We start from the raw sequence: 57,671 nt of genomic DNA, 5'->3' as shown, positions 1-57,671 counted from the left end.
GGCGTGGTGTCGTGCGGTAACTCAGCTGGTTTTACTTGACGTTGACCCCGGCCCAGGCGGCGTCCACGCCCTTGACCTCGGCGCTGTCGGCGCCGAAGAGGTCCGTGGCGGCCTTCTGCGTGGCCTCACGGGCGGCGTGGTAGTCGGTGTTGGAGGTCATGTACGTGGTCAGGGCCTTGTACCAGATCTTCTCGGCCTTGTCCCGCCCGATGCCCTCGACCTTGGAGCCGTCGGAGGTGGGGCTGTCGTACTCCACACCGTTGATCTCCTTCGCGCCGCTGCCCTCGGACAGCAGGTAGAAGAAGTGGTTGGCGACGCCGGAGGAGTAGTGCACATCCATGTCGCCCACGCCGTCGGACCACTCGTCCGCGGACTGGCCGTCCTTGCTCGGCTTGTCCATGTAGCGCAGCGGGCTGCCGTCACCGTTGATGTCGATCTTCTCGCCGATGAGGTAGTCACCGACGTCCGTGGAGTTCTTGGTGCTGAACTCCACGGCGGTGCCGAAGATGTCGGAGGTGGCCTCGTTCAGGCCGCCCGACTCGCCGCTGTACTCCAGGCCCGCGGTCGTGGAGGTGACGCCGTGGCTCATCTCGTGACCCGCCACGTCGATCGCGGTCAGCGGGGCCTTGTTGCCCTGGCCGTCGCCGTAGGTCATGCAGAAGCAGCTGTCGTCCCAGAAGGCGTTGACGTAGTTGTCGCCGTAGTGCACGCGGGAGTAGGCGCCCTTGCCGTCGCCGGCGATGCCCTCGCGGCCGTGCACGTTCTTGTAGTAGTCCCAGGTGGCGGCGGCGCCGTAGTGGGCGTCGACGGCGGCGGTCTGGGGGTCGTCCGGCTTGCCGGTGCCCCAGTTGTCGTCGTCGTCGGTGAACGCCTTGCCCTCGCCGCTCTCCCCGTTCTCCAGGTTGGTGGTCTTGTGGCCGCCGCGGTCGGCGTCGGTCAGGGTGTAACCGCTGCCTTCCTTGCTGGTGCCGAGCTCCACCGAGCCGCTGTACTCGCTCTCGCCCTTGCCGGTCTCGATGCCCTGGCGCTCGAAGAGCTTCTTGCCGGTGGCGGCGTCGGTGATGACGTGCAGCTGGTTCGGGGTGCCGTCCTTCTGCACCCCGCCGACGACGGTCTCGTAGGCGAGCACGGGCTTGCCGTCGGCGGCCCAGATCACCTTGCGCGGGGCCTGGTCGGCCGCCGCCTGGGTGGTGTCGTCGGCCTTGGCCAGCTTGACGGCGGCCTTGGCCGCGGTGGTCGGGGCGATCCCGGCGGTGGTGGAGGCGACCTTGACGGTGGCCTTGGTGGCCTTGGTGACGCCCTTGACGTCACCGCCCTTGGCACGGTGGACGATCAGGTCGCCGCCGAGGACGGGCAGGCCGTCGTAGGTGCGGTCGTAGCGGGTGTGGGTGGTGCCGTCGGCGTCCTTGATGACGTCCTTGACGACCAGCTTCTCCTTGGCGCCGAGGCCGAGCGACGAGGCGGTGTCCACCTTGGTCGCGTTGGCCTCGCGGAGCAGCTCGGCACGGGCCGAGGCGGAGAGCGCCGTGGGCTGGGCCCCGGACTTGGCGCTCGGGGCGGCACCGGCCGTGCCGGTGGTCAGTCCCGAGACGAGCAGGGCCGCCGCGGCGACCATGGTACCGGCCGCGATCGCCGAACGCCGCTTGCCGGCACCGGATATGGGCATGCTGAAGGTCTTGCTCACGCGGACTCCTCGTTGCTGTGGGGGGTCAACGCCGGGCAGCGGGGAAGTGCGGCCCGGTGTTGAACAAGAGGTGCAGATGCGTAATGCGTGGGCAGACTGTCACACAAGTCCGGGACATGTCACGGGTTTCATGGCAGGGTGAAGGGAAAATGTTCGTTGAATGCTGATCAACCTTCGGATTCCGGACAGCTGGAAGCGTGCATGAGGCACCAAAAGAGGCGCCGCCAGGGGGAGTCGGGTCGACCCCTGGCGGCGCCTGTCCGGTGAGAGCGTTACCGCTCCGTCAGAAGGTCAGCTTCCAGCTGTTGATGTAGCCGGTGTCCTGCGCGTACAGGTCCTGGACCCTCAGCTTCCAGGTGCCGACCGCGGTTTCGGAGGGCGCGTCCACGGTGTAGGTGGTCCGCACGTCGTCCGCCGAGTCGAAGAGGCTCGCGCTCTTGAGCCGGTAGGCCGTACCGTCCGGGGCGATCAGGTCGATCACCAGGTCGCCGCGGTAGGTGTGCACGATGTCCACGCCCACCTGGAGGTTGGCGGGCGCGTTGCCGGCCCGGCTCACCGTGATCGGTGAGGTGATCGGCTCACCCGCGTCCGGGATGGCGATGTCCGCGGTGTTCTCGAAGACATTGCCGCCGCTGGTGTTCACCACCCAGGTGAAGGACGCCGTGCCGGTCTCGCCGGCCGAGTCGGTCACCGTGACCGTCACCGGGCTGGATCCGACGGTGGTCGGGGTGCCGGAGATAAGGCCGGTGGTGGAGTCGATGGACAGGCCCGCGGGCAGCCCGTCGGCCGCGTAGCCGAGCGCGCCCGGGTTGGAGCTGGTCGCGGTGATCTGGAGGCTGGTGGCCTGGTTGACGATGCTGGTCCGGTCGCCGGGCGGGGTGACGGTGACGCCGTCGGCGATCCGGGTGCCGACGTTGACCCCGGCCCAGGCGTTGGCCACCGCGTTGTACTGCGCGCTGCCCTGGCCGAACAGCTCGCCCGCCGCCCACAGCGTGGCGTCGCGGGCGCCCGCGTAGTTGGTGCTCGAGGTCATCCGCTGGCTCAGCGCCTTGAACCAGATCTGCTCGGCGTTGTCCCGGCCGATGCCGGTGACCGGGAGGTTGTCATACGTCGGGCTGTCGTAGCTCACACCGTTGATGACCTTGGTGCCGCTGCCCTCGGAGAGCAGGTAGAAGAAGTGGTTGGCGATGCCGGACGAGTAGTGGACGTCCACATTGCCGACACCGGAGTACCAGTTGTCCTTGGAGGCCCCGTCCTTGCTGGGCTTGTCCATGTAGCGCAGCGGGGTGCCGTTGCCGTTGATGTCGATCTTCTCGCCGACGAGGTAGTCACCGGGGTCGTTGGCGTTGCCGGCGTAGAACTCGACGGCGGCGGCGAAGATGTCGGAGGTGGCCTCGTTGAGCCCGCCGGACTCACCGCTGTAGGTGAGGTTGGCGGTGGCCGAGGTGACGCCGTGGCTCATTTCGTGTGCCGCGACATCGAGGGAGGTCAGCGGCTTGGCATTGCCCGAGCCGTCGCCATAGGTCATGCAGAAGCAGGCGTCCTGCCAGAAGGCGTGACATAGCCGCTGCTGTAGTGGGCCCGGGAGTACGCCCCCACACCGTCGCCCCTGATGCCGGTGCGGCCATGGACGTATCTGTAGCAGTCCCAGGTCTCGGCGGCGCCGTAGTGCGCGTCCACACCCGCGGTCGCGGCGTCGGAGGTGGAGCCGTTGCCCCAGACGTCGTCGGTGTCGGTGAAGAGCGTGCCGGTGCCCGAGGTGGAGCGGTTGAGGTTGTACGTCTTGTGGTCGCCGCGGCCGGAGTCGGTGAGGTTGTACGAGCCCGCGCTGCCCGAGGTGCCGAGCGTCACCTGACCGCTGTACTGGCTGTTCCCGGTGCCCGTCTTGACGCCCTGGAACTCGAACAGCTTCTTGCCGGTGGCCGCGTCGGTGATGACGTGCAGCTCGTTCGGGGTGCCGTCCTCCTGGAGGCCGCCGACGACCGTCTCATAGGCGAGGGCCGGCGTGCCCTTCGCGGCCCAGATCACCTTGCGGGGCGCCCGCTCGGCCGAGGTCTTCCGCGAACCCTGCGCGTTCGCCGCCTTCACCGCGGCCTTCTCGGCGGTGGCGGGCGCGACCGCGGCGGTGGTGGTCGGCACCGTCAGCCGGGCCTTGCCGGCCTTGGCGACGGTCAGCGGCGCACCGCTCTTCGACCGGTCCACGACCAGATCGCCGCCGAGGACGGGGAGTCCGGCGTAGGTGCGCTCGTAGCGGGTGTGGGTGGTGCCGTCGGCGTCCTTGATGACGTCCTTGACGACCAGCTTCTCCTTGGCCCCGAGCCCGAGGTCCTCGGCGGCCCCGCCCTTGGCGGCGTCGGCCTTGCGGATCAACTCGGCGCGCTGGGCGGGGGACAGCTCGGCGGGGAGGGCGCCGGGGTCGGGGGCGCCGGAAATCGTGCGGGCGGCGGGGCGGTCGGCGGAGCCGTCCTGGCGGGCGGCGGCGGTCCCGCTCTGGAAGCCGACGCCGATCATCGCCGCCGCGACGACCAGCGCACCGGTCGCGATGGCGCTATGACCTGGGGTGCGACCGGGTCTCTGGCTGCCGGGTCTGAGATGCGGTTGGGGGAGGGGTCGTCTCACGCTGACTCCTTCTGCGCTGGCCGCGCGGTGGCACGGCCGGGACGACCGGGCGGCTGGGTCGCCGTCCGGGCAGGGCAGGGCAGAACGCGTGCGTTTTCCGGTGTCACCGGGTACGCCCGGCCGCGGACGAACGACTGGGCGCGGCCGCGGTGCGACCGGCGTTGCGTTGGTGTTCCGCGGTCGCCCTGGGCCTCGGCCGCCGGATCGGGGTGCTGGGCATCCGGGACGAGGCGCCCCCCGCCGTGCGCGCCCTGCTCGGCGACCGCTTCACCGCCTCCGCCCGCCCCCACGGCGTCCACCGCACCATCGACCTCCTCGCCCCGGAGGGGCCGCCGGCGGTACTGGAGGCCGCGACCGGGCTCGTCGCGTCGGGCGCGGACACCCTGCTCCTCGCCTGCACGGGCCTGAACACCATCGGAATCCGCCCACTCCTGGAGGAGCGGCTGGGCGTCCCGGTCGTGGACCCGGTACTCGCCGCAGGACTGCTGGCCTCGTATGGGCACGGCGGCTGAACGGCCGTAACGAAGAACCCTCGCCCGTCACACCAAGCTGTCCCGCCACGCCTGGTGCAGTGCGGCGAAGCGGCCCTCGCCCGCGATCAGGCGGGCCGGTGGGCCGTCCTCGACGATTCGGCCTTCGGCCATGACCAGCACCCGGTCGGCCGTCTCCACGGTCGACAGCCGGTGGGCGATGACGACCGCCGTACGGCCGCGCAGCACCGTGTCCATGGCGCGCTGTACCGCGCGTTCGCCCGGGATATCGAGGGAGGAGGTGGCCTCGTCGAGGATGAGGACGGACGGGTCGGCGAGCAACGCGCGGGCGAAGGCGACCAGTTGGCGCTGGCCGGCGGAGATCCGGCCGCCGCGCTTGCGCACGTCCGTGTCGTAGCGGTCGGGCAGGGCGGCGATGAAGTCATGTGCGCCGATCGCCTTGGCCGCCTGTTCGATCTCGGCGCGGGTGGCGTCGGGGCGGCCGATGGAGATGTTGTCGGCGATGGTGCCGGAGAACAGGAACGGCTCCTGCGTCACCATGACCACACCGCGCCGCAGTTCGGGCGTGGCCAGATCGCGCAGATCGACCCCGTCGAGCAGCACCCGGCCCTCGCTGGGGTCGTAGAAGCGGGCCAGCAGCTTGGCGAGGGTGGACTTGCCCGCGCCGGTCGCCCCGACCACGGCGACCGTCTGTCCGGCGGGCAGTGTGAGGTCGAAGCGGGGCAGCACCTCGCCGCCGGTGCGATAGGCGAAGCGCACCCCGTCGAAGACCACCTCCCGGCCGGGGGCCTTCGCCGGGCGCGGCGGCAGGGGCTTGGGGTCGGTGGGGTCGGGGACGGAGGGGCGCTGGGCCAGCAGGCCCGCGATCTTCTCCAGTGAGGCGGCCGCCGACTGGTAGGAGTTGAGGAACATCCCCAGCCGGTCGATCGGGTCGTACAGCCTGCGCAGATACAGCGCGGCCGCGGCGAGCACCCCCAGCGCGAGCGAACCGGAGGCCACCCGATAGGCGCCCCAGAGCACGATGGCGGCCATCGCGGTGTTGGCCACCAGCCGGGAGCTGACCACATAGCGGGCCATCTCCAGGATCGCGTCCCCGTTGGCGCGCTCATGGCGGTGGTTCTGCTCGCCGAAGCGCTTGTCGTTGGCACGCTCGCGGCGGAACGCCTGCACGGGACGGATGCCGTTCATGGTCTCGGTGAACGTCACGATCACCGCGGCGATCGCCGTCGACCGCTTGCGGTACACCCGCATGGAGCGGCGCTGGAAGGAGCGGATCAGCAGATACAGCGGCCAGAAGGAGAGCACGGCCGCCCCGCCCAGCCCCCAGTCGAGGTACAGCAGCGTGATGGAGATGTAGACGACCGACAGCGCGACGCCGAGCAGCTCCTCCAGACCCTCGGTGAGCAGCTCGCGCAGCGACTCGACGTCCGTCGTGGCGCGGGAGATCAGCCGGCCGGAGGTGTAGCGCTCATGGAAGTCCACGCTCAGCGCCTGGGCATGGCGGAAGATCCGGCCGCGCAGATCCAGCAGCACGTCCTGGCTGATCCGGGCGGAGGCGCGGATGAACGCGTACTGCAACGCCCCGGAGGCCAGCGCACAGCCCAGATAGCCCGCGCCGACCGCGATCAGCGGGCCATGGGAGCCGTCGCGGAGCGCGGGCACGCCACGGTCGATGGCGTACGCGACGAGCAGCGGACCCGCCTGGACGGCGGCCTGCTGGAGCAGCAGCAGAACGGTCGCCACCCAGACCCGCCGGCTGCGCGGGGAGAGCAGCGAACGCAGCAGGGCCAGCGACGCGCCCTTGGGCACCGGCAGGACATCGCGGTCGAACCGGTCGGACGACGTCCCCCGGCCCCGGTCCTCGTCCCCGTTCCAGTCCCCGGAACTCTCCCAGCCGTCGGCGCTCTCCCGCTCCTCCTCGACCGTCGTCATGGGCTTCTCTCCCCCTCCTCGGCTTCCTGCCCGGACATCAGCGACCGGTACTCCGCGCTCTCCCACAGCAGCCGCTGATGGGTGCCGACGGCGGCGATCCGGCCTCCTGACAGCAGCGCGACCCGGTCGGCGAGCAGCACGGTGGACGGCCGGTGGGCGACGACCAGCGCGGTCGTGGACGCCAGCACCTCCCGCAGCGCCGCCTCCACCAGCGCCTCGGTGTGCACATCGAGGGCGGACAGCGGATCGTCGAGCACCAGGAACCGGGGGCCGCCCACGACGGCCCGCGCCAGCGCGAGCCGCTGCCGCTGGCCTCCGGACAGGCTGAGCCCCTGCTCGCCGACCTCGGTGCCGGTGCCCTCGGGCAGGGCGTGTACGAAGTCCGCCTGCGCCACCTTCAGGGCCCGCAGCAGCTCCTCCCGCCCGGCGTCGGCGGCGCCCATGAGGACGTTCTCACCGGCGGTGGCGGAGAAGAGCGTGGGCTCCTCGAACGCCACGGCCACCAGGGCGCGCAGCTCCTCCCGGGGGAGGGCGGTGATGTCCCGGCCGTCGAGGGTGATCCGCCCGCGGGTGGCCTCGTGGAGCCGGGGGACGAGGGCGGTGAGGGTGGTCTTCCCGGATCCGGTGGCCCCGACCAGAGCCATGGTCTCACCGGACCGGATATGGAGATCGACCCCGCGCAGCACGGGCGGCTCCTCCGGCGGCGCGTCCGCGTAGGCGAACTCCACCCCCTCGAACCGGAGCCCGCCCGCGGCGCCCTTACCGTTTGTGCCGTCCCGGCCGCCTGCGCCGTACTTGCTGGCCGGGCCGTCCCGGCCGCCCGTGCGGACCTCACCGCCGGTGCGGACCTCGCCGCCGGTGCCGTCCTCACCGTCCGTGTCGTCCTTACCGCTCGCGCCCTCCCCGCCGCGCCCCCGCGTCCGCGCGGGGCGGGGCCGGTCGGCCGCGGTGGCCGGCTCCGCGTCCATCACGTCGAAATAGCGGTCGGTGGCCGTGGCCGCGTCCTGGCTCATCGCGAGGAGGAAGCCCAGGGACTCCACCGGCCAGCGCAGCGTCATGGCGGTGGAGAGGAAGGCGACCAGCGTGCCCGCCGACAGATCCCCGTCGGCGACCCGCACCGTGCCGAGCACCAGCGCCGCGCCGATCGCCAGCTCCGGCAGGGTCATGATCAGCGCCCAGAGCGTGGCCAGCAGCCGCGCCTTGTGCAGCTCGGTGGAGCGGACCTGCTCGGACAGCGCGCGGAAGGCGCGGGCCTGGCTGCGGTGGCGGCCGAAGCCCTTGACGATCCGGACGCCCAGCACGCCCTCCTCCACGACCGTCGTCAGATCGCCGGTCTGGTCCTGCACGGTGCGGGCCACCGTCGCGTACCGCGTCTCGAAGAGCGAGCACAGGATCACCAGCGGCACCGCCGGGACCACCAGGACCAGGCCCAGCGTCCACTCCTGCGACAGCAGAATGGCGAACCCGGCCAGGATGGTGACCCCGTTGACCACCAGGAAGGTGAGCGGGAAGGCCAGGAACATCCGCAGCAGCATCAGATCGGTCGTGGCCCGCGACAGCAGCTGGCCGGAGGGCCAGCGGTCGTGGAAGGAGACCGGCAGCCGCTGGAGATGGCGGTAGAGATCGGCGCGCATCGCGGCCTCGACGGAGGCCAGCGGACGCCCCACCAGCCAGCGCCGCAGCCCGAACAGCGCGGCCTCGGCCGAGCCGAGGGCGAGCAGCAGCGCACCGCCCAGCCAGACCCCACCCGGGTCCCGGTGCGCCACCGGCCCGTCCACCATCCACTTCAGGACCAGCGGGATGACCAGCCCCAGACAGGAGGCGACGACCGCCACGGCGGCCGCGCTGAACAGCCGCGCCCGCACCGGGCGCACATATGGCCACAGTCGCAGGAGCGAACGCGTGGCGGAGCGGTGCCGCGGGGCGGCTCCGCCTTCCTGGGCGCGGGGTTCACTCGTCACAGCCATCAGTGGGGAGCCTACGGTCCGCCACTGACAGTGCTCACTCGGTTTTTTGGCGTAGGTCCGTGGCGGTGAGGGCGCGCAGCAGCAGGACCGAGCGTTCCGGGAGCTGGATGGGCGCGCCCGCCGCGAGGTGTGAGCCCGGGGGTGCGCCCTGGTCCTCGCGGGAGGTGTCCAGCAGGAGTTCGTACCCCCGGGCCCAGGGCGGGCCGGGCAGGGTGAAGGAGAGCGGCCGCGGGCCCGCGTGCAGCAGCGCCAGGAAGCTGTCGTCCGTGACCGGGGCGCCCCGCGCAGCGCGCTGGGGCAGATCGAGGCCCGAGAGATAGGCCCCGAGGGCGGTCGTCGGCGCGTACCAGTCGGATTCGGTCATCTCGGTGCCGTGCGGAGTGAACCACGCCAGGTCGCGCAACCCCTCCGGGGGCCGGGCCAGACCGGAGAAGAAGGCCGTGCGGCGCAGCACCGGATGGGCCCGGCGCAGCCGTATCAGCCGCGTGGTGAGCTCGGTGAGGGCGCGCCAGCCGGGGTCATCGAGCAGGGACCAGTCGAGCCAGCCGGTCTCGTTGTCCTGGCAGTACGCGTTGTTGTTGCCGCCCTGGGTGCGGCCCAGCTCATCGCCCGCGACCAGCATCGGCACCCCGGTGGACAGCAGCAGGGTGGTCAGCAGATTGCGCAGTTGGCGGCGGCGCAGCGCGTGTATCCCCGGGTCGTCGGTCTCGCCCTCGGCGCCGCAGTTCCAGGCGCGGTTGTCGGGGGTGCCGTCGCGGTTGCCCTCGCCATTGGCCTCGTTGTGCTTGCGCTCGTAGGAGACCAGGTCGCGCAGGGTGAAACCGTCGTGCGCGGTGATGAAGTTGACCGAGGCGTACGGGCGGCGGCCGCCGCGCTCGTACAGATCGCTCGAGCCCGAGAGCCGGTAGCCCAGATCGCGGGCGTCGGGCAGCGCCCCGCGCCAGAAGTCCCGCACCGCGTCGCGGTAGCGGTCGTTCCACTCCGCCCACAGCGGCGGGAAGGCGCCCACCTGATAGCCGCCGGATCCCACGTCCCACGGCTCGGCGATCAGCTTGACCCGGCGCAGTACGGGATCCTGCGCGATCACGGCCAGGAACGGGGAGAGCATGTCCACGCCGTGCGCGGCGCGGGCGAGCGCGCTGGCCAGGTCGAAGCGGAAGCCGTCCACCCCCATCTCGGTGACCCAGTAGCGCAGCGAATCGGTGATCAGCCGCAGCACCTGCGGCTGGAGCACATGCAGGGTGTTGCCGCAGCCGGTGAAGTCGGCGTAGCGGCGGGGGTCCTGCTGGAGCCGGTAGTAGCCGCGGTTGTCCACACCGCGCAGCGAGAGGGTGGGGCCCAGCTCATCGGCCTCGGCGGTGTGGTTGTAGACGACGTCGAGGATCACCTCGATCCCGGCGGTGTGCAGGGCGCGCACCATCCGCCGGAACTCCCCGACCTGCTGGCCCCGGGTGCCGCCTGCCGCGTATCCGGCGTGTGGCGCGAAGTAGCCGATGGAGTTGTAGCCCCAGTAGTTGCGTAAGCCCCGTCGCAGCAGATGGTCCTCATGGGCGAACTGATGCACCGGCAGGAGCTCGACCGCCGTGACCCCGAGCCGGGTCAGATGCTCGATCGCGGCCGGATGCGCCAGCCCCGCGTAGGTGCCGCGCAGCTCGGGCGGCACGGCGGGGTGGCGCATGGTGAAGCCGCGCACATGGAGTTCGTAGATCACCGACTCGGCCCAGGGCGTCTTGGGCCGCCGGTCGTCGGTCCACTCGTCGGGCGCGCCGTCCACCGCGTCATCGCCGACGACCACCCCCTTGGGGACGTACGGGGCGGAGTCGCGGTCGTCCCTCACGGTGTCCGCCACATGCTGCTGCGGCCAGTCCCGCATATGTCCGTAGACCTCCGCGGGCAGCGCGAACTCCCCGTCCACGGCGCGGGCGTACGGATCCAGCAGCAGCTTCGCCGGATTCCAGCGGGCGCCGGTCCAGGGGTCCCAGCGGCCGTGCACGCGGTAGCCGTACCGCCGGCCGGGCAGCACCCCGGGGACGAAGCCGTGCCAGACCTCATGGGTGAGTTCGGTGAGCGCACAGCGGGACTCGCGGCCGTCCTCGTCGAACAGACACAGCTCGACGGCCTCCGCACCGCCCGCCCACAGCGCGAAGTTGGTCCCCCGGACCCCGTCGGGCCCCCGGCAGGGGCGGGCGCCGAGCGGTTCCGGGCTGCCCGGGTGTACGGCGGGGCCCGCCGCCGGGGCCGCGCTCCGGTCGCGCCGCGGGGCGACCGCCGTGGAGCGGTGGCCGATGAGCCGCCCCACCGCCGTCGCCGAGGGGCGTCCGGGGACGCCGTCGCGCGTCTCGCGCTGGTCCGCACGCGTCTGGTGCTGGGCGTGCTCGGCCGCACGCGCCTCCTGCTCGGCTGCACTGGACACATCGGCCTCCGCGGCTCGCGGCCAACCGCCTCCGCCCGGCGGAGGGGAGGCGGGCGGCACCTCATGGCGGGCCGGCGGGCCCCGCGGTGTCCCGTACCGCACGGCCCCGGCCCACGCTCTCCAACCTGTTCTGCCCCCAAACCCGCCGACTCGCACGTTTCCTGGTGCCCGGCACCGGCCGATCACCCTGCGACCGCCGCGGCCCGGGACTGAAACGTGACCATCGGGGGGAGTTCACTGTCAGCGGCGTGTGATTACCTATCGCCAGGCGCGCCTGCGCGTGATCGGGGTTGCCGCGGGGGCGGGGCCCGGGGGAGGGGAGAGCTGTTGTGACGGTCCGGCGGATATCGGGGGCGGTGCGGGGCGGCCGCGGTGGACTTCTCGCGCCGCTGTTCGGGGTGATGCTGATGGCGGTGGCCGCGTGCGGCGGAGGCGGCGGCTCCGACGACGACGGCAAGAAGGACGACGCGCGGCCCAGGACCCCGCGTGCCGTGGTGACGATCGCGCCCAAGGACGGCGCCAAGGGCGTCGACACCGACGGCGCGCTGAAGGTCACCTCGGCCAAGGGCACCCTCTCCTCGGTCAAGGTCAAGGACGCGAAGGGCACCGCGGTCGAGGGGAAGATCGCCCAGGGCGGGAAGAGCTGGCGGCCCGACGCCCATCTCCGCTCCGACACCACCTACACCGTGGACGCGGTCGCCAAGGACGCCCACGGCCTGACCACGACCGAGCACGCGACCTTCACCACCCTGCGCCCCAAGGAGACCTTCGTGGGTGTCTACACCCCCGAGGACGGCTCCACGGTCGGCGTCGGCATGCCCGTCTCGCTCAACTTCAACCGCGGCATCACCCACCCGGAGGCCGTGGAGAAGGGGATCAAGGTCAGCGCCTCGCCCTCGGTGCCCGTCGTCGGCCACTGGTTCGGCAACGACCGGCTGGACTTCCGGCCGGAGAAGTACTGGAAGCCCGGCACCAAGGTGACGCTCAGTCTGGATCTGGACGGGGTCGAGGGCAGGCCGGGGGTGTACGGCGAGCAGCGGAAGTCCGTGACGTTCACCATCGGCCGCAGCCAGATCTCCGTCGTGGACGCCAAGTCCAAGAAGATGACGGTCAAGCGGGACGGCAAGACCATCAAGACCGTCCCGATAACCTCGGGCGCGCCCGGCCATGAGACCTACAACGGCAAGATGGTGATCAGCGAGAAGCACCCGGTGACCCGGATGGACGGCGCCACGGTCGGCTTCGGCGGGGAGTACGACATCAAGGACGTACCGCATGCGATGCGCCTGTCGACCTCCGGCACCTTCATACACGGCAACTACTGGGCGGGCCGGCCCACCTTCGGATCGTCCAATGTCAGCCACGGCTGTGTGGGCCTGTTCGACCAGCGCGGCGGCGCGGACTCCTCCACCCCGGCGTCCTGGTTCTTCCGCAAGTCGATCATCGGCGATGTGGTCATCGTGAAGAACTCCCACGACGAGACGATCCAGCCGGACAACGGGCTCAATGGCTGGAACATGTCCTGGGAGAAGTGGAAGGCGTGACGCCATGCGGGGCGCATGACCCCGCGCGGGGCCCGGCGCCCCGGCGGCTCGCCCTCCGGCCGCTGACACCGTCCCCCGGCGTCCCCGCACCGCCCCGGCCCTCCGCTTCCGTGTTAGCGGGCGCTAACCTGCGCTCATGACTGTGAACCTCGACGTCGCCGACGGCGTTGCCACCTTCCGCCTTGACCGCCCCCCGATGAACGCGCTCGACGTCGCCACCCAGGACCGGCTGCGGGAGCTCGCGGCCGAGGTGACCCGCCGCGACGATGTGCGCGCCGTGGTCATCTGGGGCGGTGAGAAGGTGTTCGCGGCCGGCGCGGACATCAAGGAGATGCGGGAGATGGACCACGCCGCGATGGTGGCCCGCTCCGGTGACCTTCAGGAGTCCTTCACCGCCGTGGCGCGGATCCCCAAGCCCGTGGTGGCCGCCGTCACCGGCTACGCCCTCGGCGGCGGCTGCGAGTTGGCGCTGTGCGCCGACTTCCGGATCGCCGCGGAGAACGCCAAGCTGGGCCAGCCCGAGATCCTGCTCGGCCTGATCCCGGGCGCGGGCGGCACCCAGCGGCTGGCCCGGCTGGTCGGCCCGGCCAAGGCCAAGGACCTCATCTTCACGGGCCGTCAGGTCAAGGCCGACGAGGCGCTCGCCATCGGCCTGGTGGACCGGGTGGTACCGGCCGAGGAGGTCTACGACCAGGCCCACGCATGGGCGGCGCGGCTGGCCCGGGGCCCGGCGATCGCGCTGCGCGCGGCCAAGGAGTCGGTGGACCGGGGGCTGGAGACGGACCTGGACAGCGGCCTCGCCATCGAACGGACCTGGTTCGCCGGGCTGTTCGCCACCGAGGACCGGGAGATCGGGATGCGCAGCTTTGTCGAGGAGGGGCCGGGCAAGGCCACGTTCCGCTGACACCCGACCGGTTCCGATCGTGTCGGGCGGGGTTGCGGACCCGCCTATGCCCCGTGCGAGCGAATTTTCTTCGCCATCGGTCGGCTCTTGGCCGACCCGGTCCGGTACGCTGGGTGATCACGCGTACGCGCGGTGACATCGCTGGTCAGGCGGGGTGTTTGGGTACCCCAACTGCCTTTGGCATATGTCGGATCGGGTTTATGGGGCCTGGGGCTCCGGTGTTCGGAATCCCATGGTTCCGCCCCGGATGGCCTTTTGGGCGGCCATGATGGGGGGCATGGCGGGCTTGGAGGGAATGGAGCAGCCGCAGCAGCGCACTGGTACGGCTGCGGTGCGGGGGGCGCCGTCCATCGAGGACGACCGGGCCCTCAGAGCGCTTGACCTCTTCGGGAACCCCGCGTGCGAGGAGGTGCGGCTGCCCTCCCGCCCCGAATCCGCCGCGACCGCCCGCCGGATGGCCGAATTCGTGGTGGCGCGGGACTGGGGGCTCGGCCATCAGCTCGCCGAGCACACCGTGCTGCTGGTCTCCGAGCTGGTGGGGAACGCCGTACGGCACACCGGCGCCCGCACCTTCGGACTGCGGATGCTGCGGCGGCGCGGCTGGATCCGGGTCGAGGTCCGGGACCCCTCGCGGGGGCTGCCGTGTCTGATGCCGGTGGGGGAGCTCGACACCAGCGGGCGCGGGCTGATGCTGGTCGACCAGCTCTCCCAGCGGTGGGGGGTCGATCTGCTGCCGTGCGGCAAGACGACCTGGTTCGAGATGCGCGTGGCCGAAAGCTGATCAGGAAATCGATCTGAAAACCGATCTTACGAGCGTCGGTGCGGATCTCGGCGCGGTGTATGAAGCACGTTGTGAAGCACGTTGTGAAGCGTGTGAAAGGGGTCCCCGTGCCGTCGCGTGCCGACGGTATGGGGACCCCCTTCGCCCCGGGCCATGGCGCGAAAGGGGTGTGGGCCGTGGCATTCGGGGGAAGCGACCTCGCTCGGGTCAATGGGGGCCGCGGCCCCGACTATCGCAGAGGTGGTAGAGCACTTCCAAGCCAATCCAAGGTGAGGTGTAACACTTGCCTTGTTAATGCCAGGTAGAGGGTTAATTTTCCTTCGTTGTCGACTTCCCGCTATCAAAACTCCAGTGGTCCAGACCGTGACGCGAAATCTTTCTTTGCGTGGCGGTTCTTGGCATGGCCCTGTCGAGGATTCACCATGGAACGACGCTACGCGCGTCACACCCCCACGCGTCACCCCCTTTGTCCCCGCTACGACATTCGGGAGACCCCCCATGGAAGCGCACGGCCGCACTCCCACCCGGCGCGCCCTGCTCCGCTCGGGCGCCTACCTCGCCACTGCCGCCACCGGACTCGCCGCAACCGCCGCGACCGCGATCACCGCTCACGCCGACGACAGACGCGGCCGCCGCGCGGCCGCCTATCCGCCCACCCACTGGATCCCCGCCTCCCCCTCCAACTACCGCGTCTCCAGCCGCCCGACCGCGTATCCGATCGACTTCATCGTCATCCATGTGACGCAGGAGACCTTCCCGGACGCGATGAAGATCTTCCAGGACCCGGCCAAGCAGGTCTCCACGCACTACATGGTCGCCTCGGCCGACGGCTACATCGGGCAGTTCGTCCGGGAGAAGGACGTCGCCTGGCACGCGGGCAACAAGGACTACAACAACCGCAGCATCGGCATCGAGCACGAGGGCTGGGTGGACGACCCCAAGTGGTTCACGGACGAGATGTACGCCTCGTCCGCCGCCCTGGCCGCGGCCGTCTGCGACCGCTTCGGCATCCCCAAGACCCGCGACCACATCATCGGCCATGTGGAGGTCCCCGGGGCCGACCACACCGACCCGGGCCCACTGTGGGACTGGGACCGCTATATGCGGCTGGTCAACGGAGGCTGAGCCGTGTGGCCCCGGGGCCCGAGCCGCGTGGGCCGCGGGGCCCTGAGCCGTGAACTCCGCGACGCGGCCGAGACGAACCGGCCACCGCCGACCGCTAATCTGTGCGGGTCAAGCACACGCACGGAAGGGGCGGAACAGGTGGCGGACATCGAGGCGGCGCGCAAGGCGTTCGAGCGGTATGACCTCAACGGTGACGGCCAGATCACCGCGGCCGAGTACAAGAGCGTGATGGCGCAGCTGGGGGACCCGTATGTCACGGAGCCCGTCGCCCAGGCCGTCATCAACGCCCACGACGCCAACGGTGATGGGCTGCTCACCTTCGACGAGTTCTGGGCGGCCCAGAACAAGGACGGCGAAAAGACCGGCTGAAACGAGTGTGCGGGCCTACGGGTCTGCGGGCTTGCCGGTCTCTACGGGCCGCACAGTAGCAACGGGCCGTACGGCGGCGCGGCCGGCGCCTCAGCGCCAGCCGCGCCGCTGTGCGCTCGCCCGCCGTCTGCGGTCGTTGCACAGCAGACAGCGGCCGTAGCCGGGCGGCAGCGGGTCGTCCGGATCCCCGTACAGCGGATCGACCGCCCCGCGCGGATGCTCCGGACAGCCCGTGGAGCCGTGCTCGGCGGTCAGCGACCCCGCGGCGGCGAGCGCCCGGCGCAGGGCGTCGGCGAGCAGCTCGGTCTCCGGCCCGGAGGGTGCGGCATCCAGCGAGAAGGCGATGTCCGATGCGGTGGTGAGCGCGCTGCGGAGTTCGCGCAGGTCTGCGTAACTCATACCGGGCAGCGTAGGCGCACCCACCGACAACGCCCCGGGGACGGGTCAGGCCCCGCCTTCCACCTCATCCGGCGCCCGGACGTCCGCCACGTCCGCCACGTCCGCCACGTCCTCCGTCTCCTCGTCGGCGGTGAGCGCCGCCCGGCTGGGGTCGGCCCACGCTCGCAGAGCGGCCTTGCTGGAGAAGTTCGCCACGTCCTTGTCCAGTGGACGGTCGGTGTACTGGTGGATCCGCCACTTCGCCTTGATCCGCGGCTTACCCGCCGTCACGTAGTCCGCTATCCACAGACCGTCTCCGGCGTAGGACGTGGTGTCGTAGTTGAGCCAGAAGTTCCGGTTGCAGTAGAGCATCACGCGGTGCGTGGGGCGCAGCTTCTTGACCTCGCGGATGAACCGGTCCTTCTCGGCGTTGCTGGCGCGGGTGCCGGAACCGGTGGTCTCCCAGTCCACGGCGAGCAGATCGTGCTTCTGGGACGCGCACTTCTCCACGAAGTAGCTCGCCTGCGCCGAGATGTTGCCCGGCCACAGGAAGTGGTAGAAGCCGACGACGCATCCCGCCTTGCGCGCCCGGGACGCCTGCGAGGTCTGCTTCGGGTTGATGTACGACCGGCCTTCGGTGGCCTTGATGAAGACGAAGGCCAGCCCGTCCGCGTCGAACGTGGACTGGTGCGAACTCACGTCGATGCCGTGCAGCATGGCGCCTACCTCGGGTCAAGAACGGGTGAATACATGGGCGTTATTCCCCCTCTCGTACGGAGGACCCTACTGGGACGGGAACGCGTCCGCAGGCATTCGAACCCACCCACAGAGAGAGCACCTTCTTGGTGCGGACGGTCCGCACGGCCCCGGTCTTCCAGCAGTCCGCCGACGGGTCGAGCGACCACGACTCGGCGGCGTCCAGGGTCGGCAGCCTGCGGATGAGGGCGGAAGGGCCGCGCTCGAACGATATTCGAGGCGGCCTTCAGGGGCGTTCCCGTCCCCGCGGCAGGCGGATTGTCCGTGCGTACCAGGCCGATGAGGCCGCCACGGCCATCGGCAGGGGGAGGCGGTGAGGAACGCCTGGGCCGCCGGCCGGGTGGCGGCTTCCAGCGTGTTCACGGCCGCCAGACGCTCCAGGAACCGGGCGGCCGGGCCGCCGCCGGTCGCGGTCGTGACACGCTCCCGCGGCGTCCGCAGGTCCCGCGGCGTCCGTAGCTCCCGCGGCATCCGCACGGCATATCACCCGGCCGTCAGGGACTTCCGTGACGGCCACCCGCCGCGGGACCGTCGGCGGCCGGGCCGGACCCCGCAAGACCGTCGGCGGGGCCGTTCGCCGTGGGTCCGGACGCCCCGGCGAGGATGCCGAGCAGCGCCAGGATCCCCACGACGATGCCGAGGACGAGCCCCACGGACGCCGGAGTGGGATGGTTCCACAGCACCAGGGCCAGCGCGCCGCCCGTGATCACCACGCCGGTGGTCCAGGCCCGGTGGACGTCCAGCCAGCGGCCGAAGCCCCCGGTGCGGGCTCCGCCGCGGGCCAGGCCCCGGCCGATGGCGCCGGTGGCGCGTGCGGCGGCCGAGCGGACGGCGCGAGCCCCGCCCCCGGGGCCGTACAGATACGTGGCGAACGCGGTGACGATCGCGACGACGAGAAGGGTGCGGGTGCTTTCGCGCAGGAAGCGTACGAGCGTGTCGAAGATGAAGGCCGCCGGGTCCCGGGGCAGGGCGCTGGGCGGGACGGAGTCCAGATAGACGCCGCGCACCACGGCCAGGCCGACCAGCAGCGCGACCATCATCACCGCCGTGCCGATCCCGGCGGCCAGCAGCGTGAGCCGATGCGCGGGGGAGATCCACACGGCGAGGGCGGCGAGCACGATCGTCACGGCGGCCAGCCAGGTGCCGAGGATGTCCTCGGCGTGCTGGCCGTCACGGTCGACTCGGCGGCGCTTATGTGACGGTCTGGCCCAGCGGAGTGGTCCAGGCGGTGAGCCGACCCGCCGCGTCGTTTTCGTATCGCGACTCTCGGCCGTCGAAGTCCGTCTCCGCCACCAGGCGGCCTGCCGGGTCGTACTCATAACTCCAGGTCAGGCCCTGTGGATTGGTGACCTTCATCAGCCGCAGCGCCGCGTCGTGCTCGAACTCGTAGCGGACGCCGTCCGGGCCGGTGCGGGCGGCCAGCAGGTCGAAGTGGGTGTATTCATATGAGGTTGTGCCGCCGACGGGGTCGGTGTGGGTGGTGCGGTTGCCCTCGCCGTCGTACGTCCAGGACTCCGTCGACTCATCAGGGCCGGTGCGGCGCAGGAGATTGCCCTCCGGGCTCCATTCGTAGCGGGTCACCGCGCCCAGCGGGTCCGTCTCGGCCACGACGCGGCCGAACGCGTCCCGCTGGTAGCGCGTGGTGGCTCCCAGCGGGTCGGTGATCTCGACCGGCAGTCCGGCCCCGTCGCAGCGCACCCGGGTCGTCGCGCCCAGCGGGTCGGTGACGGCGAGCAGACCTCCGCGCGCGTCGTAGAGGTAGCGGGTGGTGGCGGCGAGCGGGTCGGTGAGCGTCCACGCCGATCATCCGCGGGACCGCCTGCTGCGGCGGCGGCAGGCGCCACAGATGGCGCAGCGCCGTACTCCGGGAACGGGCACGGCCAGCAGGCCGGCCAGGCGTGCGGCCGCCCGGCCGCGTAACTCCCGCGCCATCTGGGATATCTGCCCGGCAAGACGCACCGTGCGGCGCTGATGGCGCTCCAGCAGTCCGGGAATCTGCTCGCGGAAGGTCTGCAGCCTGCAGCCCAGGGCCGGACAGGCCAGCCGCCGTACGCGCAGGTGGTCGACGACCTGGCGGCCGTCGACCGGCACGTCCCTCACCGTTCGGCGGTGTTCACCGTGCACCTTCGCCGTCGGCGTCCCGCACACCGGACACGGCACCCGGGTCCGGGCCAAGATCACCACCGCGTCACCGCCGTCCGCCACGTCCTCGACGACCAGCGCCGATAATCCCGAAAACACCGTCCCCATAAGGGAGTTGATATCCACCACAAGATGATGATCAAGGGTGGCTACTCGGCGTCACCACCGACTACGGGCCAGAGCCGCTCGTTTGACAGACCCAGCTCCGACGAACGAGGGGCGTTTGAGCAGCAAGTGCGTGATCAGAGAAGATGACGGCCGCCCGGTTGGGGCAAACTCGTCGGCGATGCGCCCGAAATAGGAGTCGAGGCGGGCGCGGCCGCAGCACAAGTAGGCGCAAGGAAGGTCGTCGGAGCCGCAGATCGTGCTCCCGGCGGCGTGCCCGGATGTTCGTCGGAGCGCGGGTGAGTGCGGCTGGTGCTCCAACGAGTTGGGCGCGGTTGCTTACTCTGGGGATGGATCACCCTGGGTCTTGTCGTCGGAGGGGGGATGCCGGTTCCCCTTGCCCGGCAGTGCTGGCGTGCTCGGCCCGAGCGAAACACCGCGGCGAGGCAGGCGGTTCCGACTCCGCAATGGACGTTCGTGTCAGTTCGGGGATCAGGCTTCGCGCAGTCTCTTACCGCGGGTTCCGGGGCGGCGACGAGGCTGTACCCGAACCGATGAAAGGGATGACGGCTGCGATCATGGCCGGCCTCGGCGGCGCCGAGGCCGGCTCACGAGGAGATCGCAGGAGGTCAGGTGAAGGTGACCGGTCCGCCGTGGCTGAACCCGCCGCCGACGATCGTGGCGAGCACGTCGATCCCGCCGATTCGGGCAGGCTCGATCGTGACGGGATCGTCGCCGAGGACGACGAGGTCGGCCAGCATGCCCGAGCCGAGGCTCCCCTTCTCGTGGCCCCATCCGGTGGCGGCTGCCGACCCGGCCGTGTAGGCGCGGAGCGCGGCTTCGGCGCTGATTCGCTCGTCCTGGCCGAAGGGTTCGCCGACCTCGGTGAGGCGCTCGACGAAGGCTTGGACGATGGGCAGGGGAGCGCCGGGGGCCACCGGCCGGTCGGAGCTGCCGGGCAGGACGATACCGCGCCGCAACAGGCTGGCCGCGCGGTAGGCCCACGGCTCCCGGTCACCGAGGTTCTCGCGCATCCCTTCGCCGAACTGGGCGATGAAGTACGGCTGGGGAACCGGCACGGCACCGGAGCGGGTGAGCCGGTCGAGCTGGTCCGGCCGGACGACTCCGGCGTGCTCGATGCGGTGCGGCATCGGGGCTCGCCACCCGCGTGCGGCGATGGCCTCAAGGACTTCGAGAGAGAAGTCGATCGCGCCGTCTCCGATGGCATGCATGGCCAGCGCCCAGCCGGCTTCAGCGGCCTCCAGCGCGAGCGTTCGCATCTGCTCGGGATCGTCCTGCAAGTATCCCTGGTGGTCGCACCCGGGGTAGTTCGCGCTCAGGTACGCCGTCGAGGCCAGCAGCGATCCGTCGGTGAAGATCTTGGCCGGCCCGATCTGCAGCCATGCGTCGCCTACGCCGGAACGGATCCCGGCTGCGATACCCGCGGGAGAGCGGTCGGCGAGGACGTCGATCGCCGGCATGGCCTGCACGCGGGTGTGCAGACGCCGATCTTCGCGGGCGTTCTGGTAGGCGGTGAACTCGACCGGGCTGTGCCCGATCCAGCCTCCGGCGATTCCCGCATCGGTCACGCTGGTGATGCCCTCGGTGGCGTAGTGCCGGCTCGCGCGTTCGAGCGCATCCTCGATCGAGTGGAGTGAGTACTTGTGCACCAAGTCCTGGAGGAGCCGCATGGCGTTCTCCTCCAGGACGCCCGTGGGCCGTCCGGTCTCGTCGACGACCACGCGCCCTCCGACGACGGTCGGAGCGGTGTGTTCGGCGTCGATCAGCCGGAGCGCGACACCATTAACGATCGCGGCGTGGCCGGAGTTGTGCTTGATCCACACCGGCTTGCCCCCGGCGGCCGCGTCGAGTGCGTCCCGGTCGGGGAAGCGACCTCCGTGGAAGTGATGGTTGTATCCACCGGCAACGACCGACGGCTCGGGTGATGACCCGGCGGCGTCCGCGATCCGGCGGTACACCTCGCCGAGGTCCCCGGCGGTCGCGAGGTCGACCTCGACGAGCCCGAGGCCGAACCAGACGGAGTGGGCGTGGGCGTCGTTGAAGCCAGGCAGGACCGTTGCTCCCTGGAGGTCGACGGTCTCGACGGCATCGAGGGAGTCGACCTGCTCATCGAGCCCGACGATCCGGTCTCCGAACATCCCGAGGGTCCGGGCGGCCGGACGCGCCGGGTCCATCGTCCTGATTCGCGCGTTCGTCACCTTCAGATCGAGTCGCACCTTGACCCCGTTCTCCGCCTCTGTGTAACGACACTCTGGGTAGTTCCTTGAATGTTCCTAGTAACTTGACCACAAGATTGAATACTCCTAGAATCTTAGAGGTGTCGATGTATCATGCCTAGTCGGCATCGAACCCGAGCCAGGGGAGTCTCATGAACACGCCACTGACGACCGATCTCGGCATTCTGCGCGCTGTCGGCAACACGCCACTGATCCAGCTTCACGCGAACGGATCCGACGGCGGTGCCAGCGTGTTCGTGAAACTTGAGTACCTCAACCCGTCAGGTTCGGTGAAGGACCGGATGACCCTGGCAATCCTCGACGACGCCGAACGTCGCGGCCAGCTGAAGCCGGGGATGACAGTGGTCGAGTACACCGGAGGTAGTACGGGGCCTGCGCTCGCACTCGCCTGCCGGGCGAAGGGCTACCCGCTGAAGCTGGTGACCTCTAGCTGCTTTACGCCGGAGAGGCTCGCCATGATGGCGGCCTTCGGAGCCGACCTGGAAGTAATGCCGCGCAGATCCCCGGAAGGGATGACGCAAGAGGACGTCGCCGACATGACGAACAGGGTGGCCGAACTCGCCAGTCTTCCCGACTACTTCTCCACCGACCAGTTCCACAACCAGGCCATGGTGGAAGGCTACCGCCAAACGCTGGGCCAAGAGATTCTGAATCAGACGGGCGGTCGCATGACGGCGTTCTGCACCGGGGTCGGCACCGGGGGGACCCTGATGGGCGTGGGCCTGGCGATCAAGGAGACACTGCCGGACTGTCAGGTGGTGGCGATGGAGCCCGCGGGGTCGCCGGCGCTCTCGAAGGGAGTGGTGGGGCCGCACAAGCTCCAAGGTCTCTCCGGAGGTAAGTCTCCGTTGGTGGACATGAACGTGGTGGACTCCGTTGAGACGGCCGGCGACGACGAAGCCATCGCGATGGCCGCGTCGCTCGCCAAGACCGATGGCATATTCGCGGGGATCTCGACGGGGGCGAATGTCGTGGTGGCTCGGCGGCTCGCGGAGCGTCTCGGACCCGATGACGTGGTCGTGACCATCGCTGTGGACAGCGGAATGAAGTACATGTCCACCGGCATCTTCGGGTAGCCGGCTCCTACGGGCGTGGTAACAGCGCCGAGGTCACTGCATGCCGATCCCCACTGTCTCGTCGCTGTCCGCGGTCCTGGGACAACACCTCGCGCCGGTGGGCGGAGCGCCTCTCCCGGATACGCCGATCGCTGCCGTTCACCTGAGCGAGCTTCTCGACCCCTCCCCATATCTGGCTGGCGGAGTACTTCTCCTCACGGTCGGCGTCTCCCTGCCGACGAACAGGATCGGTTGCAAGCGCTACGTCGCCGCGCTGAAGAAGAGCGACGTGAGTGCGGTGGCGTTCGGGCTCGGGCCGAAGTTCGATGTGCCGGCGGGCGGGCTCGGCGGCACCTACGCCGGCAACCCAGTCGCCTGCGCGGCAGCTCTCGGGGCGCTGGAGACCATCGAACGTGAGGCCCTGGTCCAGCGTGCCCGCGACATCGAAGCGAACGTCAAGCCACGCCTCGCCGCGCTCACCGGCGAGGCTTCAGTCGTCGGTGAGGTCCGCGGGCGGGGCGCGATGCTGGCGATCGAATTCGTCCGGCCGGGCACCACGGCACCAGCTCCTGAGCTCGCCAGGGCAGTCTCGGCAGCCTGTCACGCACAGGGCGTGCTGGTCTTGGTGTGCGGCACGTTCGGCAACGTGATCCGCCTGCTACCGCCACTGGTCATCTGCGACGACCTGCTCGACGACGCCCTCGATGTGATCTGCGGTGCCATCGACGAGGTCCAGCCATGATCGTCTCCTTCAATCCGCGCACCGGCGAAGAGCTCGGAAAGGTCGCGGAGCTGACACGTGCCCTGGACCACCTGCAGCCGGCGCTCGCGGCAAGCCTGTTCACCGCGGGTCTGACCGACGAGGATGCCCCGAATCTCGTCGCGGTACTCAGCGAAAAGGTCGGTCGGGTCGCACTCAACGAATGGCCGACCAGCGTCGCAGTCACGTGGGCGTGGCAGCACGGAGGGCCGTGGCCATCCACCTCACCATCGCCCCCTACGAGACCTTGGCAGCCAAGGACGGGCACCTTGCCCTCTGCGTCGGCAACGACGGACAGTTCGTCCGGCTGGCGGCCGAGTTCGAAGACGTCGAGCTCGCAGTCGACGCGCGATTCACCACGAACGCACATCGAGTGCAGAACCCGATGAGCTCGTCGACGTCCTCGACGAGAGGCACCTGCGCACCGACACCGTCGACGCATGGGTGGCCCGCTTGAACCGGATCGGAATCCCTGCTGGCCGCATCGGTTCCATCGCGGATGCCATCGACCTCGCCGAGCGACTCGGGCTGGAACCTACAGCCGAGGTCGGCGAGGCACCCAAGCAGGTGCGCAACCCCATCACCTTCTCCCGCACGCCCATCACCACCTATGGCGCTCCACCCGCCCTGGGGGAGCACAACGACGCCGTCCGCCGCTGGCTAGAGGAAGAAGGAGCACGATGAGCACCCACCACACCAAGTCGCTCCCGCCGATCGACCCGATGGATCTGGTCGGTATCGACGAGCAATTCTCCGCCGAGGAGAAGGCGGTCCGGGACTCCGTTCGCCGGCTGTGCCACGACCGCATCGATCCCTATGTGGCCGACTGGTTCGAACAGGGCCGCATCAACGACATTCGAGGCCTGGCAAAGGAGCTGGGCACGCTCGGAGTGCTCGGCATGCACCTGGAGGGATACGGCTGTGCCGGCATGTCCGCGACCGAATACGGCCTTGCGTGCCTTGAACTCGAGGCGACCGACTCCGGAATCCGCTCCCTGGTGTCGGTCCAAGGATCGCTCGCTATGTTCGCCATCTGGCGCTGGGGCACCGAGGAACAGAAAAACGAGTGGCTCCCATCGATGGCAGCGGGCGAGGCCATCGGCTGCTTCGGCCTGACCGAGCCTGACATCGGCTCCGACCCGGGCGCCATGCGCACCCGTGCTCGCCGCGACGGCGACGACTGGATTGTCGACGGCCGCAAGACGTGGATCACCAACGGAACCGTCGCCGACGTCGCTGTGGTGTGGGCCCAGACGGACGAGGGCATCCGCGGTTTCGTCGTTCCGACCGGCACACCAGGGTTCTCGGCGCCGGAGATCAAGCACAAGCTTTCGCTGCGCGCTTCCGTCACCAGCGAGCTCGTCCTCGATGATGTCCGGCTGCCTGCTTCTGCCGCCTTCCCCGAGGCCGGCGGACTCAAAGGCCCGCTGAGCTGCTTGACCGAAGCCCGCTACGGCATCGTCTGGGGGGCGATGGGCGCAGCACGGTCGTCGCTGTCGGCAGCTCTTTCCTATGCCAGCGAACGCAGGCAGTTCGGCAAGTCCATCGCCGGCTTCCAGCTCACCCAGCAAAAGCTCGCCGACATGAACCTGGAGTACATCAAGGGCGTGCTCCTGGCACTGCACCTCGGCCGCCGCAAGGACGCCGGCACGCTGCGTCCCGATCAGGTCAGCCTGGGCAAGCTGAACAACGTGCGGGAGGCGCTCGCGATCTGCCGCACGTCCAGGACGATCCTCGGCGCCAACGGCATCTCGCTCGAATACCCGGTCATCCGGCACATGAACAACCTGGAGTCGGTGCTGACCTACGAGGGAACTGTCGAGATGCACACCCTGGTGGTCGGACAGGCGATGACGGGACAGGCGGCGTACCGGTGACCATCACGAACCTGAGGGTGGCGCGAGCCGGCTCGCGCGGTCCGCTGGACGACGCCCACGCCCAACTGCGGAAAGCCGTCGACCTACTCGGCTACGACGAGAGCGTGTTCGAGATGACTCAGCGTTCCACTGCGCGAGATGTCGATGTCCTCGTTCCAGCTGCGGTCGAGGGCGTGATCCACGAGCGCAACGCGTCCGGGATCCGCGCACGCATAGTGGTCGAAGGCGCCAACGGACCCACGACTGCTGCCGCGGACGAGGCGCTCGCCGCGAACGGCGTGCTCGTCGTCCCCGACATCCTGGCCAACGCCGGAGGTGTCGTCGTGTCCTAGTGCGAGTGGAGGCAGGCCAACCAGGCGTACTGGTGGTCGGCCGGCGAAGTCGAGATCCGGCTCAAGCATCGGATGCTGGCTGCCTGGGCTCGGGTGCGCGAACACAGTCACGAGCACGATCTCACCTTGCGAGCGGCTGCGGCCACGCTGGCTGTCAAGACCGTGGCGGAGGCGCACCGAGCCCGGGGCCTCTACCCGTGTGATGCCGCCGACTACGCCGAGACTCGCAGCTATCTCCTATTCTCCTATGATATGAGGTATCGTAAAGCTTCACCCGGTCTACAGGAGGGCGCCGATGCCATCGCCGACGATCCCCAGCCACCCAGACCCCCGCGACGCTCCGGTGAGTGAAGGCGGAACCCGGAAGCGTGCGAACGTCGAGTTCCGGATCTCTCCAGGTCCGCACGTTCTACGCAAACGGGCGTCGCCCGCGGCGGCTACGGGCACGGCCAGGAACCACCTGGACGGACGGGCCGGCTCGTGACCGGCGTGGGGGCGCTGCGCGGGACGCGCGTGCTGGACCTGAGCCGTGTGCTGGCCGGCCCGTTCGCCGCCCAAATGCTGGCAGACCACGGTGCCGCCGTCATCAAGATCGAATCGCCGACCGGGGACCAGACCAGAACCTGGGGTCCGCCCTTTCTCCCGGACGGTGGCAGCGCTTACTTCGAGGGCATCAATCGCAACAAGTCGAACGTCTGCCTCGACCTCAAGAACGAGGAGGCGCGCGCGGTACTCCTGAAGCTCATTTCAGAGTCCGATGTAGTGATCGAGAACTTCCGGTTCGGCACCATGGACACCTGGGGACTGGGCTACGAATCCGTGCTGGCCGAACTCTTTCCGCGGCTCGTGTATTGCCGCATCTCCGGGTTCGGCTCAACCGGCCCCATGGCGGAACTCCCGGGCTATGACGCAGTGCTCCAGGCCTTCGGCGGCCTCATGAGCATCAACGGCGAACCACAGCGCGACGCACTGCGCGTCGGAGTGCCCATTGTGGACATCGTTGCGGCCAATCAAGCTTTCAGCGGCATTCTTTTGGCTCTCCACGAGGTCTCGGCCTCGGGGCGCGGACAACTGGTCGACGTGTCCTTGCTGGACGCTGTCATCTCACTTCTCCATCCACACTCGGCCACTTGGCTGGCTAGCGGGGCAATTCCGGCGAGGACGGGGGCCGCCCACCCCGTCATCGCGCCGTACCAGCTGTTTGCCACCTCGAACGGCCCCTTGTTCATCGCGGCGACGAACAACCGGCAGTTCGCTCAAGTCGCCCAGGTTCTGGGGCACCCTGAGCTGTCCACCGACCCGCGGTTCGCTGAAAACAGCGACCGAGTCGAGAATCTGAAAGCCCTCCAGGATGAGATGGGGCGAGTACTCGCGCAATGGGACCGCGACGAGTTGGCGCATGCGCTCCTGGCCGCAGGCATACCCGCAAGTCCCCTCAATGACGTGGGCAGAGCGTTGCAGTCGGAGCAGGTTCTCGCTCGCAAGATGGTGGTCCGCAGCGGCGGTTACACGGGGATCGGGGTGCCGATCAAACTCGGGGTGAGCGGATCACTGGCGCCGCGACCGCCGGCAGGGATTGGCGCGCACACCGAAGAAGTGCTCGGGAGCGCAGGTTACACGGAGGACCAGATTTTCCGCCTGCGCGAGGGTGGCGCCTTCGGAAAGGCGGACTTGTGATGACCCCGGACACCACGGCTGCTACTGGCCGCGATATAGCGGATTTGCGGGCGCGCGTCCGCAAATTCACCAGCGAGCGTCTGACGGCTGGCGATTTCGTACCTCAGTGTGACGCTTGGGTGCGTGGATTCGATCTCTCATTCAGCAGGGCACTGAGCGCGGAGGGCTTGATCGGCGTTACTTGGCCGGCCGAGTTCGGCGGTTCGGGGATGCCCAGCACAGCGCGGCTCGTCATCACCGAGGAGCTGCTCCGGGTGGGGGCTCCAGTGGCCGCTCACTGGATTGGGGAGCGGCAGATCGGCCCCAGCATCCTTCGGTTCGGTTCGCGCGAACTGCAGGACGAGTTCCTTCCGGCCATCACGACCTCAGAGGTTTCCTTCTGCCTCGGTATGAGCGAGACCGAGGCGGGTTCCGATCTCGCCGCCGTCCGAACGACGGCTGAACGGGATGGTTCCGGGTGGCGGATCAATGGCGCAAAGGTCTGGACCACCAATGCACACCACGCTACGCACGCGTATGTGCTCGCCCGGACCAGCCGCAGCGAGATCAAGCACGAGGGATTGACCGAGTTCATCGTCGACATGAGATCGCCGGGTGTGACCGTGCGCCCGATCCTTGATCTGGCGGGTGAACACCATTTCAATGAGGTGCTTCTCGACGAGGTAGCGGTGCCGAGCCGATGGGTCATCGGTGAGGTCGGGGAAGGCTGGTCGCAGGTGACCGGGCAGCTCTCGTTCGAGCGGGGTGGCAGTGAGCGATTTCTCAGCACGTATCCGCTCCTCGCGGAAACCCTCAAGCACGCGCACCTCTCCGGCGACCGAGCGACCATTGAGCAGGTGGGAGCGCTTGCCGCTCGCGTGAGCGCGTTGCGCAATCTCGCGTGGAACATCGCCGTGTCCGTGGACAACGGGGTCGCACCCGTTGCCGACGCCGCGAAGCTGAAGTACCTAGGCCCTGCATTTGAACGTGACGTCCTGAACACGGCGCGCTACGCCGTTGACGTGGGCGGGCTAAGTGACGAAGGAACCCTTGAGCGACTCATTTCAGAGGCGCAAGTGGCCATTCCCGGCATGTCCATCCGGGGCGGAGTGTCGGAAGTGCTGCTCACCCTCGTTGCTCGTTCGGAGACACGCTTGTGAAGTGGAATGATGATGTTTATGACGTTGCCGACCAAGTCTTCTCCGAGCGGGGCAGCGCGGTGTCCGAGACTCCGCACGGCGACGCTGCCCTGTGGCAAGTGTTGCTCGACCTTGGCTGGCCCTACGTTTCGATCGACGAGAACGCCGGTGGCGTCGGCGGAGACCTGATAGACCTGGCGGAGATCGTGCGGGCCTCCGGTCGTCACAACGCACTCGTCCCGTTGGCCGAGACCTCGTCGGCTGCATGGGTCTTCGCGCACGGTGGCGGTTCCGTGGCGGATCTCGGGTCGGCTGCCACGGTCCTTTTCGGGGATCGCATCACCTGGACCACTGCGAGCAGCGGTGTTGTGGTGAACGGCTCGATCAATCGCATGGCATGGGCAGGAGCCGTGCCGACGCTGTTGCTCGTCAGGGCGGATTCGGGGACCAGCTCCATCGGCGTCATCAGGCCTGCGGAGGTCAAGGGGTTGTCGATCACCCAGGGGACCAATCTCGCTGGTGAACCGTGTGCGGATCTGAAGTTCGACTCAGTGCGCGTCGCGAATGACGAGCTGTTCGACGTGCCGCTGACGGTCAGCCAGATTTCGGACCGCAACGGCATCCTGCGCTCGGCTGCGATCTTGGGAGCGGTGGAGAGAGCCGTCGAGCACACAGCGCAGCACGTGGCCACGCGGCGGCAGTTCGGTCGGCCTTTGGTGAAGCTGCAGGCTGTTCAGCATCTGCTGGCCTCCATCATTTGCGAGCGTGATCTGCTCGGGTCCGCGGTGCAGTTGGCCCTCGCGACGGGCGGTGCGCCGGGAGCCACGGCTGCGGCCTCGGCTACCGCGGGACGCGTCGCCAACCGGGTCGCGGCAGTGGCCCACCAGTTGCACGGGGCGATTGGGATCACCCAAGAGCACGATCTGCACCTGTCGACTTCCCGCCTGACGGCGTGGGCCGACAGCCCGAGGTCTCAACGCTCCTGGGAACAGCAGGTCGGTGAACTGGCAGTCGCTCCGGACGACCAGGCCCTCTGGGAATTGATGACGAACGAAAGCGAGCTGAGCACACGGTGAACACTGGGGCGCACGTCACCTCGCTCGATGACGGTACGCGGATTTTGACGTTGTCGAATCCAGCGAAGCGAAACGCTTTGGACCCGGCGATGTGTGAGGCCATGGCCACCTCGATCGCCGCACTGGCGAGCGACCGCGGGGCTCGTTCGCTGATCGTCACAGGGGAAGGTGAAGCGTTCTGTGCCGGGGCCGACCTTCCCGCCATGCTCGACGATCTCGATCGTCCGGTGGCCGAGATCAGAACGAGCTTGCAGAATGCCTACGCGAGCTTTTTGGGAATTCGATCACTGACCATCCCCACCATCGCCGCAGTTACCGGTCCGGCGGTCGGTGCCGGCCTCAACATCGCGCTGAGTTGCGACATCGTCATCGCGAGTCCCACCGCGACTTTCGGCGCTACATTCTCGCGGATCGGTCTCCACCCGGGAGGAGGCGCGACTGCCTTCCTGGTGGAATCGTTGGGTAGGCAGCGGGCTGCACGGGTTCTGCTAGAGGGCAGAACGTTGAGCGCGGACGACGCATTGTCGTGGGGCCTCGTCGAGTCTGTGATGGAAGACCCGCTGCAGGACGCGCGGGCTCTCGCCGCAAAGGTCGCCCTCCTCGGACCCGAGCTGGCGCAGAACATCAAGGAGGCCGTACGACTGGCCACGCAGGAACCACTCGAATCGGTCGTTTCGTTCGAATCTTGGGCGCAGGCATCGAGCGCCAAGGGGGAGCGGGCCGCGGCCGCAGTGGCGAGTTTTCGAAAGCAGTGACAGAAATACCGGCAGAAGGGAACGGACATGAACAGACTCGAGGGAAAAGTTGCCGTCGTATTCGGTTGCGCCACCGGAATCGGGCGAGCAACGGCGGAGGAGTTTGTACGCCAAGGCGCCATGGTGTACGGCTCTGACATCGTGGCGGAACCAGGTGAAATCGGAAAATCTTACCAGCACTCGGTTGTCGACGCCACGGACGAATCAAGCGTGACCGGCTTCGTCGAGGGCGTGATCGCCGCGCAGGGGCGAATCGACATCTGCTTCAACAATGTGGGTGCCGGCTTGCAGAAAAAGGTCAGCGAGACCTCGCTTGCGGAGTTCGACCATCTCGTGCGCATGAACCTGCGTTCAGTGTTCCTCGGCACCAGGGCGGTACTGCCGCACATGCTCGCCCAGCAGCGCGGCAGCATCGTCTCCACCTCGTCCAACGGCGGACTGATGGGCCGTCCCAATGATCCGGTGTACAACGCGACCAAGCACGGTGTCGTCGGGCTAATGAAGTCCGTGGCGGTGGCGCATGCGGCCCAGGGGGTGCGAGCGAACACGGTGAACCCTGGCCCGATCGACACTCCCATGCTTCGGGGGATCTTGCCCGAGGGAGCGTCGCTGGAGGATCCCGAGATGACGCGCCGAATAGTGGCGAGCACGCCGGCTGCACGCATTGCATCGGCTATGGAAGTGGCTCACGCGGTGGTCTTCCTTGCCAGCGATGAGTCGTCTTTCGTGAACGGTGTCGCTCTCGCAGTCGACGGCGCGAAGGCTGCTGGAGCAATGGTCGCCGACAGGTATCGATTGAACTTCGACCTGGGGGTGTCGTAACCAAGCAGCCGGTGGGCCGGGGGAGCGTCACAAGCGAGCTTCGCCGCTGGCGTATTGCGATCCTTTCGCGGTCGATAGGCGTTCGGTTTGGGGAGTGGCGCGGTGGCCGGCACCACGTCTCATCGGAGCGTTCGCGTTCCCCTTCCAACTGCGCTCTGACGGTTCGCCGCAAAGCCCGGCTGAGCACGGCGACTCTGCGGGGGCAGGCGGGGAAACCACGCTCAGCGCCTGCTCCGCAGAATCGTCCTGCTACGAGTTGATCAGCTCGCGTTGCCGCTGAGCTGTCTGTGCCAATCGACCATCGCGTGCTCTCCCTTGTCCAAGTAGTCGGCCAGCAGCCCGGCCGCTGCTTCGAAGTGACCCTGCTCCACTCGGGCAAGAATGGCGCGTCGATCTTCCTGGAATTGCGAACGCAATTGCATGGCCTCGCGTACCGACGAGATGGTCAACCGCAGCTCGGCCATGAGTTGCTTCATGGTCACTGTCGCTCGCTCACTTCGACCGATCAAGATCAACGCACTGTGGAAGTCGGTAGTAGCCCGGCTAGAAGCCGACCAGTCCTGTTCTGTGATCGCTTGGTCACCGAGAGCAACTGCGGCTCGCATGGCACTGAGCGCCTCGGGCGGGACGGTCTGCGCATCGCGCAATGTCCCCAATTCCAGCAGCCGCCGCATCGTGTAGAGATCCCGTATGCCGGCCTCTGTGATGCGCGCCACGAAAATTCCGCGATTGAGTTCCTGGTTCACCAAGCGTTCGTGCTCCAGCAACTGAAGAGCTTCGCGGAGAGTGTTGGCCGAGACCCCGATCGACTGGCTCAGCTTCTCGACCCCGATGCGAGTGCCGGGTTCGAGCTCTCCGGCGGTGATCTGCTCGCGCAGCAGATCGGCCGTGTGTTCCGGGGCGCTCTTGCGCCGGACCACGGCGGGTGACTGCTGGGTACTCCTGGGCGGCATCACTTCGATCCTTTGCGTCTCGTCGATCCTTCAATTCTAGGCTAACTCGGCGCCAAGGTGTGCGGGCATCGGGGCTGATGGCTGGCAAATACACGAGCGGTTGACCTCGACCGTTGAATCATCCTAGAATCTGGTGATCGCAGAATAGAAGTCATGGCTGGATGCCAGGACGTGACTCTGAGGAGCGGCATGATGGAGCAGGGGCCGGCAGGCGAACAGCGGGTGCCCGAGGCTCTGATGTGGCCACGCCGCCGAGCCGCCGCGAGGACGACGGGGCTCGCGCGATGAGCGGCGAGAGCGGTCATCGGAGCGGCCGGCTGGGGATCGGCGTTGACATCGGGGGTACTTTCACCGACATGGTCGTCATGGACGACAGCGGCATCATCCACGTCGGCAAGCTGCTGACGACTCCGGATGAGCCGGCGCGGGCGGTCGAGGACCTGATCAGGCAGACACTGGGCCGAGCGGGCATCGATCCCGGCGATGTTTCCAGCTTCGTGCACGGCACCACCCTCGTCACGAACGCGTTGATCGAAAGACGCGGTTCTCGAACCGCACTGCTCGGCACCGCTGGTTTCAGCGACATCTTGGAGATGGCGCGGGAGCATCGATACGACCTGTACGACCTGATGCTCGAAATGCCCGATCCATTGGTGCCGAGATGGCTCAGGTTCGATGTGCCGGAGCGAATCCTGGCCGACGGGTCGGTTCTCCGGGAGCTGGATTCGGCATATGTCGAGCAGCTGGTGACGGAACTGGTCGACCACGGGGTCGAGGCGATCGCGATCGCGTTCTTGCACAGCTACAAAAATCCGCAGCACGAAGAGCAGGCTCGCCGGATCATCGAACGGATCGCGCCGCACGTGCGGGTCTCCATTTCGAGCGAGGTCGTCCCGGAGATTCGGGAGTACGAGCGCACTTCGACCACCGTTGTCAACGCGTACGTTCAGCGGCTCGTCAAGCAATACCTTGACGACCTGAAGGAACGCTCGGCGGCGCTCGGTCTCCCGCGCCCGCCCCACATCATGCTGTCCAACGGGGGAGTAGCCACTCTCGACACCGCCGGAGAGTTCCCGGTCCGCATGCTGGAGTCCGGGCCGGCCGGGGGTGCCCTGGCCGCGGCGGCTTTCGGGAAGGCGACAGGTACGCCGGACCTCATGGCGTTCGACATGGGCGGAACGACGGCCAAGCTGTGCATGATCGAGAACGGCGCGCCGGTGGTCGCGCATGACTTCGAAGTCGACCGGGTCTACCGGATGAAGCCTGGCTCCGGAATCCCGGTGCGGATTCCCGTCATCGACATGATCGAGATCGGTGTCGGCGGGGGCTCCATCGCGAGAATCGACGCACTGGGACTGCTCACGGTCGGTCCCGATTCCGCTGGATCCGTTCCGGGGCCGGTGTCGTACCGGCGAGGTGGCACAGAGCCGACGGTGACCGACGCCGACCTGCTGCTCGGCTACCTGGACGCCACGTACTTCCTGGGGGGCGAGATGGAGCTGGACCTCGAAGGCGCTCGTTCGGCTATCAAGAAGCGCATCGCCGACCCGCTGGGCGTGTCGGTCGAGGAGGCTGCGTACGGCATCCATGACAGCGTGAACAGCAGCATGGCCAACGCCGCCCGGGTCCACGCCATCGAACAGGGCAAGGATCCGGTAGGACAGCCGCTGTTCACGTCGGGCGGTGCCGGGCCGGTCCACGGCGCGGGTGTGGCTCGGGCGTTGGGTGCGACCACCGTGATCTGTCCCGCCGGCGCGGGGGTCATCAGTGCGGCCGGCTTCCACACTGCACCCCTGGCCTTCGATTTCGTTCGTTCCACGCACGCGGCGCTCGACTCCATTGACGGGCAGACGATGCGGAGAGAGTTTGCTGCAATGGAGGCGGACGGAGAGAAGATTCTGCGCGATTCCGGCCTGCGAACTGCCGAAATTTCACACCGGCATTCGGCCGAGGTCAGATATGTGGGGCAGGGCTTCGAGATCCTGGTGCCGATCTCCCCAGAATCAGACGACTGGCGCGCCGAGCTGAAGGAAAGCTACCGCCGGCAGTACGAGCTTCTCTACAAGCGGCAGGGTCCGGATGTGCCGCTCGAGGTCTTGAACTGGCGGGTCGTGTCCAGCGGGCCGGCCCCTGCTCAGTCGCTTCGCCGCCCGCGGAATGCGGGTGACAAGCCGGGCAACGCCCGCAAAGGCACTCGATCGGCGTACTTTCCCGCGTTGGGCGGGTACCACCCGACGCCGGTCTACGACAGGTATGCGCTCCAGCCCGGGACGAGGGTGCACGGCCCGGCGATCGTCGAGGAGCGGGAGTCGACGTTGGTCGTGCCTCCCGACTCGGAATGCGTCGTCGAGGACGACGGGACTTTGGTCCTCCATCTGCTTTCTCCCGCACACTCCACGCCCCAGGACGGATCACTTCGATGACGCGCGCCAGTACGTTGGACCCCTTTGTCGTCGGGGCGGTGTCGAGCCGGCTTTCATCCGTGCTGCAAGAGCAGCAGACCGCATTGGTCAACACCGCTTTCAGCTCGATCGTTCGAGAGTCGCTCGACCTCGCCTGTGCCGTGTTCGACTCGAAGGGCGAGATGATCGGCCAGTCGGTGGGAGGGACGCCCGGCCACATCAACGCAATGGCGACGGGCATGCACCACTTCGTGTCGGCCTACCCCCCGGAGACTCTCGATCCCGGCGACGTGCTGTTCACCAATGACCCGTGGATGACTGCCGGCCAAATCAACGACATCTCCGTCGCAACACCGGTGTTTCGTGATGGCGTGCTGGTCGCGTGGTTCGCGACCTGCTGCCATGCGCCCGACATCGGGGGACGGGTGCTCTCGGCGCAGGCATCAGAAGTCTTCGAAGAGGGACTGGCCATCCCCATCATGAAGCTCTTCCGCGCAGGGCAGCCCAATGTCGACATTGTCGACGTTATCCGCCAGAACGTGCGGACTCCGGACGAAACGATCGGCGACCTTTACGCGCAGGCTTCAGCGAACGCCGTTGGCGCTGACAGTTTGCTGCGACTCATGGACGAATACAACCTGTCCAGTATCGACGAGATCGCGGCCGAGATCATGTCAAGATCAGAGATCGCGCTCCGAGAGGCGATTCGCGCGGTACCTGATGGCGTATACCGCTCGGAGATCGAGTGCGACGGATTCGACGGTGAAGGTCTCTTCCTCGCGCTTGCACTCACGGTGGCGGATGGCGAGGTCCACCTGGATTACTCCGGCTGTTCTTCCGAAAGCAAGAGCGGTGTGAATGTAGTTCTCAACTACACAAAGGCGTACTCGTCGTTCGCTATCAAGGCGGCGATCGCGCCGGATGTGCCGCACAACGCCGGCTCTTTCCGCCCTGTTTCGATCGAAGCGCCGGAGGGAAGCATTCTCAACTGTCGCCGACCGGCGCCGGTGGCCTCGCGTCACTCTGTTGGGCACTATCTCCCCAGCTTGATCTTCCGGGCGCTTGCCCAAATCGTCCCCGACCGGGTCATGGCCGAAAGTGCGGACGCCGTGTGGATGACGGTGTTTCGCGGAAAGCGGTCGGGGGACCAGCCTTTCCTCTTTTCGCACTTCCTGTCAGGAGGTACCGGAGCGCGCTCGTGCAAGGATGGTCTGTCCACCACTTCGTTTCCGAGCGGCCTGCGCGCGGTCCCGACCGAAGTGTTCGAAACGCTGACTCCGATGGTCCAGATGCGACGTGAACTTCGAACCGACTCGGGAGGCGCCGGCGAGTTCCGTGGCGGCCTTGGTCAGGCCACGACCTTTCACAGCCGGGATGTGGATAGCCTCCTGGTCAACGCGAACATCGAGCGCACTCGATTTGCGGCGCGCGGAGCCCTGGGGGGCCGCCCCGGGCTTCCCGGATTCTTCGGGGACGCGACGGGTCGATCGCTGAAGCCCAAGCAGGCGCTGACCGTCAGCCCATCCGTGCCGCTCGAATTCCGTCCACCAGGGGGCGGCGGCTTCGGCGATCCTCATGCGCGCGTCCCGTCTGCGGTTCTGGCAGATGTCGCCAGCGGCTACGTAAGCCAGGAGGCCGCGCTGTCGGAGTACGGCGTCGTCGTCAGATTCCTGGGCGACCCGAACGCGATCGTCCGGCCGCCCGAAGCGTTCGTTCTCGATGAGGATGCGACGCACCAGGTTCGGTCGTCATGACTCCGCCGGCGCTCACGCGAGGATCGCGGCACGTCGAGTCGATGATGTCGGCCAGTCGCCGTGACGCGGGGGTCATGGCATCGGGGCAGTCGGTCAATCTGGCAGTGGGGGAGCCGGATCTGGCGCCTCCCCCGGCGGTCGTCGAGAGCCTCAAGCGGGCAGTCGATGCGGGGCACACGCACTACGTCGACCTGGCGGGCGACGAAGAGCTCAGAGCCGCGATCGCCGCGACCGAATCCGCCAACTGGGGGCGGGAACTGAGCCCGGCCAACGTGCAGGTGACGGCCGGCGCCACGGCCGGGATCGCGGCCGCGATCCTGGGTACCACCTCGATCGGGGATCGGGTGGTCATGCCGGACCCGACGTACAGTCTGTATGCGGACGTCGTACGGCTTGCCGGAGGGATTCCGGTGCCGGTCGAGTGCCTCCCCAACATGCACCTCGACCTGGCCGCCCTCGCTCCGGCACTCAAGGGTGCACGGGCATTCGTCTACTGCAGCCCCGTCAATCCCACCGGCGTCGTCTACCGCCGGGAGGAACTTGAGGGAGTCGCCGGGCTGCTGGATCCAGGCACGATCGTCATCGACGACGGCGCGTACAGCTCGCTGGTTTACGAGCCTCATCGGTATGTTCCTGCTGCCGAGATCCCCTCCTTGGCTGAGCGCACGGTGTATTGCCAGACTTTCTCGAAGAAGTTCGCGATGACGGGCTTCCGCATCGGGTATCTCGTTGCTCCAGAGGCGCTTCTCCCGCCCATCGCTGCTGTTCATCGAACGTTTAACGGGTCCGTCAACGCTGCCGTGCAGAAGAGTGCGCTCGCGGCGCTCGCGATGAACACGTCATTCGCCGATCTGGCCCTTCGGACATACCAACGGCGGATCGAGTTCGTACGACAGGCGATGGAGTCCATTCCACTACTCGAAGCAGTTCCTCCGGAGGGTGCCTTCTATATCTTCCCGAAGATTCTCACGGTTCATTCGTCGGCCGAGATGTCCCGGCACCTGGCACGTCATGGAGTGCGCGTCAGGTCCGGTGGAGAGTTCGGTTTCGGCGGAGAAGGCCACCTGCGCATCTCCTACGCCGCGTCGGAGGAGTCTCTCAAGATCGGTTTCGATCGGATCAAAGCTGCGATGGAACTGCTCGGATAGGAGACCTGAGGTGCGGAGCGTACCCGGCCCGGGATGGGCACCGCTTCCGGCAACACATCAAGAGAGGAACTGCCATGAGCAAAGTCCAGCAGATCAATCCCGCATCGTTCGGCGTCAGCGGACTGCTGTACTCCCAGGCAACCGTGGCCAATGGCTTCGTCTTTCTGGCCGGGCAAGGTGCGGTCGACGAGAACTACAAGGTCATTGCGCCCGGGGACGCCTACCTGCAGGGCAAGAAGATCATCGAGCGGATCCGCATCATCCTTGCCGAGGTCGGCGCAGGGCTGGAGCACATCGTGTCGGCGACCGTGTTCTTCGGGAGTCTCGACGATTCCACCGGGTTCAACCGGGCGTGGGTCGAGGAGTTCGGCGACCATCGGCCGGCGCGCGCAGCAGTCGTTGGCCAGATGGTCTTGGAGGGAATGGTCGCCGAGGTCATTGCGACTGCGGTCCTTCCTTGAGCCGCAAGCCGCCCCCATCGCGTTCGACATGCGCTGTGGCCGGGTAAAGGAGAGGTAGACCGATGCTATTCCAGGACGCGATGTCGATGGCGTTGACCGATCACGGCGTCGACACCATCTTTGGTCTGGTCGGCGACGGAAACTTGTTCGTGATGGAGAGTTTCCGGCGTACACCGGGGACGACCTATATCGGAGTGGCAAACGAAGCAACGGCCGTTGAAGCGGCCTCGGGCTACGCCAATGTCACCGGGCGGCTTGGTGTCGCGACGGTCACGCATGGCCCTGCTTTGACGAACACCGTCACCCCACTTATCGATGCCGTCAAGGCGAAGCTACCGTTGCTCCTTCTCGCGGGTGATACCCGGCCAGAGGATCACCTGCACGCACAGAATGTCCCCCAGCGCGAGGTGGTAGCCGCAGCCGGGGCGGGCTTCGTACCCATACGCACACCCTCGACCCTGGCCGAGGATATCGCTACCGCGATACATCGGGCACACGTCGAGATGCGGCCGATCGTGGTGAATATGCCCGCGCATTATCAGTGGGCCGAGACCGAGTATCTCCGCGCACCCTCGCGTCTGGTCGACGACAAGGACGTCCGGCCCGCGGACCACACGGTCGAGGCCGCGTTGGGCGTCATCGCCGGCGCGAACCGTCCCCTGGTACTGGCCGGTCGCGGCGCGATCGACCCTCGTGCCCGAGCGGCAGTGCTGCGTTTCGCGGCGCGAATCGGAGCGCCCGTGGGGACGACTCTCAAGGCACGTGACCTGTTCCGCGGCGAACAGCACAACGTTGGCATTGTGGGGACGGTGGCGCATGAAGTCGCGCAGTCGACGATTGCCGCGGCAGATTGTGTCATTGCCTTTGGCGCGAGTCTCAACCGCTACACCACGGTCGGCGGGTCGCTCAGCGAAAAGCGGCGAGTGGTGCAGGTAGATGACGACCGCCGAAGCCTCGGGCAGTATTTCGCCCCTGACGTCGGCGTTCTCGGTGACGCCGCGAGGACCGCCGATGCTTTCGTGAAACTATTGGACGAAGCCGAGATCAAGGCGACCAAGTTTGCCTCGCCCGAGCTGGCGGCAAAGCTGGCGCGCACGACCGAAGCCCCGGACCGGAGCAATGATCGGCACGTCGACATCCGCACGGTGGTTCGCCGGGTGGAAGAAGCCGTCTCCGCGGACCGCACGGTCGTAACCGACAGTGGACGCTTTGTTTACCACGCGTGGCCCGGCATCAGCGTCCAAGACCCGCGCCACTTCGTGCACACCGCGAACTACGGCTCGATCGGTTTGGGCATGGGCACGGCTATCGGGGCTGCAGTAGCGCGACGTGATCACCCGACCCTCTTGCTGACGGGCGACGGCGGGTTCATGCTGGGCGGCCTGAACGAATTCAACACGGCCGTCCGTAACGGACTCGACCTGATCGTGATGCTATTCAATGACGGTTCATTCGGTGCCGAACACATCCAGTTGGTCAATCGCGATCTTGACCCGTACTTGTCGCTGTTCGACTGGCCCGACTTCGGGCCGGTGGTCGATGCCCTCGGCGGGCGCGGCTTTACCGTTCGCAATCTGGGGGAACTCGACCGGGCTTTGAGTCATCTACCCGATCGTGATCGTCCAGTTCTGATCGACGTCCACATAGACCCGAATCTGGTGTCGTCAGCCCGATGATCGGGTCAGTCGGGCACTCACGTCTTCGGCGAAGCGGCACGCAACCGACGTACCCGTCCGTCGGCCTCCTCACATCGATGCACACCCGAGTCGCCCAGGATAGAGAAATCGTTGACATATTCTGCGATCATAGGTATCTTCAATAATCCTGTCATTTCGGATGCTGTACCCCGTTGGTGCGGCATTGGAATAGCTCTCACGAGTTGGAGGACCAACGGTGGGCGACCGGAGGCGGCGTATCAGCCGGGTACGGAGAAGCGGCGCGATCAGTCACGCGGACACGGCCGTCGGTATGTCCCTGGTCGAGCATGGGGTGGCGGAAATGCTCAAGGGCGGCGGCGTGCTTATAAACATCGGCAGCCGGACCGGGTCAAGATCGCCGCCGGCATCCGCGCCAAGTGGGTGTCTCGCGGATGAGCGGTCCCGATCTGATCGGCAGCACCGTCGCGCCCGCCTCGATCCCGGCCGGCTACGCCCACCACATCGGCAAGTGGGCCTTTCAGGTCCCGTTCGTGTGCGGCCCGATCGACCTCGGTGAGGCGCTGCGCCGGATCACCGAGGGGCGGTGATGATTCGCTCCAAAAGGGCGAAGTCGGCACCGGCGACGTGTTCGACGCGTTGACCCCCCATGCGCACCATCCGCAAGGAGATCCGGCGGACTGGCGGCATCTTCAATCCGGGCAACCCCGCCGAGCGGGCCGGAGCGATCGCAAAGACCACGACCTTCCACGACGACCCCGACGTCGTCACGAAGGTCTCTCGCGGGCTCGGCGAGGCGATGGCCGGCTCAACTTCGAGGAGATCCCTCAGCCGCACCGGTCGGCGGAGCACGGATGGTGATCGTGCGGCCGGTGAGTTGCACCACCACCCCGAACTCGGACGGAATGAGGACGCGAGCATGACCACCTTCCCGGCCATGGACCCCGAGCTTGCGGCTGCCGCCGCCGAGTTCCCCGATCTCGACATCACCGACATTACCGGCCTCCTGGCTGCGCGACGGGTCTCCGACGAGTCGAGCGCCGCGTCGATCGCGGGCTTGTCCTACGACGGCGTCGACGTCCGTGAGATCTCGGCCCCGGGTCTGGGTGCTGCTCCGGACGTCCCGATCCGCTTGCTGAGGCCGGTGGGCACGCCGGGGCCGCTTCCCGTTCTGCTCGCCATGCACGGCGGTGGCTTCGTCCTCGGCAAAGCGCAGGATTATGAGTACTTCTGCCTGGAGGTCGTCCGCGATCTGCGGATCGCCGTGGCCAATGTGGAGTACCGGCTCGCCCCGGAGACTCCGTTCCCCGGCCCGCTCGACGACTGTTACGCGGCATTGAGTCACGTCCATGCGCACGGCGAGGAGCTGGGCATCGACCGAGCCCGGATCGCCGTGGGCGGATCGAGCGCCGGCGGCGGCCTCGCGGCCGGAACCGTTCTCCGGGCGCGGGACGAAGGTGGCGCCCCGATCGCGTTTCAGTTCCTGGTCAGCCCGGCGCTCGACGACCGTGCCAGCACTGTTTCCGCTCGCCAATTCGCCAACGGACCGATACTGAACCGCCACTTCAATGAACTTGTCTGGCAGAAGTATCTCGGCCCCGGCTATCAGGGTCCCGGCGATTCCGGGGTCTCTCCCTACGCCGCGCCTGCCCGTGCCACCGACCTGAGCGGCCTACCGCCGACCTACATCGTTGCCATGGAACTCGATCCGCTGCGTGACGACAACATCCAGTACGCGCTCCGGCTCCTCCAGGCGGGCGTCAGCGTCGAGCTGCGTTCTCATCCCGGAACCTTCCACGGGTCCACGGAGCTGGCCGCCTCCGCCCAGAGCAGCGTTCGGGCACAGCGGGAGATGCTCGACGCACTGCGCCGAGGCCTGCGGCTCGTCGATCCGCAGGCACAGTGATTCGACTCGGGGCGGTGCCCGCGCCCTTCGCACACCCGGCAAGCCCTCCCAGAGAGAGAATGGATCGATCGGTTATGGCTATCAACCCCGGACGGCGTGCATTCCCCACCGCGCCAGCAACGCGTCGGCCGGACAGTCGGATGCTCCAGCGGGTGGCCGCGCTGGCGCTCGTTTCCCTTCTGGTCGCCGCATGCTCCGCCAACGCCGGCTCCGGCACCAGCGGCCCCGGCGGAGATCCCGTCACCGGTGGAACCTTGAACGTGGGCGTGACGAGTGATATATCGTCTCTGAACCCGTACGACGGAACCGGCGAGTCGACCAGCATGGTCGTGGCGCAGCTCAACGCCGGGCTGTTCAAGCGATACAAAAACAAGGTCGTGCCGGCCATCGCCGAGGGGCTGAAACCATCAGCCGACGGAAAGTCGGTGACGATCACTCTCCGCGCGGGCCTGAAGTTCTCTGATGGGAAGCCGATCACCCCAAACGACGTGGTGTTCTCGATCGAGCAGGCCAAGCAGGGCGGAGTGGTCGGGTCGCTCTACAAGGGGACGATCACCTCAGAGAAGGCCAAGGGAGCCGACCAGGTCGTCCTCGGGCTCGTCCGGCCGACCATCAACCTCGACGCCTTGCTGTCCTACACCGAAGCAGCCATCATCCCCGCCGGCTTCGGCGGGCGCAGCAAGGACGAGTTCTACCGGAAACCCGTCGGGGCCGGACCCTTCGCGTTCGACAGCCGCAAGCCGGGAACTTCGGTCGCCCTGACCAGGAACAAGAACTTCTGGGACGGGAAGAAGCCGTACTTCGATGCGCTCAACTTCCAGGTGTTCAACAGTGTCAACGCCCTGACCTCGGCGTTCCAGGCCGGGACCGTCCAGGCCGTCCCCTTCGCTCCCCGGGAATCGGTCCCCAGCTTTGCCGGGGCGAACATCGTGAACACCGCGGCAGCCTCGACGGAGATGGTCTTCGTCAACGGCCGCACGGGTCCGCTGAAGAATCTGCGGGTCCGTAAGGCCATTTCGGCGGCGATCGATCGCAAGGCCATCGTGAAGCAGTTGGGCGGCGCGGCTGACCGGCCGACCGATACGTACCTCCCGACGACGGTCCTGGGTGAGGCCCACCCGGTTCCGGTCGGGGACCGGGATGTCGCGCGGGTCAAGCAGCTGCTCACCGGCACCCCGTACGGAGGCGGCGTATCCCTCGAACTGATTTACCCCACCGGCGACTCGACTCTCGCCATGACGGTTCAGGCTATCCAGGAGAACCTCGCGAGTGTCGGAATCAAGCTGAAAGCGAAGGCGCTCGACTTGAGCGCATGGGTCGAACGCCTGCTGTCGGGGAAGTACGAGCTCGCCTACCAGAGCATCAGCGCCTCGGGCAGCACCGCCGAATCGCCCTTGGCGTTCTACGTCACCTCCGGAGGCATCGGCGGAGGCTGGTCCACCCGGGTGGCCAAGGCGGCACTCCAGCAATACCAGGCGGCCACGGACGCGGCAGCACAAGCCAAGGCGCTCGACATGTTCCAAGCCTGGGTGAGTGCCGAGCTGCCGGTGATCCCGACGGTCTCGGTGAGTCCGGCTCTAATCCTCTCCAAAAAGGTCGGTGGATTCGAGGGTATGCGTTCGGTGACGCAGCAGTCGCTGCCCCTGGGAGAGCTGTGGCTCGCCAAGTGAGCGACGCCGATCGTGAGTGACCGGCACTGTCCGGCCGGCGCCGGACAGTGCCGCATTCGTAGCCGGACAGCGACCGGGGCCGGTCGCACTGCCACCCGGTATCCCATCCCTCAACGATCACGATCTGGAGAATGGAGCCCCTCATGTTGCTCGGTGTGGTGAGACGGCTGGCAAGCGTGGTGATCCTCCTGTTCGGCGTGCTGGCAGTCGTCTTCATCTTGGGTCAACGCGCTCCGGGAAATCCCGGGCGTCAGCTCCTCGGCCTCAATGCGCCGCAGGACGCCGTCGACGCCCTGAACCACAAGCTGGGCGTGGATCGCTCCCTCTGGACCCAGTTCTGGTCCTACATCGGCAACATCCTCCACGGTGACCTCGGCCGTTCCTACAGCAGCTCCGAGCCGGTGAACGGGCTGATCTGGGACCGTTTCGATGCCACGGCCTGGCTGCTGGTCGCGGGACTCGCGCTGTCGCTCATCCTCTCCATCACCCTCGCGACGCTCGCGGCCCGCTACCGCGGGACCTGGATCGACACCACGATCCGGCTGTTCACCGTCACGTCCATCGCCGTGCCGACCTTCTGGAGCGGTCTGCTCCTCGTGCTCCTCGTCGCGCTCCCCACCGGATGGTTCCCGGTGGGCGGCTTCGGTACGACGACGGCCGATCACTTCCGCAGCATCGTGCTCCCGGCGGTCACCCTCGCGATCGCCACCGCGCCCATCCAGGTGCGCGTGCTGCGCGCGAACCTGCTCGAATCGCTGGGCTCGGGCTACGTCGAGGCCGCAGCCTCCCGCGGCGTCCCGCGCCGCCGGCTCCTGACGCGCCACGCCCTGCCCAACGCCGCGGTCCCGGCGATCGCGGTCGTCTCGATCCAGGCGGGCTACCTGTTGTTCGGTGCTGTGATCGTTGAGAACACCTTCCGGCTGCCGGGCCTCGGGTCCGGGTTGGTCACGGCCATCACACAGCGCGATTACCCGATGATCAACGGCATCACCCTGCTCTTCGCAGTCCTGGTGATCTCGTTCAGCCTGATCGGCGACGCGCTGTCGGCGATCGTCGATCCACGAGTGAGGGTCTCATGAGCGACATGACCGCCAATCTGTCGACCGGCGAGGTGGTGGCGTCGACCAGGACACCGGCCAGCCGGCTCGGCTACCGGATCGGGCTCGCGATCGTGGGCGTCGCGGTCGTCCTGGCCGTCGTGGGCCCGTTCGTCGTGGCGCACGACCCCTACCAGCAGGAGCTGATGAACCGCCTCGCCCCCCCGTCCGGGGAACACTGGCTGGGCACCGACGCGCTCGGCCGGGACGTGTTCTCGCGCCTCGTGGTCGCGACGCGGGTCGACTTGGGGGTCGGCATCCTCGGGGCACTGCTCCCGTTCCTCCTCGGCACGATCCTGGGCTGCGTCGCGGCGTACTTCGGCTCGATCTGGGACGTCATCGTCATGCGGCTGACCGACCTGGTGCTCGCCTTCCCCGTCTACATCCTCATCATCACGCTCATCGCCGTCGGCGGGTCGGGGATCAAGACACTGCTCATCGCCTTCACCGGAGTGGGCTGGGTCGGGTACGCGCGCCTCGTGCGGTCGGTCGTGCTGCGGGTCAAGAACGAGGACTACATCTCGGCCGCGCGGCTGGGCGGCGTCTCGCACGGCCGGATCATGGTGCGCCACCTGCTGCCCAACGTCATCCGCAGCTCGCTGACCCTGCTCGTCACGGACGTCATGTTCGTGCTCCTGGGCCTGGCGTCCTTCTCGTACCTCGGGCTGGGCATCCAGCCCCCCACCCCCGACTGGGGCGCGATGATCGCCGACGCCCAGCCGTACATGCAGCAACAGTGGTGGCTCATCGCCGCGCCGGGGGCCATGGTCGCGCTCGTCGGCTCGGGCCTGATGCTGATCGGAGAACGTCTCGATGACCGTACGTACTGAGGCCCCCGTCGCCGTCGAGGTCTCCGAACTCACGCTGTCCGGCCCATCCGGCCCGCTCGTCACCGACGTCGCGCTCGACGTCAAGGTCGGCGAGTGCCTCGGTCTCGTCGGCGAGTCGGGGTCGGGCAAGACCTTGACCGTCCGGGCCATCGCGGGGCTCCTTCCACGCGGCATCTCGCAGGACGCGGGACGCATCGACACCTCGGACTCGCGAGTCGGGATGGTCTTTCAAGACCCGATGCGCTCCCTCAACCCGACGTTCACCATCCGGCGTACGATGCGCGAGCCGCTGGTCCAGCACCATGCGCTGTCCCGCAGAGCCGCGGACCGCCGTGCTCTTGAGCTGCTGAACGACGTCGGGATCAAGGACCCGCAGCGCGTCGCGGACAACTATCCGCATCAGCTCTCCGGAGGGTTGAGACAGCGGGTGCTGATCGCTGCCGCGCTGGCCTGCGACCCCCAGATCCTCCTGTGCGACGAGCCCACCACGGCGTTGGACGTGACCACGCAGGCGACCATCCTCGATCTCTTGCAGCGGCTGCGGGAGGAGCGAGAACTGGCGATGCTCTTCGTATCGCACGACCTCGCCGTCATCTCGCATGTCTCCGATCGAGTGGCGGTCATGTACGCCGGCCAGATCGTCGAGGTCGGGCCGACGAGCGAGATCCTGCGCGCCCCGCACCACGCCTACACCGCCGGACTGCTGCGGTCGAGCCCCTCCAACGGCCACCCGGACGAGCCGCTGTTCGCGATCGGTGGCACCGCTCCCCAGCGGTTCGGCGAAATCGTCGGCTGCCGCTTCGCCGCCCGCTGCCCCTGGGCGGCACCGGCGTGCACGGCCGGGCCCGTGGCGTTCGCCCGCCTCGGCGATCGGCAAACCGCTCGTTGTGTTCGCCCAGATGACGTCGCGGCGAGTCTTTCGCTGCCAGCCGAGCGCGGCGGATGGCCGCGCGCCACGGAGGTCCTTGATGCCGATTCTTGAGATCGACGATGTCTCGGTGACGTACGGATCGACCCGTCGCCTCGCACGGCGGATAGGCACGTCGCACGTGGCCGTCGACCACGTGAGCCTGCAGGTGGAACGCGGGCAGATCGTGGGCGTGGTCGGCGAGTCCGGGTCGGGAAAGTCCAGCCTCGCCAAGGCGGTGGTCGGTCTCGTCGAGCCGACGTCCGGTGAAATCCGGCTCAGCGGCCAGGTGATCCCGAGCAAACGGCCGCGTGCGGTCCGGCGGCGGATGCAGATGGTCTTCCAGGATCCGTCGTCGGCCTTGAACCCCGCACTGACCGTCGGGAAGGTCATCGTCGAGCTGCTGGAGATCGACGGGATGGGCCGGTCGGCAGCTCGCAGTCGTGCGGTCGACCTGATCGACATGGTGGGTCTGCCGGCGAGCGCCCTCGACGTCCGGCCCGGATCACTGTCTGGGGGACAACGTCAGCGCGCCAGCATCGCGCGAGCACTCGCGACGAATCCCGAGGTGATCGTCGCTGACGAGCCGACCTCTGCTCTTGATGTGTCGGTGCAGGCGACCGTCCTCAATCTGCTTCGCGATTTCACCGAGTCACTCGGGCTCGGAGTCCTGTTCATCACCCATGACCTCGGTGTGGTCAGGCGTCTGTGTGACGATGTCGCCGTCATGCAGAAGGGTTGCATCGTCGAGCATGGACGCACCACCTCGATCTTCGACTCACCAGCCGACTCATACACCAAGCAGCTCCTGGCTTCGATCCCCACGATCGGCTAGATGCAAGTAGCCGGGCTTCGCCCCGGTCCGACGAGCCGGTGTGTTTCGGGTGGGGTGGGCAGGCTCCGGTCGCGGGTCACTGCGAGAGAGCAAATAGCGCCTGATGTCCTCGTTGTCTCACCCAGAGCTGGAATGAAATTTTCTCATCAACGGAGGCGCACTGATCGTGCGAATTGCTAACCTTGCCGGCCGACTCGTCCTGCTCGACGGGAACGGCGGATGCGTCGATGTTGAGGAATTGAGCCAGGGCCGATTCCCGTCCGACCCGCAGGAAGTCTACACACATTGGGAAAGCTTTCATGCATGGGCGGCATCGGCTTCTCTCGACGGTGCACAGGGGTTCGATCCAGGCGCGCTTGATGCGGTTGTGCCACGACCACCGCAAATCTTTGCGGTCGGGCTGAACTATCGAGGCCATGCTGAAGAGGCCGGCCTTAAGCCCCCTCCCGCGACCGTTGTGTTCAACAAGTACGTCTCCGATCTTACCGGCCCGGTCACGAACATCGGGCTGTCGCCGGCAAATGTCGATTGGGAGGTTGAAATGGTGGCGGTGGTCGGCATCGGCGGTCGACATATCAGCGAGGCTGATGGGTGGGCCCACATCGCCGGTCTCACGCTCGGACAGGACATATCCGACCGCGTCACACAATTCGCTGCTCCGCCGACTCAGTTCGGACTGGCCAAGTCGTATCCCGGATATTCTCCGATCGGACCTTTCCTTGTCACGATTGATGAGCTCCAGGAAGCGGGGCTGAACCTGGACGACCTCGAGCTCGGGTGCGAGGTCAATGGTCGGATCCGGCAGAAGGCACAGACGAAGGACCTCATCTTCTCTGTTCCCGCTCTGGTTGCTCGGATCTCTGAAGTAGTCACACTCATTGCAGGAGACTTAATTTTCACGGGAACGCCGTCAGGTGTCGGCATGGGCATGACGCCGCCGCAGTACCTCAAGGCAGGCGATGAGTTGATCTCATGGTGCGAGGGAATCGGCGAGATGCGCCACCACTTCATCAACGACTGAATCATTCACGACGAATCCTCGCCGGAGTACCCCATGTTGAGCACGATGCAAGACGGACACCTTACGGTCGGCACCCTGCTGCGGCACGGCAGCGAGGTGCACGCGAGCAGCGAAATCATCACCTGGACGGGCTCGGGAGCACGCCGCGAGACCTTCGCCAAGACGGGCGAGCAGGCCGCGAAGCTTGCCAACGCCCTACGCGCCCTCGGTATCACCGGTGATCAGCGCGTGGGCACCTTCATGTGGAACAACGCCGAGCATATGGCGGCGTACTGCGCCATCCCCGCGATGGGCGCGGTGCTGCACACGCTCAATATCCGGCTGTTCCCCGAGCAGCTCGTCTTCGTCGCCAACCACGCCGAGGACCAGGTCATCCTCGTGGACGGCACGCTCGTGCCGTTGCTGGCCAAGCAGCTTCCGCATATGAGGACGGTCCGTCACGTCATCGTCGCCAACGGTGACGCCGCGACGCTCCAGGCACCCGACAGCATAGAGGTCCACTCTTACGACGGACTGCTCGCCGAACAACCCGGTACGTTCGACTGGCCGGCCGTGGACGAGCGCTCAGCGGCTGCGATGTGTTATACCTCGGGCACCACCGGCGACCCGAAGGGTGTTGCGTACTCGCATCGCTCGATTTGGCTGCACTCGATGCAGGTCTGTATGACGGACGGTATGCGTGTGGCCGAGTCCGACAAGGCTCTCGCGATCGTGCCGATGTTCCACGCGATGTCCTGGGGGCTGCCCTACGCGGCGCTGATGATCGGCGCGTCGCTGGTGCTGCCGGACCGATTCCTGCAGCCGGAACCCATCGCGCGGATCCTGGCCGCCGAGAAGCCGACCTTCGCCGCCGGGGTGCCCACGATCTGGCAGGCCCTGTCGCAGTGGCTGGACGCCAATCCCCAGGACATCTCCCACCTGAGGGAGGTCGTGGTGGGCGGGTCGGCTGCTCCTCCGTCTCTGATTCACGCGTTCCAGGAGCGCTACGGCGTACCGATCCTGCAGGTGTGGGGCATGACAGAGACCTCCCCGCTGGGCAGTATCGCGCGGCCGCCAAAGTCCGAGACGGGCGAGCAGGAGCGGCAGACCCGCTACACACAGGGCCGCTTTCCCGCCGGGGTCACCGCGCGGCTCATCGGCGACTCCGGCGAGGAGCTGCCGTGGGACGACGAGTCCGTCGGCGAACTCCAGGTGCGGGGCCCGTGGGTCGCGGCCTCGTACTACGGCGTCTCGGATGTCGACCTGGACAAGTTCCACGACGGCTGGCTGTGCACGGGTGACGTGGGCAAGATCAGCCCGGACGGTTTCTTGACGTTGACGGACCGGTCGAAGGACGTCATCAAGTCTGGCGGCGAGTGGATCTCCTCGGTCGAGCTGGAGAACGCCGTAATGGGGCATCCCGCGGTCGCCGAGGCCGCCGTGATCGGCGTGCCCGACGAGAAGTGGGACGAGCGCCCGCTGGTCGCCGTCGTGGTGCGGGAAGGTCAGCGGGTTACGGCGGCCGAACTGCGGGACTACATCGCCGACAAGGTCGCGAAGTGGCAGTTGCCGGAATACTGGACGTTCGTCGACGAGGTGCCGAAGACATCAGTCGGTAAGTTCGACAAGAAGCGCCTGCGCGCGATGAACTCGCAAGGCAACCTGGATATCACCCACTTGTGATTTCGCCGCCTGTCAATCCCCTCGTTCTGTGGAGATCTTCTATGCGGCCAGCCCCAAGGCGGAGTTGGCTCGGTGGTCGTGTTCGTAGTCGATCGGGCTGCGGTACCCGCACACGCTGTGTAGCCGGTGGGTGTTGTAGAAGCCGGTGATCCAGGTGGCAATCCTCAGCCGGGCCTCGGCCCGGGTAGCGAAGACGTGTCGGTAGACGTACTCAACCTTGAGCACGCTGTTCAACGCCTCGCTGAGGGCGTTGTCGAAAACATGACCCGACCCGGCCCGGCCCATGGACTGCGTCACGCCCAGGCGCCGGCAGGCGCGCTTGAACCGCCGGGACACGTATTCGCTGCCGCGATCCGAGTGGAAGATCACGCCCTTCACGTCGCCACCGCGGGTGGCGGCAGCCATGTGCAAGGACACGACGACGAGCTCGGCGTCGTCTCGTCCGCCCATCGCATAGCCCAGCAGTCGACGCGAGAAGAGATCGATCACGGTGGCCATTCTGTGGAATCTGTGACCTGGGGTTTCATCTCTGGGTGCCTTGCCGGACTTCGATGATCGGCAGCAGTTGGGCGGTGGTGGGTCGGTTCAGGTCGCGAGGGGTGGGGCCGGCGGGGGTGGGGACCTCGGCGAGGCGGTCGAGGAGGGTGCCCAGGGCTGTCTGGCCGTCGTCGACGGCGGCGCGTTCGTCGGCGGTGAGCGGGATCGAGAAACGAGCATCCGTTGCAGGTTGGCCTTGGCCTCCAGGAGTTGGGCCCGGCTGGAGTCCTTGGGGGTGTAGAAATCGCAGCGTGCGCAGGCCATGCGGTGCTGGCACTGTTCGAAGAAGCTGTAGGTGCAGTAGCCGTGTCCGAGGTCGTAGTGCTGCCAGGGCTCGCCGTCGGCCACGGCGCCGGAGGCGACGGCGTCGCGGTCGACGAGGACCTCGATAGTCCGCAGATTCCGGGAGAAGTATCCGGCCTCGGTGTATGCCCTGGTCAGCGTGTTGGGAGTGATCTTGGCGTAATGCTGGGTGCTGGTCGGGCTGCGGTGTCCGAGCCAAGCCTGCAGCTCGAAGAGCGTCATCGGCTCCTTGGCGTTGTAGAGCTGGCTGGCGATGGTCGAGCGGGCTCGGTGGCTGGTGATATTGCCGCGGATGTCGGCGGTGGGCACTCCGGCCTTCTCGCAGAGCGAGGGGATCAGGGTGCGGTCGATGTAGTTCTTCGCCACCGGATGGGCGCGGACGGAGAAGAGCAGGTTGACGCGCTCGTTCGTCTTGCCGTCAAGGCGCCGGGGCTGGGCGGGTCGCAGCTGCTGCCAGGCTTCGATGGCCTGGCCAACGATCGGGTCGACGGGCTTGGTGAACGCGGTGCTGGTCTTGTTGACCGGGACGTCGAGGAGGGAGACGGCCTGCTCGGCCAGGACCTCGCGGGAGGCGCCGTCGATGGGCTGTCCCTCGTGCTGCCAGCGGACGCAGCCGACCCAGCAGCGGCGGCCCGCTCTGCGGGCGCCGGCCGGGGGTGCGCTCACCGGGGGCCGTCGGGGTGGCAGGGGTGGGGGACGTCCGGGGGGTCGTGGTGGGCATGGCTTCTCCTCCGTTGGTCGGTCAGACAACCGATACGGAAGATAATGATTACAGATTGAAACGATTGTCAAGCGAGTATGATGCCCGCATGGGAATGACCAATGAAGGTGAACGGCCACCAGGTCCGCCCCCGACCGGTGCCGCCTTCCTGCTTGCCCAGCTCGGCGCCCACGCCGCCGACCTGTTCGCCGAACGCCTCGCGACGCTGGACCTGACCCCGGCCCAGAGCGGCCTGCTACGGCTGCTGGCCGGCTCCCCGGGACGCAGCCAGCGCGAGCTCGCCGACGACCTGGGTATGCCGCCGAGCCGATTTGTCGCGTTCGCCGACGAACTCGAGCGGCGCGGGTTGATCGAGCGCCGCAGGAACCCTGTCGACCGGCGCCTGTACGCGGTCCATCTGACCGATGAGGGCGGGACGTTGCTGGCGCAGCTGCGGCAGGTGGGCGCGGAGCACGAGCGCCGACTGACCGAGGGCCTGTCCGAGCCGGAGCGGGATCAACTGACCGGGCTGCTGCGGCGGGTGGCGGAACAACAGGGCCTCAGCCCCGGCGTCCACCCCGGCTTCCGCTCGATGCGCGCCGAGCGCATAGGCCGCCGGGGAAGCCGCCGGAAAGGGGTGCCCGCCGACGGCGCGGACGCCGGCACCACCCCGTAAGCGGCGGGCGGGAGTCCCGTTCGCGTCCCGTTGTCGCGGTCATGATCTGGGCAATAGCCTCGCCGCCTGAACCGAACGGTCGGGGGGACTGGGCGTGGCGTTACTCATGGTGGCCGCGAGCGTGTACGGCGTGGTGCAGCTTCTGGTGTTGTCCTCGCCGACCCGGTCGGTGCGTATGTCCACGGCGCTGCTGGCCATCGCGGTCGGCGTGTATGGGGCCGGGGTCGCGGCGGGGCTGCTGGAGTTGGCGTATACGCGTGGGTCGCCGAGGCCACGGGGAGGTCGCTGGCCGAGGTCGTGAAGACCGCGAGCTATGCGGTCGATCCGGTCATCGAAGAGCTGATGAAGCTGGCGCCGCTGCTGCTCGTGGCGTGGAACGTCAGAATCCGGCGGCAGTGGGGGCTGACGGATTACGTGGTGCTCGGTGCGGCGCTGGGGGCCGGGTTCGGGCTCTTGGAGGCGGTGGCGCGGTACGGGCTGGACGCCGACCGGGCGATCGCTCACCCGGCCGGCGGGTGGGCCGTTCCCGACAGCCTCCGTGCGCCGTACATCCCGGGTGTCGAGCAGGTCTTCTCGGCTTGGTTCCCCGCGCCACAGGGGGCTTTGGCGCTCGGCGACCGCAGCCCGGCCGCCGCCACCAGTCCCCACCCGGTCTACACGGCCTTGGCGGCGCTCGGTGTGGGTGTCCTGTTGCGTGGCCGGGGTTGGACGCGTGTGCTCGGCGTGCTGCCGCTCGCCGCCACGTCCGGGCTGCACATGCTGACCAACTACGCCGCCGCGTACCCGATGGACCGGGACGCGGCGGACTGGGTTGAACCGTTCGAGGGGATGCGGTGGGCGGTGCCGCTGGTGTGTCTGGCGGTTGCCATGGCCGCCGACCTGCGGCAGTTGTGGCGGGGGAAGGCGGTCGTGCCGGGCATCCTGCCGCAGGCGGAGCGCACGGGCAGGACCGGCCTGAGCGCGCTGGCGTCGTACGGGTCCTGGTGCGTGCCCTGGTCCACGCTGATCGCGCTGCGCTTCGCGCGCTTGCGGGCGGTCCCTGCTCTACGGGGCGGTGGGTGGGGCGCCGTCATACCCCGGCGCCGAGAGCCTGCACCGTACGGTCGCCTGGTCCGCCGCCCAGATCGACGCCTCCGACTGTGAACGCGCCTGGCGGGGCGTCGACTTACGGGCCGTGGCAAGGGCGGCCGGGACACTGCGGGACCGGCACCGGAAGTGGTACGTGCTCGCGTCCGTCGCTCTGACGATCCCGGCGCTGCTCCTCCTGGCGATCGGCTCCTTCCCGTCCGCTGCCGATCTCCAGCAGCGCTTCGCTTCGGGCACCGGGCTGCGCGTCCTGGTCGGCTTCGGGATCGCGGCCCTGCTGTGGACGGGCTGGCTGCTGGTACGACTGCTGAGCGCCTGGCGGGCAACGCTCGCGCTGCCGCATGGCGAGGCGCTGGCCACGATCCGCTTCCGCGTCTGGACCGCGCTCGGCGGGTGCGTCGTGGGTGCGCTGCTGCTGTTCCGACTGGCCGACGGCGTGCCCCCGGACGGACCCGTGATCCGCAACCTCCACCTCCTCGACGCATCTATCACGGTCACGTCCGGAAGTGGAATGAGCTGAGTCAGCAGATGCAGAGTGCACTACGGAAAGCGGGCCTCGTAACGGCCAAGGGTAAGATCAAGTAGTCGCCTGGCGAGGAGTTACCTTTCCCATGGAATACCAAAAGCCTGAGCCGGTTACCGCAGGGAAAGCTGCGGAAATCTTCGGTTCTGGGCAGCCGCGAGAAATCTCCGAGACGCTGATCGCAGCCTCTCTGAACCTTCAGGACCGAGAGTGGGTGGAGCAATGGTTGATCCACTTCACCTCGCACCCCGATTCCGATGTGCGCAGGGCCGCTGCCCTTGCGCTGGGCCACCTTGCCCGGCTTCACCGGCAGGTATCGCCTGAGGCGGTCGACGCGGTGGGAAGACTTCGGGATGACCAGTCCCTCGCGGGCGCCGCCGCCGACGCACTCGAAGACGTGGAGATCTTCACCCGTGAACCGTGACGGGACACAGGATGCGGGCCGGCAGGTCTCTGCGCTGGACCCGTGAGCCCGGGGCGGGGAGCGCTTGCCCCGGTACGCTGAGCCCGGCAGTGCCATACCCGTCGCACGGGTTCAGGGAGGTGAGTCATGACCGCCGAGATGGTCGCTCCGGCGTGGATGCACGAGCAGATCACGGCTGAGCAGTACGACTCCTGGTCCGAGGAGCAGTGCGCGGGCATTGAGATCGTGGACGGGATGGTCGTGGTGAGCCCCAGCGCGTCGAAGCGGCACAACCGCCTGGCCCGGATCCTTGCCAACGCCCTGGAAGACGCCGCGGGCCCTGACTGGAACGCCGATACGGACTTCGATGTCCGGCTTCAGGACGTGCCGCTCACCAATCGCCGTCCGGACGTGGTCATGTATCGCGCGGAAACGATCGATGTCACACCCACCCGCCCCGAACATGTGCTGCTGGTCGCCGAGGTCGTGTCGCCCGGTTCGGAGACCACCGACCGCATCGTGAAGGTGGACCAGTACGCCAAGGCGGGCATCGCCTTCTACTGGCGGATCGAGCAGGCGGCCACCGGTGTCCCGCTCGTCTACACCTACGTCCTCGACCCCGCGACCAGGGCCTACCGGGAGGGAGAGGTGTTCACCGGTGTGGTGAAGGTCGCGGCTCCGTTTCCGGTGCGGGTCGATCTCGGTCAGCTCTGAAGGCTCGGCGCACCGCGTAGCCGACCTCGGACGGCCGCGAGGACGGCCTGTTCGCCGGTGTGCGTCCCCGGCGGCATCCGCGGGCTACGGCAGCAGGTGGCGCAGCTTGTCCGGGTTGCGGATGATGCGGATCTCGGTGATCCGGGCGTCCTCGACCTCCGCGCGGGCGACCGTGTCCGGGCGGCCCGCGACCGTGAGGAGCAGTCCTGGCCGGCCGTTGACGTCGACCGCGTGCACCCGAGGGTCGTCCATCGGCTGGGCCAGGACGGCGGCGAGGAAACGGGCGACCTTTTGCGCGCCGTGCTGTGGGCGGATGGCGGCCTTCACCTTGCCGCCGCCATCGCTCCACGCCGTCACATCGGGGGCGAGCAGCTCCATCATCCGGTTGAGGTCGCCGCCGAGGCAGGCGGCCAGGAACTCATCGGTGACCCGTCGCCGCACCTCGGCGGGGGCGTCGTAACGCGGCCGGCGGGCCTGGACATGTGCCCTGGCCCGGCGGCCCACCTGCCGGACGGCCGCCTCGCCGCGCTCCAGCATTCCGGCGATCTCCCGGAAGGAGAAGCCGAAGACCTCCTTGAGCACGAAGACCGCTCGCTCCAGCGGCGAGAGGCTTTCGAGCACGACCAGCAGGGCGAGCGAGACCGACTCGGCCAGCTCCACCTCCTCGCCGATGTCCGGCCGGGTGACCAGCGGCTCGGGCAGCCAGGGCCCGACGTATCGTTCGCGGGTGGCGGCGGCCGAGGTGAGCCGGTTGAGGGCGAGGTTGGTGACCGTACGGGCCAGATAGCCGGCCGGGTTGTCCACCGGCGTGGACACCTGACTGCAACGCAGCCAGGCGTCCTGCACCACGTCCTCGGCATCGGCGACGGAGCCCAGCATGCGGTAGGCGATGCCGAACAGCGTCCGCCGGTGTTCTTCGAAGCCGGTCGCGTCGATCACGCCCGCGACGGTACCGCGCAGCTGTCGGAGAAGCCCTGGCTGGTCAGGCCGAAGGCGCTGTTGACGCGTGAGCGGTAGTTCTCCAGGCCGACCATGGCGGTGAGTTCGACGAAGGCCGCCTCACCGAGCCGCTCGATCAGGGCGGCCGCGAGCTCGTCGGTGACCCGGGGTTCGGTCTCGGTCATCGCTTCGGCGTAGTCCAGGACGAGCAGTTCCAGCTCGGTGAAGGCGTCCCGGTGGTCGCGCCACCGCGGGACCCTGGAGATCTTGTCCATCGGGAGCCCGAGGGCGTCGGCCTCCCAGTGGCCGAAGTCCATGCACCACGAGCAGTTGATCCTGGCCGCCGCGGCCATGACCGCGAGGTGCTTGAGGCCCGGGTCGAGGCGGTTCCACTTGGCGGCACCGCGTTCGGTGCGCACGTAGGTGAGCAGCACCCGCGGATTGTGGCCGACGGCCAGACCGGGGTCGAGCACCTTGCCGTAGGTGCGCCGGGAGTACCAGGCGCCCAGGCGGTTGAGCAGAGTGCTGGGCGGGGTGAGCGGGATACGGGCCATGGCGGGTCTCTCCATCGTGTCGCGCCTGTGGTGGCAATGGCTTCCGCAGGTGCGACAGAACAGCCCGCCGGAGTGTGACATCCGGCGGGCCGCTCCGTCGCGACGGACCCGGCTGGAGCCGGTTGCCCTCAGCGCTCGACGGGGTGTTTCAGCACTCGATGACGTTCACCGCGAGCCCGCCCCGGGCCGTCTCCTTGTATTTGACCTTCATATCGGCGCCCGTCTGCTTCATCGTCTTGATGACCTTGTCGAGGGAGACATGGTGGCGGCCGTCGCCGCGGAGCGACATACGGGCGGCGGTGACGGCCTTGACCCCGGCCATGCCGTTGCGCTCGATGCAGGGGATCTGGACGAGGCCGCCGACGGGGTCGCAGGTGAGGCCGAGGTTGTGTTCCATACCGATCTCGGCGGCGTTCTCGACCTGTTCCGGGGAGCCGCCCAGGACCTCGGCCAGGCCGCCGGCGGCCATGGAGCAGGCGGAGCCGACCTCGCCCTGGCAGCCGACCTCGGCGCCGGAGATCGAGGCGTTCTCCTTGAAGAGCATGCCGATGGCGCCCGCGGCGAGGAGGAAGCGGATGACGCCGTCCTCGTCGGCGCCGGGGACGAAGCGGGTGTAGTAGTGCAGGACGGCGGGGATGATGCCCGCCGCGCCGTTGGTGGGGGCGGTGACCACGCGGCCGCCGGCCGCGTTCTCCTCGTTGACCGCCATGGCGTAGAGGGTCACCCACTCCATGGCGCGGGGGGCCGGGTCGCCCTCGGAGCGCAGGGCGCGGGCGGCGGTGGCGGCGCGGCGGCGGACCTTGAGGCCGCCGGGCAGGATGCCCTCCCGGGACATGCCGCGGGCCACGCACTTCTCCATGACGTGCCAGATCTCCAGCAGGCCCGCGCGGATCTCCTGCTCCGTGCGCCACGCCTTCTCGTTCTCCAGCATCAGGGCGGAGATGGACAGCCCCGTCTCCTGGGAGAGCCGCAGCAGCTCGTCGCCGGTGCGGAAGGGGTGGGTGAGGACGGTGTCGTCGAGTTTGATGCGGTCCTCGCCGACCGCGTCCTCGTCCACCACGAAGCCGCCGCCGACCGAGTAGTACGTCTTCTCCAGCAGCGGATGGCCCTCGGCGTCGTACGCGCACAGCGTCATGCCGTTGGCGTGGTACGGCAGGGAGCGGCGGCGGTGCAGGATCAGCTGGGCCGACGGATCGAAGTCGATCTCCTGGCCGGGGCCGATCTCGGCGCCGAGCAGCCGCAGTCGCTTGCTGGTGCGGATGCGCTCCACCTCGTCGTCGGCGGTCTCGACCTCGACGGTGCGCGGGGAGTGGCCCTCCAGGCCCAGCAGCACGGCCTTCGGGGTGCCATGGCCATGGCCGGTGGCGCCCAGCGAGCCGAAGAGTTCGGCACGGACGGAGGTGGTGTGGGCCAGCAGGCCCTCGTTCTTCAGCCGGCGGACGAACATCCGCGAGGCCCGCATCGGGCCGACGGTGTGCGAACTGGACGGGCCGATGCCGATCGAGAAGAGGTCGAATACGGAAATGGCCACTGGGGACTCCTTCATCTGCACGCCGGGGAAGCGTGTGCCCGCCGGGAAGCGTGCGGGCCGTGCGTGCGGGCCGTGCGTGCAGGCCGTGCGTATGCGCCGTGCCTATGCGCCGTGTGGGGCTGGTGCGGCGGGGGCGCGCCGGCGGGGGCGCGCCCCCCGTGTCCGGGTTACGGCGGGAGTTACTCCGGGTTACCTGGACAGACGCGCGTACAGCGGGTGCTTGTCGGCCAGGGCGGTGACCCGGGCCTTCAGCGCCTCCGCGTCGTGGGACGGCTTGAGCGTCTGCGCGATCACGTCGGCGACCTCGCGGAAGTCGTCCGCGGTGAAGCCGCGCGTGGCCAGCGCCGGGGTGCCGATCCGCAGACCCGAGGTGACCATCGGGGGCCGCGGGTCGTTCGGGATCGCGTTGCGGTTGACCGTGATGCCGACCTCGTGGAGCCGGTCCTCGGCCTGCCGCCCGTCCA

Annotated in this window: 49 protein-coding genes and 6 pseudogenes (1 of these 55 only partly in view); 36 read left to right on the top strand and 19 right to left on the bottom strand. The window is 68.0% G+C overall.

The window, feature by feature from the left end:
* Nucleotides 1-31: 31 nt before the first annotated feature.
* Nucleotides 32-1,666, bottom strand: a complete 1,635-nt coding sequence (locus tag NQU54_RS20115) for a M4 family metallopeptidase (RefSeq protein WP_257632272.1) — start codon at nt 1,664-1,666, stop codon at nt 32-34.
* A gap of 301 nt (nt 1,667-1,967) precedes the next feature.
* A pseudogene (locus tag NQU54_RS49325) lies at nt 1,968-4,195 on the bottom strand (M4 family metallopeptidase).
* Between the two features lie 119 nt (nt 4,196-4,314).
* Here NQU54_RS49325 and NQU54_RS20100 point away from each other — a divergent pair.
* Nucleotides 4,315-4,815, top strand: coding sequence for an aspartate/glutamate racemase family protein (locus NQU54_RS20100; RefSeq protein WP_306278893.1), 501 nt, complete (start codon nt 4,315-4,317; stop codon nt 4,813-4,815).
* A gap of 27 nt (nt 4,816-4,842) precedes the next feature.
* On the opposite strand, the gene NQU54_RS20095 is transcribed toward NQU54_RS20100, so the two are convergent.
* Genes NQU54_RS20095 through glgX form a run of 3 tightly spaced genes read right to left on the bottom strand, consistent with a single transcriptional unit; the run spans nt 4,843 to nt 10,980 of the window.
* Entirely contained in the window at nt 4,843-6,726 is a 1,884-nt protein-coding gene (locus tag NQU54_RS20095; protein ID WP_257632252.1) for an ABC transporter ATP-binding protein, read from the bottom strand.
* Nucleotides 6,723-8,693 carry an ABC transporter ATP-binding protein gene (locus NQU54_RS20090; protein WP_257632251.1) on the bottom strand — a complete coding sequence of 657 codons (1,971 nt, stop codon included), beginning with the start codon at nt 8,691-8,693 and terminating at the stop codon, nt 6,723-6,725. The genes NQU54_RS20095 and NQU54_RS20090 overlap by 4 nt, the downstream gene beginning before the upstream one ends.
* A gap of 34 nt (nt 8,694-8,727) precedes the next feature.
* A complete protein-coding gene (glgX, locus tag NQU54_RS20085) occupies nt 8,728-10,980 on the bottom strand; it encodes a glycogen debranching protein GlgX (protein ID WP_372505958.1) in 2,253 nt (750 codons plus the stop codon).
* 455 nt (nt 10,981-11,435) lie between these two features.
* Between glgX and NQU54_RS20080 the strand changes: the two genes are divergently transcribed.
* The 5 genes from NQU54_RS20080 (at nt 11,436) to NQU54_RS20060 (ending at nt 15,829) form a co-directional block, all read left to right on the top strand.
* Nucleotides 11,436-12,650, top strand: coding sequence for a L,D-transpeptidase (locus tag NQU54_RS20080; RefSeq protein WP_257632250.1), 1,215 nt, complete (start codon nt 11,436-11,438; stop codon nt 12,648-12,650).
* Between the two features lie 136 nt (nt 12,651-12,786).
* Complete coding sequence (locus NQU54_RS20075) at nt 12,787-13,554, top strand: enoyl-CoA hydratase/isomerase family protein (protein ID WP_257632249.1); 768 nt, start codon at nt 12,787-12,789, stop codon at nt 13,552-13,554.
* A 277-nt stretch (nt 13,555-13,831) separates the two neighbouring features.
* Nucleotides 13,832-14,335, top strand: a complete 504-nt coding sequence (locus NQU54_RS20070; RefSeq protein WP_069866645.1) for an ATP-binding protein — start codon at nt 13,832-13,834, stop codon at nt 14,333-14,335.
* A gap of 498 nt (nt 14,336-14,833) precedes the next feature.
* Nucleotides 14,834-15,460 carry an N-acetylmuramoyl-L-alanine amidase gene (locus tag NQU54_RS20065; protein WP_257632248.1) on the top strand — a complete coding sequence of 209 codons (627 nt, stop codon included), beginning with the start codon at nt 14,834-14,836 and terminating at the stop codon, nt 15,458-15,460.
* Nucleotides 15,461-15,598: 138 nt separating this feature from the next.
* A complete protein-coding gene (locus NQU54_RS20060) occupies nt 15,599-15,829 on the top strand; it encodes an EF-hand domain-containing protein (protein WP_069866641.1) in 231 nt (76 codons plus the stop codon).
* Nucleotides 15,830-15,919: 90 nt separating this feature from the next.
* On the opposite strand, the gene NQU54_RS20055 is transcribed toward NQU54_RS20060, so the two are convergent.
* From NQU54_RS20055 to NQU54_RS20030, 7 genes and pseudogenes are all read right to left on the bottom strand, one after another.
* Nucleotides 15,920-16,228 (bottom strand): hypothetical protein, encoded by a 309-nt coding sequence (locus NQU54_RS20055; RefSeq protein ID WP_257632247.1) that lies wholly within the window; start codon nt 16,226-16,228, stop codon nt 15,920-15,922.
* Nucleotides 16,229-16,273: 45 nt separating this feature from the next.
* Nucleotides 16,274-16,924, bottom strand: a complete 651-nt coding sequence (locus tag NQU54_RS20050) for a glycoside hydrolase family 25 protein (RefSeq protein WP_257632246.1) — start codon at nt 16,922-16,924, stop codon at nt 16,274-16,276.
* 40 nt (nt 16,925-16,964) lie between these two features.
* Nucleotides 16,965-17,147 (bottom strand): DUF7873 family protein, encoded by a 183-nt coding sequence (locus NQU54_RS50545; RefSeq protein WP_441005749.1) that lies wholly within the window; start codon nt 17,145-17,147, stop codon nt 16,965-16,967.
* Between the two features lie 310 nt (nt 17,148-17,457).
* Nucleotides 17,458-18,090 carry a hypothetical protein gene (locus NQU54_RS20045; RefSeq protein WP_257632245.1) on the bottom strand — a complete coding sequence of 211 codons (633 nt, stop codon included), beginning with the start codon at nt 18,088-18,090 and terminating at the stop codon, nt 17,458-17,460.
* A gap of 70 nt (nt 18,091-18,160) precedes the next feature.
* A pseudogene (locus NQU54_RS20040) lies at nt 18,161-18,757 on the bottom strand (type IV secretion protein Rhs); the annotation flags it as partial.
* Nucleotides 18,732-19,234: pseudogene (locus tag NQU54_RS20035) on the bottom strand (transposase family protein); the annotation flags it as partial. The pseudogenes NQU54_RS20040 and NQU54_RS20035, both read right to left, overlap by 26 nt.
* Nucleotides 19,235-19,839: 605 nt before the next feature.
* Complete coding sequence (locus NQU54_RS20030) at nt 19,840-21,429, bottom strand: amidohydrolase (protein WP_257632244.1); 1,590 nt, start codon at nt 21,427-21,429, stop codon at nt 19,840-19,842.
* A 170-nt stretch (nt 21,430-21,599) separates the two neighbouring features.
* Between NQU54_RS20030 and NQU54_RS20025 the strand changes: the two genes are divergently transcribed.
* From NQU54_RS20025 to NQU54_RS19975, 10 genes and pseudogenes are all read left to right on the top strand, one after another.
* Entirely contained in the window at nt 21,600-22,544 is a 945-nt protein-coding gene (locus NQU54_RS20025) for a PLP-dependent cysteine synthase family protein (RefSeq protein WP_257632243.1), read from the top strand.
* Nucleotides 22,545-22,584: 40 nt separating this feature from the next.
* Nucleotides 22,585-23,265 carry an aminotransferase class III-fold pyridoxal phosphate-dependent enzyme gene (locus NQU54_RS20020; RefSeq protein WP_257632242.1) on the top strand — a complete coding sequence of 227 codons (681 nt, stop codon included), beginning with the start codon at nt 22,585-22,587 and terminating at the stop codon, nt 23,263-23,265.
* Between the two features lie 181 nt (nt 23,266-23,446).
* Nucleotides 23,447-23,967 (top strand): annotated as a pseudogene (locus tag NQU54_RS50120) (CoA transferase).
* On the top strand, nt 23,964-25,160 hold the full coding sequence (locus NQU54_RS20005; protein ID WP_257632240.1) for an acyl-CoA dehydrogenase family protein: 1,197 nt from the start codon (nt 23,964-23,966) through the stop codon (nt 25,158-25,160). The pseudogene NQU54_RS50120 and the gene NQU54_RS20005 overlap by 4 nt, the downstream one beginning before the upstream one ends.
* Nucleotides 25,161-25,273: 113 nt before the next feature.
* Nucleotides 25,274-25,843: pseudogene (locus tag NQU54_RS20000) on the top strand (hypothetical protein).
* 129 nt (nt 25,844-25,972) lie between these two features.
* A complete protein-coding gene (locus tag NQU54_RS19995; RefSeq protein WP_257632239.1) occupies nt 25,973-27,169 on the top strand; it encodes a CaiB/BaiF CoA transferase family protein in 1,197 nt (398 codons plus the stop codon).
* Nucleotides 27,169-28,308 (top strand): acyl-CoA dehydrogenase family protein, encoded by a 1,140-nt coding sequence (locus tag NQU54_RS19990; RefSeq protein WP_257632238.1) that lies wholly within the window; start codon nt 27,169-27,171, stop codon nt 28,306-28,308. Before NQU54_RS19995 ends, NQU54_RS19990 begins: the two co-directional genes overlap by 1 nt.
* Nucleotides 28,305-29,363: an acyl-CoA dehydrogenase family protein gene (locus tag NQU54_RS49790; protein ID WP_257632237.1), complete on the top strand. Its 1,059-nt coding sequence runs from the start codon at nt 28,305-28,307 to the stop codon at nt 29,361-29,363. Before NQU54_RS19990 ends, NQU54_RS49790 begins: the two co-directional genes overlap by 4 nt.
* Nucleotides 29,360-30,118, top strand: a complete 759-nt coding sequence (locus NQU54_RS19980) for an enoyl-CoA hydratase-related protein (RefSeq protein WP_257632236.1) — start codon at nt 29,360-29,362, stop codon at nt 30,116-30,118. The genes NQU54_RS49790 and NQU54_RS19980 overlap by 4 nt, the downstream gene beginning before the upstream one ends.
* Nucleotides 30,119-30,145: 27 nt before the next feature.
* Entirely contained in the window at nt 30,146-30,940 is a 795-nt protein-coding gene (locus NQU54_RS19975) for an SDR family NAD(P)-dependent oxidoreductase (RefSeq protein ID WP_257632235.1), read from the top strand.
* 260 nt (nt 30,941-31,200) lie between these two features.
* Here NQU54_RS19975 and NQU54_RS19970 read toward each other — a convergent pair whose 3' ends face one another.
* A complete protein-coding gene (locus NQU54_RS19970; RefSeq protein WP_257632234.1) occupies nt 31,201-31,893 on the bottom strand; it encodes a GntR family transcriptional regulator in 693 nt (230 codons plus the stop codon).
* A gap of 284 nt (nt 31,894-32,177) precedes the next feature.
* Here NQU54_RS19970 and NQU54_RS19965 point away from each other — a divergent pair, with 284 nt between their 5' ends.
* From NQU54_RS19965 to NQU54_RS19900, 14 genes and pseudogenes are all read left to right on the top strand, one after another.
* Nucleotides 32,178-34,316, top strand: coding sequence for a hydantoinase/oxoprolinase family protein (locus NQU54_RS19965; RefSeq protein WP_257632233.1), 2,139 nt, complete (start codon nt 32,178-32,180; stop codon nt 34,314-34,316).
* Nucleotides 34,313-36,049, top strand: coding sequence for a hydantoinase B/oxoprolinase family protein (locus NQU54_RS19960; protein WP_257632232.1), 1,737 nt, complete (start codon nt 34,313-34,315; stop codon nt 36,047-36,049). The genes NQU54_RS19965 and NQU54_RS19960 overlap by 4 nt, the downstream gene beginning before the upstream one ends.
* Nucleotides 36,046-37,197: a pyridoxal phosphate-dependent aminotransferase gene (locus tag NQU54_RS19955; protein WP_257632231.1), complete on the top strand. Its 1,152-nt coding sequence runs from the start codon at nt 36,046-36,048 to the stop codon at nt 37,195-37,197. Before NQU54_RS19960 ends, NQU54_RS19955 begins: the two co-directional genes overlap by 4 nt.
* A gap of 74 nt (nt 37,198-37,271) precedes the next feature.
* Nucleotides 37,272-37,658 (top strand): RidA family protein, encoded by a 387-nt coding sequence (locus NQU54_RS19950; RefSeq protein ID WP_257632230.1) that lies wholly within the window; start codon nt 37,272-37,274, stop codon nt 37,656-37,658.
* 62 nt (nt 37,659-37,720) lie between these two features.
* Nucleotides 37,721-39,334 carry a thiamine pyrophosphate-binding protein gene (locus NQU54_RS19945; protein WP_257632229.1) on the top strand — a complete coding sequence of 538 codons (1,614 nt, stop codon included), beginning with the start codon at nt 37,721-37,723 and terminating at the stop codon, nt 39,332-39,334.
* Between the two features lie 292 nt (nt 39,335-39,626).
* Nucleotides 39,627-40,174, top strand: a pseudogene (locus NQU54_RS50115) (beta/alpha barrel domain-containing protein).
* 58 nt (nt 40,175-40,232) lie between these two features.
* The gene (locus tag NQU54_RS19935; protein ID WP_372505954.1) at nt 40,233-41,219 is read left to right on the top strand and encodes an alpha/beta hydrolase; all 987 of its coding nucleotides are present in this window, start codon (nt 40,233-40,235) and stop codon (nt 41,217-41,219) included.
* 152 nt (nt 41,220-41,371) lie between these two features.
* On the top strand, nt 41,372-42,889 hold the full coding sequence (locus NQU54_RS19930; RefSeq protein WP_257632226.1) for an ABC transporter substrate-binding protein: 1,518 nt from the start codon (nt 41,372-41,374) through the stop codon (nt 42,887-42,889).
* Between the two features lie 131 nt (nt 42,890-43,020).
* Entirely contained in the window at nt 43,021-43,968 is a 948-nt protein-coding gene (locus NQU54_RS19925; RefSeq protein WP_306278871.1) for an ABC transporter permease, read from the top strand.
* Nucleotides 43,965-44,816, top strand: coding sequence for an ABC transporter permease (locus tag NQU54_RS19920; protein WP_257632225.1), 852 nt, complete (start codon nt 43,965-43,967; stop codon nt 44,814-44,816). Before NQU54_RS19925 ends, NQU54_RS19920 begins: the two co-directional genes overlap by 4 nt.
* Entirely contained in the window at nt 44,800-45,798 is a 999-nt protein-coding gene (locus tag NQU54_RS19915) for an ABC transporter ATP-binding protein (RefSeq protein WP_257632224.1), read from the top strand. The genes NQU54_RS19920 and NQU54_RS19915 overlap by 17 nt, the downstream gene beginning before the upstream one ends.
* The gene (locus NQU54_RS19910; RefSeq protein ID WP_257632223.1) at nt 45,785-46,558 is read left to right on the top strand and encodes an ABC transporter ATP-binding protein; all 774 of its coding nucleotides are present in this window, start codon (nt 45,785-45,787) and stop codon (nt 46,556-46,558) included. The genes NQU54_RS19915 and NQU54_RS19910 overlap by 14 nt, the downstream gene beginning before the upstream one ends.
* Before the next feature lie 166 nt (nt 46,559-46,724).
* On the top strand, nt 46,725-47,579 hold the full coding sequence (locus tag NQU54_RS19905) for a fumarylacetoacetate hydrolase family protein (RefSeq protein ID WP_257632222.1): 855 nt from the start codon (nt 46,725-46,727) through the stop codon (nt 47,577-47,579).
* Nucleotides 47,580-47,612: 33 nt separating this feature from the next.
* Nucleotides 47,613-49,241 (top strand): long-chain fatty acid--CoA ligase, encoded by a 1,629-nt coding sequence (locus tag NQU54_RS19900; protein ID WP_257632221.1) that lies wholly within the window; start codon nt 47,613-47,615, stop codon nt 49,239-49,241.
* A gap of 39 nt (nt 49,242-49,280) precedes the next feature.
* On the opposite strand, the gene NQU54_RS19895 is transcribed toward NQU54_RS19900, so the two are convergent.
* Entirely contained in the window at nt 49,281-49,739 is a 459-nt protein-coding gene (locus NQU54_RS19895) for a DDE-type integrase/transposase/recombinase (RefSeq protein WP_257632220.1), read from the bottom strand.
* 87 nt (nt 49,740-49,826) lie between these two features.
* Entirely contained in the window at nt 49,827-50,747 is a 921-nt protein-coding gene (locus tag NQU54_RS19890) for a tyrosine-type recombinase/integrase (protein WP_257632219.1), read from the bottom strand.
* 143 nt (nt 50,748-50,890) lie between these two features.
* Here NQU54_RS19890 and NQU54_RS19885 point away from each other — a divergent pair, with 143 nt between their 5' ends.
* The 6 genes from NQU54_RS19885 (at nt 50,891) to NQU54_RS19860 (ending at nt 54,183) form a co-directional block, all read left to right on the top strand.
* Nucleotides 50,891-51,457: a MarR family winged helix-turn-helix transcriptional regulator gene (locus NQU54_RS19885; protein WP_257632218.1), complete on the top strand. Its 567-nt coding sequence runs from the start codon at nt 50,891-50,893 to the stop codon at nt 51,455-51,457.
* A gap of 94 nt (nt 51,458-51,551) precedes the next feature.
* Entirely contained in the window at nt 51,552-51,758 is a 207-nt protein-coding gene (locus NQU54_RS49785; RefSeq protein WP_257632217.1) for a hypothetical protein, read from the top strand.
* Complete coding sequence (locus NQU54_RS19875; RefSeq protein WP_257632216.1) at nt 51,755-52,600, top strand: PrsW family glutamic-type intramembrane protease; 846 nt, start codon at nt 51,755-51,757, stop codon at nt 52,598-52,600. Before NQU54_RS49785 ends, NQU54_RS19875 begins: the two co-directional genes overlap by 4 nt.
* A gap of 31 nt (nt 52,601-52,631) precedes the next feature.
* Complete coding sequence (locus tag NQU54_RS19870; RefSeq protein WP_257632215.1) at nt 52,632-53,063, top strand: hypothetical protein; 432 nt, start codon at nt 52,632-52,634, stop codon at nt 53,061-53,063.
* A gap of 91 nt (nt 53,064-53,154) precedes the next feature.
* Nucleotides 53,155-53,490 (top strand): HEAT repeat domain-containing protein, encoded by a 336-nt coding sequence (locus NQU54_RS19865; protein ID WP_257632214.1) that lies wholly within the window; start codon nt 53,155-53,157, stop codon nt 53,488-53,490.
* A gap of 126 nt (nt 53,491-53,616) precedes the next feature.
* Nucleotides 53,617-54,183 (top strand): Uma2 family endonuclease, encoded by a 567-nt coding sequence (locus NQU54_RS19860; RefSeq protein WP_257632213.1) that lies wholly within the window; start codon nt 53,617-53,619, stop codon nt 54,181-54,183.
* Between the two features lie 84 nt (nt 54,184-54,267).
* On the opposite strand, the gene NQU54_RS19855 is transcribed toward NQU54_RS19860, so the two are convergent.
* The 4 genes from NQU54_RS19855 to glyA all read right to left on the bottom strand — a co-directional run.
* On the bottom strand, nt 54,268-55,122 hold the full coding sequence (locus NQU54_RS19855; RefSeq protein ID WP_257632212.1) for an RNA polymerase sigma-70 factor: 855 nt from the start codon (nt 55,120-55,122) through the stop codon (nt 54,268-54,270).
* Nucleotides 55,119-55,676: a carboxymuconolactone decarboxylase family protein gene (locus NQU54_RS19850; RefSeq protein WP_257632211.1), complete on the bottom strand. Its 558-nt coding sequence runs from the start codon at nt 55,674-55,676 to the stop codon at nt 55,119-55,121. The genes NQU54_RS19855 and NQU54_RS19850 overlap by 4 nt, the downstream gene beginning before the upstream one ends.
* Before the next feature lie 148 nt (nt 55,677-55,824).
* Nucleotides 55,825-57,207, bottom strand: coding sequence for an L-serine ammonia-lyase (locus NQU54_RS19845; protein WP_257632210.1), 1,383 nt, complete (start codon nt 57,205-57,207; stop codon nt 55,825-55,827).
* A gap of 189 nt (nt 57,208-57,396) precedes the next feature.
* On the bottom strand, nt 57,397-57,671 hold the end of the coding sequence (gene glyA, locus NQU54_RS19840; RefSeq protein ID WP_257632209.1) for a serine hydroxymethyltransferase. The gene runs 991 nt beyond the window's last position; the window shows 275 of its 1,266 coding nt (coding positions 992-1,266); its start codon lies off the right edge, out of view — the gene reads right to left on this strand; its stop codon occupies nt 57,397-57,399.

The sequence above is a fragment of the Streptomyces malaysiensis subsp. samsunensis genome (assembly GCF_024519315.1).
Lineage (GTDB): Bacteria > Actinomycetota > Actinomycetes > Streptomycetales > Streptomycetaceae > Streptomyces > Streptomyces malaysiensis.
Note: the sequence above shows the minus strand (reverse complement) of the source record. Positions and strands in the feature narration are given on the sequence as shown.

Excerpts from the sequence above, each read along its gene's own strand:
- NQU54_RS20115 (WP_257632272.1), bottom strand. The coding sequence starts at position 1,666 with ATGCCCATATCCGGTGCCGGCAAGCGGCGTTCGGCGATCGCGGCCGGT.
- NQU54_RS20095 (WP_257632252.1), bottom strand. The coding sequence starts at position 6,726 with ATGACGACGGTCGAGGAGGAGCGGGAGAGCGCCGACGGCTGGGAGAGT.
- NQU54_RS20090 (WP_257632251.1), bottom strand. The coding sequence starts at position 8,693 with ATGGCTGTGACGAGTGAACCCCGCGCCCAGGAAGGCGGAGCCGCCCCG.
- NQU54_RS20075 (WP_257632249.1), top strand. The coding sequence starts at position 12,787 with ATGACTGTGAACCTCGACGTCGCCGACGGCGTTGCCACCTTCCGCCTT.
- NQU54_RS20070 (WP_069866645.1), top strand. The coding sequence starts at position 13,832 with ATGGCGGGCTTGGAGGGAATGGAGCAGCCGCAGCAGCGCACTGGTACG.
- NQU54_RS20065 (WP_257632248.1), top strand. The coding sequence starts at position 14,834 with ATGGAAGCGCACGGCCGCACTCCCACCCGGCGCGCCCTGCTCCGCTCG.
- NQU54_RS20055 (WP_257632247.1), bottom strand. The coding sequence starts at position 16,228 with ATGAGTTACGCAGACCTGCGCGAACTCCGCAGCGCGCTCACCACCGCA.
- NQU54_RS20050 (WP_257632246.1), bottom strand. The coding sequence starts at position 16,924 with ATGCTGCACGGCATCGACGTGAGTTCGCACCAGTCCACGTTCGACGCG.
- NQU54_RS20025 (WP_257632243.1), top strand. The coding sequence starts at position 21,600 with ATGAACACGCCACTGACGACCGATCTCGGCATTCTGCGCGCTGTCGGC.
- NQU54_RS20020 (WP_257632242.1), top strand. The coding sequence starts at position 22,585 with ATGCCGATCCCCACTGTCTCGTCGCTGTCCGCGGTCCTGGGACAACAC.
- NQU54_RS20005 (WP_257632240.1), top strand. The coding sequence starts at position 23,964 with ATGAGCACCCACCACACCAAGTCGCTCCCGCCGATCGACCCGATGGAT.
- NQU54_RS19990 (WP_257632238.1), top strand. The coding sequence starts at position 27,169 with ATGACCCCGGACACCACGGCTGCTACTGGCCGCGATATAGCGGATTTG.
- NQU54_RS19975 (WP_257632235.1), top strand. The coding sequence starts at position 30,146 with ATGAACAGACTCGAGGGAAAAGTTGCCGTCGTATTCGGTTGCGCCACC.
- NQU54_RS19970 (WP_257632234.1), bottom strand. The coding sequence starts at position 31,893 with ATGCCGCCCAGGAGTACCCAGCAGTCACCCGCCGTGGTCCGGCGCAAG.
- NQU54_RS19965 (WP_257632233.1), top strand. The coding sequence starts at position 32,178 with ATGAGCGGCGAGAGCGGTCATCGGAGCGGCCGGCTGGGGATCGGCGTT.
- NQU54_RS19960 (WP_257632232.1), top strand. The coding sequence starts at position 34,313 with ATGACGCGCGCCAGTACGTTGGACCCCTTTGTCGTCGGGGCGGTGTCG.
- NQU54_RS19955 (WP_257632231.1), top strand. The coding sequence starts at position 36,046 with ATGACTCCGCCGGCGCTCACGCGAGGATCGCGGCACGTCGAGTCGATG.
- NQU54_RS19950 (WP_257632230.1), top strand. The coding sequence starts at position 37,272 with ATGAGCAAAGTCCAGCAGATCAATCCCGCATCGTTCGGCGTCAGCGGA.
- NQU54_RS19945 (WP_257632229.1), top strand. The coding sequence starts at position 37,721 with ATGCTATTCCAGGACGCGATGTCGATGGCGTTGACCGATCACGGCGTC.
- NQU54_RS19935 (WP_372505954.1), top strand. The coding sequence starts at position 40,233 with ATGACCACCTTCCCGGCCATGGACCCCGAGCTTGCGGCTGCCGCCGCC.
- NQU54_RS19925 (WP_306278871.1), top strand. The coding sequence starts at position 43,021 with ATGGAGCCCCTCATGTTGCTCGGTGTGGTGAGACGGCTGGCAAGCGTG.
- NQU54_RS19920 (WP_257632225.1), top strand. The coding sequence starts at position 43,965 with ATGAGCGACATGACCGCCAATCTGTCGACCGGCGAGGTGGTGGCGTCG.
- NQU54_RS19915 (WP_257632224.1), top strand. The coding sequence starts at position 44,800 with ATGACCGTACGTACTGAGGCCCCCGTCGCCGTCGAGGTCTCCGAACTC.
- NQU54_RS19910 (WP_257632223.1), top strand. The coding sequence starts at position 45,785 with ATGCCGATTCTTGAGATCGACGATGTCTCGGTGACGTACGGATCGACC.
- NQU54_RS19900 (WP_257632221.1), top strand. The coding sequence starts at position 47,613 with ATGTTGAGCACGATGCAAGACGGACACCTTACGGTCGGCACCCTGCTG.
- NQU54_RS19895 (WP_257632220.1), bottom strand. The coding sequence starts at position 49,739 with ATGGCCACCGTGATCGATCTCTTCTCGCGTCGACTGCTGGGCTATGCG.
- NQU54_RS19885 (WP_257632218.1), top strand. The coding sequence starts at position 50,891 with ATGGGAATGACCAATGAAGGTGAACGGCCACCAGGTCCGCCCCCGACC.
- NQU54_RS19865 (WP_257632214.1), top strand. The coding sequence starts at position 53,155 with ATGGAATACCAAAAGCCTGAGCCGGTTACCGCAGGGAAAGCTGCGGAA.
- NQU54_RS19860 (WP_257632213.1), top strand. The coding sequence starts at position 53,617 with ATGACCGCCGAGATGGTCGCTCCGGCGTGGATGCACGAGCAGATCACG.
- NQU54_RS19850 (WP_257632211.1), bottom strand. The coding sequence starts at position 55,676 with ATGGCCCGTATCCCGCTCACCCCGCCCAGCACTCTGCTCAACCGCCTG.